48 protein-coding genes and 3 rRNA genes (2 of these 51 cut by a window edge) are annotated in these 57,671 nt (G+C 69.8%); 8 read left to right on the forward strand and 43 right to left on the reverse strand.

What is annotated here, in order from left to right:
* The 9 genes from L3Q65_RS17360 to L3Q65_RS17400 form a co-directional block, all read right to left on the reverse strand.
* On the reverse strand, nucleotides 1-1,045 hold the 5' portion of the coding sequence (locus L3Q65_RS17360; protein WP_237600257.1) for a Xaa-Pro dipeptidyl-peptidase. 857 nt of this gene lie to the left of the window's left edge; only the first 1,045 of its 1,902 coding nucleotides appear in the window; its start codon is at nucleotides 1,043-1,045; its stop codon lies beyond the left edge, outside the window.
* 88 nt (nucleotides 1,046-1,133) lie between these two features.
* Nucleotides 1,134-1,886: a pseudouridine synthase gene (locus tag L3Q65_RS17365; protein ID WP_182896874.1), complete on the reverse strand. Its 753-nt coding sequence runs from the start codon at nucleotides 1,884-1,886 to the stop codon at nucleotides 1,134-1,136.
* Entirely contained in the window at nucleotides 1,876-2,772 is an 897-nt protein-coding gene (gene scpB / locus L3Q65_RS17370) for an SMC-Scp complex subunit ScpB (protein ID WP_182896873.1), read from the reverse strand. The genes L3Q65_RS17365 and scpB overlap by 11 nt, the downstream gene beginning before the upstream one ends.
* Nucleotides 2,769-3,692, reverse strand: coding sequence for a ScpA family protein (locus L3Q65_RS17375; protein ID WP_370648212.1), 924 nt, complete (start codon nucleotides 3,690-3,692; stop codon nucleotides 2,769-2,771). Before L3Q65_RS17375 ends, scpB begins: the two co-directional genes overlap by 4 nt.
* 113 nt (nucleotides 3,693-3,805) lie before the next feature.
* The gene (locus L3Q65_RS17380; protein ID WP_182896872.1) at nucleotides 3,806-4,222 is read right to left on the reverse strand and encodes a cobyrinic acid a,c-diamide synthase; all 417 of its coding nucleotides are present in this window, start codon (nucleotides 4,220-4,222) and stop codon (nucleotides 3,806-3,808) included.
* Nucleotides 4,219-5,268 carry a ParA family protein gene (locus tag L3Q65_RS17385; RefSeq protein WP_182896871.1) on the reverse strand — a complete coding sequence of 350 codons (1,050 nt, stop codon included), beginning with the start codon at nucleotides 5,266-5,268 and terminating at the stop codon, nucleotides 4,219-4,221. The genes L3Q65_RS17380 and L3Q65_RS17385 overlap by 4 nt, the downstream gene beginning before the upstream one ends.
* A 132-nt stretch (nucleotides 5,269-5,400) precedes the next feature.
* The gene (gene xerD, locus L3Q65_RS17390) at nucleotides 5,401-6,333 is read right to left on the reverse strand and encodes a site-specific tyrosine recombinase XerD (RefSeq protein ID WP_182896870.1); all 933 of its coding nucleotides are present in this window, start codon (nucleotides 6,331-6,333) and stop codon (nucleotides 5,401-5,403) included.
* A gap of 40 nt (nucleotides 6,334-6,373) precedes the next feature.
* Complete coding sequence (locus L3Q65_RS17395; RefSeq protein WP_182896869.1) at nucleotides 6,374-7,006, reverse strand: NUDIX domain-containing protein; 633 nt, start codon at nucleotides 7,004-7,006, stop codon at nucleotides 6,374-6,376.
* Entirely contained in the window at nucleotides 7,003-8,703 is a 1,701-nt protein-coding gene (locus tag L3Q65_RS17400) for a CTP synthase (RefSeq protein ID WP_182896868.1), read from the reverse strand. The genes L3Q65_RS17395 and L3Q65_RS17400 overlap by 4 nt, the downstream gene beginning before the upstream one ends.
* A gap of 97 nt (nucleotides 8,704-8,800) precedes the next feature.
* On the opposite strand from L3Q65_RS17400, the gene aroA reads away from it, so the two are divergent.
* A complete protein-coding gene (aroA, locus tag L3Q65_RS17405) occupies nucleotides 8,801-10,087 on the forward strand; it encodes a 3-phosphoshikimate 1-carboxyvinyltransferase (protein WP_237600259.1) in 1,287 nt (428 codons plus the stop codon).
* On the opposite strand, the gene L3Q65_RS17410 is transcribed toward aroA, so the two are convergent.
* Complete coding sequence (locus L3Q65_RS17410; protein WP_182896867.1) at nucleotides 10,080-10,925, reverse strand: alpha/beta fold hydrolase; 846 nt, start codon at nucleotides 10,923-10,925, stop codon at nucleotides 10,080-10,082. The two genes, aroA and L3Q65_RS17410, sit on opposite strands and share 8 nt — an antisense overlap.
* Before the next feature lie 79 nt (nucleotides 10,926-11,004).
* Nucleotides 11,005-11,685 carry a GntR family transcriptional regulator gene (locus tag L3Q65_RS17415; RefSeq protein ID WP_237600260.1) on the reverse strand — a complete coding sequence of 227 codons (681 nt, stop codon included), beginning with the start codon at nucleotides 11,683-11,685 and terminating at the stop codon, nucleotides 11,005-11,007.
* A 135-nt stretch (nucleotides 11,686-11,820) separates the two neighbouring features.
* Between L3Q65_RS17415 and L3Q65_RS17420 the strand changes: the two genes are divergently transcribed.
* A complete protein-coding gene (locus tag L3Q65_RS17420; protein WP_237600261.1) occupies nucleotides 11,821-13,248 on the forward strand; it encodes an NCS1 family nucleobase:cation symporter-1 in 1,428 nt (475 codons plus the stop codon).
* The gene (locus tag L3Q65_RS17425; RefSeq protein ID WP_182896864.1) at nucleotides 13,248-13,958 is read left to right on the forward strand and encodes an aspartate/glutamate racemase family protein; all 711 of its coding nucleotides are present in this window, start codon (nucleotides 13,248-13,250) and stop codon (nucleotides 13,956-13,958) included. The genes L3Q65_RS17420 and L3Q65_RS17425 overlap by 1 nt, the downstream gene beginning before the upstream one ends.
* A 4-nt stretch (nucleotides 13,959-13,962) precedes the next feature.
* Here L3Q65_RS17425 and L3Q65_RS17430 read toward each other — a convergent pair whose 3' ends face one another.
* On the reverse strand, nucleotides 13,963-15,105 hold the full coding sequence (locus L3Q65_RS17430) for an acyltransferase (RefSeq protein WP_237600262.1): 1,143 nt from the start codon (nucleotides 15,103-15,105) through the stop codon (nucleotides 13,963-13,965).
* Between the two features lie 392 nt (nucleotides 15,106-15,497).
* Here L3Q65_RS17430 and L3Q65_RS17435 point away from each other — a divergent pair, with 392 nt between their 5' ends.
* Nucleotides 15,498-17,399, forward strand: a complete 1,902-nt coding sequence (locus tag L3Q65_RS17435; protein WP_182896862.1) for a glycosyl hydrolase family 18 protein — start codon at nucleotides 15,498-15,500, stop codon at nucleotides 17,397-17,399.
* Between the two features lie 293 nt (nucleotides 17,400-17,692).
* Here L3Q65_RS17435 and L3Q65_RS17440 read toward each other — a convergent pair whose 3' ends face one another.
* The 24 genes from L3Q65_RS17440 to L3Q65_RS17555 form a co-directional block, all read right to left on the reverse strand.
* Nucleotides 17,693-18,640, reverse strand: a complete 948-nt coding sequence (locus L3Q65_RS17440; RefSeq protein ID WP_182896861.1) for a copper transporter — start codon at nucleotides 18,638-18,640, stop codon at nucleotides 17,693-17,695.
* The gene (steA, locus tag L3Q65_RS17445; RefSeq protein WP_037815443.1) at nucleotides 18,637-19,821 is read right to left on the reverse strand and encodes a putative cytokinetic ring protein SteA; all 1,185 of its coding nucleotides are present in this window, start codon (nucleotides 19,819-19,821) and stop codon (nucleotides 18,637-18,639) included. The genes L3Q65_RS17440 and steA overlap by 4 nt, the downstream gene beginning before the upstream one ends.
* 102 nt (nucleotides 19,822-19,923) lie before the next feature.
* Nucleotides 19,924-21,072, reverse strand: coding sequence for a DUF1266 domain-containing protein (locus L3Q65_RS17450; RefSeq protein ID WP_237600263.1), 1,149 nt, complete (start codon nucleotides 21,070-21,072; stop codon nucleotides 19,924-19,926).
* Between the two features lie 10 nt (nucleotides 21,073-21,082).
* Complete coding sequence (recN, locus tag L3Q65_RS17455) at nucleotides 21,083-22,867, reverse strand: DNA repair protein RecN (RefSeq protein ID WP_237600264.1); 1,785 nt, start codon at nucleotides 22,865-22,867, stop codon at nucleotides 21,083-21,085.
* A gap of 96 nt (nucleotides 22,868-22,963) precedes the next feature.
* Nucleotides 22,964-23,884, reverse strand: a complete 921-nt coding sequence (locus tag L3Q65_RS17460; protein WP_182896857.1) for an NAD kinase — start codon at nucleotides 23,882-23,884, stop codon at nucleotides 22,964-22,966.
* A complete protein-coding gene (locus L3Q65_RS17465) occupies nucleotides 23,881-24,708 on the reverse strand; it encodes a TlyA family RNA methyltransferase (protein WP_304504565.1) in 828 nt (275 codons plus the stop codon). Before L3Q65_RS17465 ends, L3Q65_RS17460 begins: the two co-directional genes overlap by 4 nt.
* A gap of 5 nt (nucleotides 24,709-24,713) precedes the next feature.
* Entirely contained in the window at nucleotides 24,714-24,920 is a 207-nt protein-coding gene (locus L3Q65_RS17470) for a hypothetical protein (protein WP_009079580.1), read from the reverse strand.
* A gap of 16 nt (nucleotides 24,921-24,936) precedes the next feature.
* Nucleotides 24,937-25,914, reverse strand: coding sequence for an HAD-IIA family hydrolase (locus L3Q65_RS17475; protein WP_237600265.1), 978 nt, complete (start codon nucleotides 25,912-25,914; stop codon nucleotides 24,937-24,939).
* Nucleotides 25,907-28,324: a hypothetical protein gene (locus L3Q65_RS17480; protein ID WP_237600266.1), complete on the reverse strand. Its 2,418-nt coding sequence runs from the start codon at nucleotides 28,322-28,324 to the stop codon at nucleotides 25,907-25,909. The genes L3Q65_RS17475 and L3Q65_RS17480 overlap by 8 nt, the downstream gene beginning before the upstream one ends.
* A gap of 206 nt (nucleotides 28,325-28,530) precedes the next feature.
* Nucleotides 28,531-28,647: ribosomal RNA gene (rrf, locus tag L3Q65_RS17485) — 5S ribosomal RNA — on the reverse strand.
* Nucleotides 28,648-28,731: 84 nt separating this feature from the next.
* Nucleotides 28,732-31,851: ribosomal RNA gene (locus L3Q65_RS17490) — 23S ribosomal RNA — on the reverse strand.
* Nucleotides 31,852-32,134: 283 nt separating this feature from the next.
* Nucleotides 32,135-33,654, reverse strand: a 16S ribosomal RNA gene (locus L3Q65_RS17495).
* Together the 16S, 23S and 5S rRNA genes form the textbook arrangement of a ribosomal RNA operon.
* A gap of 359 nt (nucleotides 33,655-34,013) precedes the next feature.
* Nucleotides 34,014-35,288: a tyrosine--tRNA ligase gene (tyrS, locus tag L3Q65_RS17500; RefSeq protein ID WP_182895229.1), complete on the reverse strand. Its 1,275-nt coding sequence runs from the start codon at nucleotides 35,286-35,288 to the stop codon at nucleotides 34,014-34,016.
* Nucleotides 35,289-35,320: 32 nt separating this feature from the next.
* The gene (locus L3Q65_RS17505) at nucleotides 35,321-35,956 is read right to left on the reverse strand and encodes a DNA-3-methyladenine glycosylase (RefSeq protein WP_182895230.1); all 636 of its coding nucleotides are present in this window, start codon (nucleotides 35,954-35,956) and stop codon (nucleotides 35,321-35,323) included.
* Nucleotides 35,957-36,000: 44 nt separating this feature from the next.
* On the reverse strand, nucleotides 36,001-37,416 hold the full coding sequence (gene argH / locus L3Q65_RS17510) for an argininosuccinate lyase (protein WP_182895231.1): 1,416 nt from the start codon (nucleotides 37,414-37,416) through the stop codon (nucleotides 36,001-36,003).
* A gap of 24 nt (nucleotides 37,417-37,440) precedes the next feature.
* A complete protein-coding gene (locus L3Q65_RS17515) occupies nucleotides 37,441-38,439 on the reverse strand; it encodes an argininosuccinate synthase domain-containing protein (RefSeq protein ID WP_237600267.1) in 999 nt (332 codons plus the stop codon).
* Nucleotides 38,436-38,936 carry an arginine repressor gene (locus tag L3Q65_RS17520; protein ID WP_182895233.1) on the reverse strand — a complete coding sequence of 167 codons (501 nt, stop codon included), beginning with the start codon at nucleotides 38,934-38,936 and terminating at the stop codon, nucleotides 38,436-38,438. The genes L3Q65_RS17515 and L3Q65_RS17520 overlap by 4 nt, the downstream gene beginning before the upstream one ends.
* Nucleotides 38,933-39,859: an ornithine carbamoyltransferase gene (gene argF, locus L3Q65_RS17525; RefSeq protein ID WP_182895234.1), complete on the reverse strand. Its 927-nt coding sequence runs from the start codon at nucleotides 39,857-39,859 to the stop codon at nucleotides 38,933-38,935. The genes L3Q65_RS17520 and argF overlap by 4 nt, the downstream gene beginning before the upstream one ends.
* The gene (locus tag L3Q65_RS17530; protein ID WP_237600268.1) at nucleotides 39,859-41,064 is read right to left on the reverse strand and encodes an acetylornithine transaminase; all 1,206 of its coding nucleotides are present in this window, start codon (nucleotides 41,062-41,064) and stop codon (nucleotides 39,859-39,861) included. The genes argF and L3Q65_RS17530 overlap by 1 nt, the downstream gene beginning before the upstream one ends.
* A complete protein-coding gene (gene argB, locus L3Q65_RS17535) occupies nucleotides 41,061-41,996 on the reverse strand; it encodes an acetylglutamate kinase (protein WP_182895236.1) in 936 nt (311 codons plus the stop codon). The genes L3Q65_RS17530 and argB overlap by 4 nt, the downstream gene beginning before the upstream one ends.
* A complete protein-coding gene (gene argJ / locus L3Q65_RS17540; RefSeq protein ID WP_237600269.1) occupies nucleotides 41,993-43,153 on the reverse strand; it encodes a bifunctional glutamate N-acetyltransferase/amino-acid acetyltransferase ArgJ in 1,161 nt (386 codons plus the stop codon). Before argJ ends, argB begins: the two co-directional genes overlap by 4 nt.
* Nucleotides 43,150-44,178 carry an N-acetyl-gamma-glutamyl-phosphate reductase gene (gene argC / locus L3Q65_RS17545; RefSeq protein ID WP_182895238.1) on the reverse strand — a complete coding sequence of 343 codons (1,029 nt, stop codon included), beginning with the start codon at nucleotides 44,176-44,178 and terminating at the stop codon, nucleotides 43,150-43,152. Before argC ends, argJ begins: the two co-directional genes overlap by 4 nt.
* A 938-nt stretch (nucleotides 44,179-45,116) precedes the next feature.
* Complete coding sequence (locus tag L3Q65_RS17550; protein WP_182895239.1) at nucleotides 45,117-45,593, reverse strand: helix-turn-helix domain containing protein; 477 nt, start codon at nucleotides 45,591-45,593, stop codon at nucleotides 45,117-45,119.
* 194 nt (nucleotides 45,594-45,787) lie between these two features.
* Complete coding sequence (locus L3Q65_RS17555) at nucleotides 45,788-47,389, reverse strand: alpha/beta hydrolase (protein WP_237600270.1); 1,602 nt, start codon at nucleotides 47,387-47,389, stop codon at nucleotides 45,788-45,790.
* 130 nt (nucleotides 47,390-47,519) lie between these two features.
* Between L3Q65_RS17555 and L3Q65_RS17560 the strand changes: the two genes are divergently transcribed.
* Nucleotides 47,520-48,209 carry a DNA alkylation repair protein gene (locus L3Q65_RS17560; protein WP_237600271.1) on the forward strand — a complete coding sequence of 230 codons (690 nt, stop codon included), beginning with the start codon at nucleotides 47,520-47,522 and terminating at the stop codon, nucleotides 48,207-48,209.
* Between the two features lie 106 nt (nucleotides 48,210-48,315).
* On the opposite strand, the gene pheT is transcribed toward L3Q65_RS17560, so the two are convergent.
* The 7 genes from pheT to infC form a co-directional block, all read right to left on the reverse strand.
* Nucleotides 48,316-50,886, reverse strand: a complete 2,571-nt coding sequence (gene pheT, locus L3Q65_RS17565) for a phenylalanine--tRNA ligase subunit beta (protein WP_237600272.1) — start codon at nucleotides 50,884-50,886, stop codon at nucleotides 48,316-48,318.
* The gene (pheS, locus tag L3Q65_RS17570) at nucleotides 50,886-51,941 is read right to left on the reverse strand and encodes a phenylalanine--tRNA ligase subunit alpha (protein ID WP_043828483.1); all 1,056 of its coding nucleotides are present in this window, start codon (nucleotides 51,939-51,941) and stop codon (nucleotides 50,886-50,888) included. Before pheS ends, pheT begins: the two co-directional genes overlap by 1 nt.
* A gap of 1,125 nt (nucleotides 51,942-53,066) precedes the next feature.
* On the reverse strand, nucleotides 53,067-53,687 hold the full coding sequence (locus L3Q65_RS17575) for an AAA family ATPase (RefSeq protein WP_237600273.1): 621 nt from the start codon (nucleotides 53,685-53,687) through the stop codon (nucleotides 53,067-53,069).
* A 2-nt stretch (nucleotides 53,688-53,689) separates the two neighbouring features.
* On the reverse strand, nucleotides 53,690-54,343 hold the full coding sequence (locus L3Q65_RS17580) for a TrmH family RNA methyltransferase (protein ID WP_370648213.1): 654 nt from the start codon (nucleotides 54,341-54,343) through the stop codon (nucleotides 53,690-53,692).
* 143 nt (nucleotides 54,344-54,486) lie between these two features.
* Nucleotides 54,487-54,864, reverse strand: coding sequence for a 50S ribosomal protein L20 (gene rplT / locus L3Q65_RS17585; RefSeq protein WP_009079612.1), 378 nt, complete (start codon nucleotides 54,862-54,864; stop codon nucleotides 54,487-54,489).
* A 64-nt stretch (nucleotides 54,865-54,928) separates the two neighbouring features.
* The gene (gene rpmI / locus L3Q65_RS17590; protein ID WP_009079615.1) at nucleotides 54,929-55,123 is read right to left on the reverse strand and encodes a 50S ribosomal protein L35; all 195 of its coding nucleotides are present in this window, start codon (nucleotides 55,121-55,123) and stop codon (nucleotides 54,929-54,931) included.
* Between the two features lie 80 nt (nucleotides 55,124-55,203).
* Nucleotides 55,204-55,758 (reverse strand): translation initiation factor IF-3, encoded by a 555-nt coding sequence (gene infC / locus L3Q65_RS17595; protein ID WP_182895384.1) that lies wholly within the window; start codon nucleotides 55,756-55,758, stop codon nucleotides 55,204-55,206.
* Between the two features lie 282 nt (nucleotides 55,759-56,040).
* Between infC and L3Q65_RS17600 the strand changes: the two genes are divergently transcribed.
* The 3 genes from L3Q65_RS17600 to L3Q65_RS17610 all read left to right on the forward strand — a co-directional run.
* Nucleotides 56,041-56,400 carry a DUF1844 domain-containing protein gene (locus L3Q65_RS17600; RefSeq protein WP_037370356.1) on the forward strand — a complete coding sequence of 120 codons (360 nt, stop codon included), beginning with the start codon at nucleotides 56,041-56,043 and terminating at the stop codon, nucleotides 56,398-56,400.
* A 289-nt stretch (nucleotides 56,401-56,689) separates the two neighbouring features.
* Nucleotides 56,690-57,337, forward strand: coding sequence for a GntR family transcriptional regulator (locus L3Q65_RS17605; protein WP_370648190.1), 648 nt, complete (start codon nucleotides 56,690-56,692; stop codon nucleotides 57,335-57,337).
* On the forward strand, nucleotides 57,334-57,671 hold the beginning of the coding sequence (locus L3Q65_RS17610; RefSeq protein ID WP_237600274.1) for a 1-aminocyclopropane-1-carboxylate deaminase. 661 nt of this gene lie beyond the right edge of the window; only the first 338 of its 999 coding nucleotides appear in the window; the start codon lies at nucleotides 57,334-57,336; its stop codon lies off the right edge, out of view. The genes L3Q65_RS17605 and L3Q65_RS17610 overlap by 4 nt, the downstream gene beginning before the upstream one ends.

Here is a 57,671-nt window from a genome sequence, read left to right on the forward strand (position 1 = left end):
GGTCGAACCACCGGTGCAAGGTGTCGACCCACTCGGTGCGCCGGTAGTCGAACGGATCGACGTGACCGGTCTGCGCGAGCCAGATCTTGCGCTGCACGCCCTTCGCGGCGAGCGCGTCCCACCATTGGCCGTAGTTGATCGGCATGACGTTCAAGTCGTTCACGCCGTGCGAGACGAACACGCTGGCGCGCACGTTCTTCGCGTTCGCCACGTAGTCGCGCTCCGCCCACAGCGGACCGTAGTCGCCGTTCTCAGTCGCGCCCTCGGCGAGTTTCCGGTTCTGCGCCGAACAATCCTGGCCGCCGTTGCGCCGCTCGACGGTCTGCGCGAGCCCGTCCGGGTTGAAGCCGAACGACGCGCCGTCCGAGCGGTAGTAGTCGTACCAGGAGCTGATCGCCGAGATCGGCACGATGGTCTTGAGCCCCTCGACGCCGGTCGAGGCGACGCCGTTGGCGATGGTGCCGTCATAGGACTTGCCGATCATCCCGACGCCGCCGTCGCTCCAGTCCGCCGACATCTTCGTGCCGCCGGTTTTCGCGGTGTAGCCGGTGGCGCGGCCGTTCAGCCAGTCCACGACCTTCTTGGCCGACTGGACGTCCGAGTTGCCGCCGACGTCGACACAGCCGGTCGACCGGTTGGTTCCCGCCAGGTCCACGAGCACCGTCGCGTACCCGCGCGGCACGAAGTAATTGTCGTAGAACAGCGGGAAACCGACCGGGCGGCCCTGCGCGTCGTAGGTCTTGAACTGGGTTTCGTTGCCGCGCCCCACCGAGGAGTAGTACGGGCTGGCGTCCATGATCACCGGGATCTTCTTGCCCGCCTCGGCCGGTTCCTTCGGCCGCACGATGTCCGCGGCGACCCGGTCCGGCACGCCGTCCCCGTCGCCGTCCCGGCCGAGGTCGACCCACACCGTTTCGCGGATCGCCCCGGCGTAGTCGTACTGCGGCTCCGTCGCCGTTCTGGCCGGTGCGGCCGTCGCGGCCGCCGGCACCACCACTCCCGCGGCCAGCACCGCGGCGGCGCACAGCCCTGTCAGCACACGCATTCCCGTCGCCCTCCAGAGTCGTCGTCGGGTACCGACAACTCAACCGGGGCGGCGGGGCCCGGCATCAGGGCCGAAAGTGGGGAACCGGTCAGAGTCCCACGGTGCGGTACAGCGTGCCGACCTCGCCGCGGTTGAGCCTGCGGATGGTGCCCTGGCGCTGGTTGCCGAGCTGCACGTCGCCGACCGCGGTGCGCACGAGCTTGCGGACCGGATGCCCGGTGGCCGCCATCAGCCTGCGCACGATGTGCTTGCGGCCCTCGTGGATCACCAGCTCGATCATGCTCCGGCCGGAATGCATGTCCTTGACCCGGAACTGGTCGACCTTCACGATCCCGTCCGGCAGCTCCCAGCCCGCGCGCAGTTCCTTGCCCAGCCCGCGCGGCACCAGGCCCTCGACCTCCGCGAAGTAGGTCTTGAGCACGCGGTAGGAGGGGTGCATCAACCGGTGCCCGAGGTCGCCGTCGTTGGTCAGCAGCAGCAGGCCCTCGGTGTTCTCGTCGAGCCGCCCGACGTGCACGACGCCCGGGGTCTCCTCCCACCGGCCGCGCAGGTAGTCGCCGACGCACGGGCGGCCCCGGTCGTCCGACATCGTGGAGTGCACGCCCTTGGGCTTGTTGAACGCGAGGTACACGAGATCGTCGCGGAGGTTGACCCGCGTGCCGTCGACGTGGATCACCGCCTCGTCCGGGTGCACGCGCCGGCCGAGCTCGGTGACGACCTCGCCGTCCACCTCGACCCGGCCGGCCGCGATCAGGTCCTCGGCGGCCCGGCGCGACGCCACGCCCGCCTGCGACAGGACCTTCTGCAGGCGGATGCCGTCGGGGTGTTCGTCAGATGTCATCGATGGTGTCCACTTCGGGTAGCAGCGGAGCGATCGGGGGCAGGTCGTTCAGCGACGACAGCCCCAGTCGCTCCAGGAACAGCTCGGTCGTCACGTACAGCGTGCCCGTGGTCTCCGGGTCGGTGCCCATCTCCTCGATGAGCCCCCGCGCCAGCAGGGTCCGGATCACGCCGTCCACGTTCACCCCGCGCACCGCCGCGACCCGGGCCCGGGTGACCGGCTGCCGGTACGCGATCACGGCGAGGCTCTCCAGCGCGGCCCTGGTCAGCTTCGACCGCTGGCCGTCCAGCAGGAGCTTCTCCACGAACGGGGCGTAGGTGTCCCTAGTGTAGAACCGCCACCCTTCGCCGACGCGCCGCAGGTCGATCCCGCTCGCCCGCTCGGTGAACTTCTGCGCCATCGTGCGCAGCGCGACGGTCACCCTGGCGACCGGCTGGTCCAGCGTTTCGGCGAGGGAATCCTCCGCGATCGGCGAATCCACGACGAGCAGCAGCGCTTCGAGGGCGGCTTCGAGCGCCTCGTCGTCCGCGACGCTGGGCAGGCCGCTGTCCACGGCGACCAGGCCCTCGTCGTCGGACGGCTCGGCTTCCGGCTCCGCTTCGGGGGCGCCGTCGGATTCCGGTGCGGCTTCGGCTTCTTCCCGCTCGGCGCCGGCCGGCTCCGCGGTTTCCGGCTCGGCTGGCTCGGCTTCCGGCTCGACGGGCTCCGCCTCGGCCTCGTTTTCCGGCTGCGGCGCGGTTTCCGGCTCAGTCCCGGCCGGTCCGGTCTCGACAGTCTCGGTCGGCTCAGCCGCCGCCTGTTCGGCCTCGACCTGTGCCTCTTCCGCCGGAGCAGCCGGAGTCTCCTCAGCCTGCTCGGCCGTCGCGCGGTCGTCTTCGGTGCTCACCCGTATTCCTCCTCCTCGGCCGCCGCGCGGTCGTGCTCGGCGGCGGCGGACGCCTCGGCCACGCTGCCGCCGGTCCAGCGGACGTGCAGTTCCGCCAGTGCCTCCAGCTGGTCGAACTGCACCGCCGACTCGCGGTACAGCTCCAGCAGCGCGAGGAACCGGGCCACGACCTCCACCGTGTGCTCGCAGTCCGAGGTGAGTTCCTTGAACGTCGCCTGCCCGGCCTCGGCGAGCTTCACCCGCAGCAGCGCGGCGTGCTCGCGCACGGACACCCGCCCCATGTGGATGTGCGCGATCGACACCTGCGGCGGCGGTTTCGGCCGGAACACCGCGACCGCGATCTCCGCGAACCGCTCCGGCGTGACGCCCAGCATCACCTCCGGCAGCAGCCCGAGGTACCGCTCCTCCAGCGCCACCGACCGCGGGTACCGCCGCAGCGCGCCTTCCTCCAGCTCGCCGAACAGCGCGGCGACCTGCTTGTACGCGCGGTACTGCAGCATCCGCGCGAACAGCACGTCGCGGGCTTCCAGCAGCGCGAGGTCGTCCTCGTTCTCGACCTCGGCCGCGGGCAGCAGCCGGGCGGCCTTGAGGTCGAGCAGGGTCGCGGCGATCACCAGGAACTCGGTGGTCTCGTCGAGGTTCCAGTCCGGGCCGAGCGCACGGGTGTAGGCGATGAAATCGTCGGTGACCGTGTGCAGGGCGACCTCGGTGACGTCCAGCTGGTGCTGTGAGATCAGCTGCAGCAGCAAATCGAACGGGCCCTCGAAGTTCTGCAGCCGCACCTTGAACTTCGAGGAGCCCTCGTCGGCGGCGTACCCCTCGGGGATGGTGCCGCCGTGCACCGTCTCGTGCTCCGCCGGAGCCTCGGAAGGCGCGGCGTCCTCCGGAGCTTCCGCCGCAGCGGCGGCCTCCTCCGGGATTTCCGCGCCCGCCGTGCTTTCCGGAGCCGCGCCGCCGGGTTCTGCCGTGCTTTCGGAGCTGTCCGAGACTGCCGCTTCCGGCTCCGGCAGCTCGGCCGATGCCGGTTCGTCCATCAGCCCTCGGTTCCGCCGTCCTCGGCGTTCGCCCGCAATCGCTGGACCAGCACGGAGTCCTCGCCGCGCTGGTCGAAGTCGGCGAGCAGCACGGCGACCGCCTCGCGGACGAGCCTGCCGCGGTCGACGACCAGCTCGTGCTTGGCCCGCAGGTTCAGCCGGGCCTGCTCCATCGCGAGCAGTTCCTCGCCGGAGACGTACACGGTGATCTTCGCGTCGTGCTTGGTGCGCCCGGACCCGCTGCGCGCCGCGTTGCGGGCCAGCTGGTCGGCCTCCGCGCCGCCGCCGGGCTTGCGGGGAGGAGCCACCGGTTCCGCGGGAGCGGGCACGGCGGGTCGTTCGAGCGCGGGGGCGGCCGGACTGGAGGTGAGGCGGAAAAGCTCCGACGCTCCGGGCAGGGAAGCGCGCCTGCTCACCGAGCGATCACCTCGCGGGCCAGCGCGCGGTAAGCCGCGGCGCCGGCGGACTTGGGGGCCCAGGTCGTGATGGGCTCGCCCGCGACCGTCGTCTCGGGGAACCGCACGGTGCGGTTGATCACCGTGTCGAACACGGTGTCGCCGAATGCCTCGACCACGCGAGCCATGACCTCCTTCGAGTGCAGGGTTCTCGGGTCGTACATCGTGGCGAGAATCCCCGTGATGTCCAGTTTGGGGTTGAGGCGTTCCTGCACCTTCTCGATCGTGTCGATCAGGAGCGCGACGCCTCGCAGACTGAAGAACTCGCACTCCAGGGGGATGATCACACCGTCCGCGGCGGTCAATGCGTTCACCGTCAACAGGCCGAGCGAGGGCTGGCAGTCGACAAGAACATAGTCGTAGTCGTTCATCACCGGACGAAGGACCCGTAACAACGTGTGCTCGCGCCCTACCTCTGCGACGAGCTGGACCTCCGCCGCGGACAGGTCGATGTTGCTCGGCAGCAGGTCAACGCCGTCGACGCGGGTTTTGCGGAGCACGTCCTCGATCTGCACCGAGCGCTCCATGATGACGTTGTAGACCGTCTGGTCCAGTTCGTGCGGCTGGATGCCCAGCCCGACCGACAGCGCGCCCTGCGGGTCGAAGTCGACCAGCAGCACCCGGCGGCCGCATTCGGCGAGCGCGGCGCCGAGGTTGATCGTGGACGTGGTCTTGCCGACCCCGCCCTTCTGGTTGCACATGGCGAGCACCTTCGCCGGGCCGTGCCGCTCCAGCGGCGGCGGCTCGGGGATCTCGCGCAGCGGGCGCCCGGTGGGCCCGATCCCGCTCTCCGCGCGCTCCTTCGCCCGCATCCGGGCGCGTTCCGCGCGGGTCAGCGGCCGTTCCGGCTCGTCGCCCTCGTGGTCCGCCGGGGTGGCGATCCGCGCGTGCTCGAGGTTCGCCGCGGCCGAACCGGAAGACCCGGCGGACCCGGACGGCCCTGCTGGCGCGGCGGGCCCGGGCGACGCTGCCGGGTCCTCCGGCTGGTTCGGGGTCGGTGTCGACATGGCGCGAAAGCTCCTTGTTCGGCGGGGTCTGGCGCAGCCTATGCGGATTTCCGGAGCACCGGCAAAGCGCCGCGCCGGGCCGCACGGGCCGAGTCACCGCAGCGTGGGAAGGCTCTAGGACGCGTTGAGCGTTCAGCCGAGCGCGCGCGGATGCGCGGTGGCGTAGACCTCTCGCAGCGTCGTGACCGTGACGAGCGTGTACACCTGGGTCGTGGTCACCGAAGCGTGGCCGAGCAGTTCCTGCACCACCCGGACGTCCGCGCCGCCCTCGAGCAGGTGGGTCGCGAACGAGTGGCGCAGGGTGTGCGGCGACACCGCCGCGGTGATCCCGGCCCGCTCGGCGGTGTCCTTGAGCACCTGCCACGCGCTTTGCCGGGAGAGCCGGCTGCCGCGGGCGTTGAGGAAGATCGCCGAGGTGCCCCGGCCGTTCGCGGCGAGCGCGGGGCGGGCGCGAACCAGGTACGCGTCGAGCGCTTCCAGCGCGGGACGGCCGATCGGCACCAGGCGTTGCTTGCCGCCCTTGCCGTCGAGCAGGACTGTGCGCTCGGTGTCGTCCACATCGTCCACGTCGAGCCCAACCGCCTCGGAAATCCGGGCTCCGGTCGAGTAGAGCAGTTCCAGCAGCGCACGGTCGCGCAGGGCGCGTTCGCCGTCCGGCGGCGGAGTGTCGAGCAGCTTGAGGACGTCCCCGACCGGCAGGGCCTTGGGCAGCCGTTTCGCCGCGGCAGGCGGACGGACGTCGCGCGCCGGGTCGTGTTCGGTGAGCCCGTCCGCGTGCGCGAACTTGTGCAGCCCGCGCACCGCGACCAGCGCCCGCGCGGCCGACGACGCCGCCAGCGGCTGGTGTTCTTCGTCGCCCTCGCGCAGCGCGGCGCCGAACGAGGTGACGTGCGCGGGCGTGACCTCGGCCAGCCGCACGATCCCCGCCGCTTCCAGATGCGCGGCGTAGCGGCGGAGATCGCGGGAGTAGCTGTCGAGGGTGTTGCGGGCAGTGCCGCGCTCGACGACGAGGTGGTCGAGGTACGTGGCTATCGCGCCTCGCACCTCGACACCCGCATCATTCACGCCGCCACTCTAGGACGGCGCCCCGACAGAACCGGGAAATTCAGCCCTCGGCCAGTCGGAGCGCGAACCGCGACGGCCGGTCCTGCCACGGCGCGTCGGCCGGGCGCGTCTCCGCCGCCCCGGTCACGACCGCGTGCGCGGACAGCACGCCCGAGACGGTCGCCCCGTTGACCAGCTCGCCGGAAAGGGCCATCCGGACCGCCTCGGCGAGCGGGAACTTCCGCACCACCAGGTCGGCCTCCTCCTCGCCGAGCACGTCACGGTCCACTTCGGACAGATCGCGCGCGAGGAACACGCGCACCACCTCGTCGGTGAACCCGGGCGAGGCCGCGACGTCCACCAGCGTCTCCCAGCTCGCCGCCGCCAGCCCGGCCTCCTCGGCCAGCTCGCGCCGGGCCGCGTCGACCGGGTCCTCCCCCGGCTTGTCGATCAGCCCGGCGGGCAGCTCCCACAGCCTGCGCCCGAGCGGATGCCGGTACTGGTGGACGAGCGTGACGTTGTCCTCGCCGTCCAGCGCCGCGATCACCACCGCGCCGAGGTGCTCGACCACCTCGCGTTTGGCGGTCTCCCCGCCGGGCATCACGACGTCGTCGACCCGGAGGCCGACGACGCGTCCCACGTGGACGACCGTGCTGCCGGCGACGGAGAACTCGTGCGTGCCGGGCGCGCTCACCGAGCCGCCACAGGCGTTTCGGGAAGCTCGACCGGGAGCCGCTCGGCGACCTTGCGGTCCACGACCGCCTTCACGAACGCGCTGAACAGCGGGTGCGGCCGGGTCGGGCGGCTCTTCAGCTCGGGGTGCGCCTGGGTGCCCACGAAGAACGGGTGCACGTCCGCGGGCAGTTCGACGAACTCGACGAGCCGGTCGTCCGGCGAGGTGCCGGAGAACACCAGTCCCGCGTCGCCGATCTGCTTGCGGTAGGCGTTGTTCACCTCGTAGCGGTGCCGGTGGCGCTCGGACACCTCGGTGGTCCCGTACGCCTTGGCGACCTGCGAACCCGCCTTGAGCTTCGCCGGGTACGCGCCGAGCCGCATCGTGCCGCCCATGTCCCGCTCGCCCGCGACGACGTCGCGCTGGTCGGCCATGGTCGAGATCACCGGGTGCTTGGTGTTGTCGTCGAACTCGGCCGAGTTCGCGTCCTCGATGCCCGCCAGGTTCCGCGCGCTTTCGATGACCATGCACTGCAGGCCGAGGCACAGCCCGAGCAGCGGGACGCCGTGCGTGCGCGCGTAGTGGATCGCGCCGACCTTGCCCTCGATGCCGCGGATGCCGAACCCGCCCGGGATCAGCACACCGTCCACATCGGACAGCACGGACGCCGCGCCGGATTCGGTCTGCGCGTCGTCCGAGGCGACCCAGACGATCTCGACCTTGGCGCGGTGCGCGAACCCGCCCGCGCGCAGCGCCTCGGTGACCGAGAGGTACGCGTCCGGCAGGTCGATGTACTTGCCCACCACCGCGACCCGGACGATCTCGCTCGGGTTGTGCACGCGGTCGAGCAGGTCGCCCCACACCGTCCAGTCGACGTCCCGGAACGGCAGGCCGAGCCGGCGCACCACGTACGCGTCGAGCGCCTCGCCGTGCAGCACCTTCGGGATGTCGTAGATCGAGCGCGCGTCCGGGCAGGCGATGACCGCCTCGGTGTCGACGTCGCACATCAGGCCGATCTTGCGCTTGAGGTCGTCCGGGATCTCCCGGTCCGCGCGGCACACCAGCGCGTCCGGCTGGATGCCGATGTTGCGCAGCGCGGCGACCGAGTGCTGGGTCGGCTTGGTCTTGAGCTCGCCCGAGGGGGCGAGGTAGGGCACCAGCGACACGTGCAGGAAGAAGCAGTTCTCCCGGCCGACGTCGTGGCGCACCTGGCGGCACGCCTCGAGGAACGGCAGCGACTCGATGTCGCCGACCGTGCCGCCAACCTCGGTGATCACCACGTCCGGCGCGACGCCGTTCTCGTCCGGCCCGGCCGCGGCGGTGATCCGCGCCTTGATCTCGTCGGTGATGTGCGGGATCACCTGGACGGTGTCGCCGAGGTACTCGCCGCGGCGTTCCTTGGCGATCACCTCCGAGTACACCTGTCCGGTGGTGACGTTCGCCTTGCCGTCGAGAGAGCGGTCGAGGAAGCGCTCGTAGTGCCCGATGTCGAGATCGGTCTCGGCGCCGTCGTCGGTGACGAACACCTCGCCGTGCTGGAACGGGTTCATCGTCCCGGGGTCGACATTGAGGTACGGGTCGAGCTTCTGCATCGTGACGCGAAGTCCGCGCGAAGTGAGCAGCTGTCCGAGGCTGGACGCCGTCAGACCCTTACCCAGAGAGGAGGCAACGCCTCCGGTGACAAAGACATACTTGGTAGCCCGCGACTGAAGTCCCACGGGCCGCCAGCATATCCCACTCGCCGCGATCCGCTCGCCGACGCCTCTTCCCGGCGCGGCGGAATCGGTTCACCCGCCCCGCGCTAGGCTGCGCGGCGTGACGAACATCCGCGATGACCACTGGACCGCCCCGGTCGCGGGCGCCTCGCTGGACGCCGCGGTGCGCGTCCCCGGATCGAAGTCGATCACCAACCGGGCCTACGTGCTCGCCGCGCTCGCGAGCGCCCCCACGCGGGTGCGCTATCCGCTGGATTCGCGCGACACCCGGCTTATGCTGGCCGCGCTCGCCTCGCTGGGCGCGCTTTCGGAAGAGACCATCGACGGCTTCCTCGTCCATCCGCTGGGCACCATCGGCGGCCGCGGCGACGAAACCACCGTCACGCTCGGCAACGCCGGCACTGTCGCCCGTTTCACGCCCGCGCTCGCCACTTTGGGCGACGCGTCGGTGCAGTTCGACGGCGACGAGGCGATCCGCCGCCGCCCGATCGGCCCGCTGCTGGCCGCGCTGCGCAAGCTCGGCGCGCGGATCGACGACGGCGGACGCGGCGCGCCGCCGTTCACCGTGCACGGCACCGGCGGGCTGCGCGGCGGCCGGGTGGACCTCGATTCGTCGGCCTCCAGCCAGTTCCTGTCCGCGCTGCTGCTCGCCGGCCCGGCGTTCGAGCAGGGCGTGACCGTGCGGCTGGTGGGCGGAGCCCCGCCGAGCGAACCGCACATCGCGATGACGCTGGACATGCTGCGCCGGTTCGGGGCCACGGTGGAGCGTTCCGGCACGGAATTCCGCGTGGAGCCGGCGAAACTGTCGTGCCCCGAGTACGTCGTGGAGCCGGATCTGTCCACCGCGGCCCCGTTCGTGGCCGCCGCGGTCGTCGGCGGCGGGACGGTCCGGGTGCACGGCTGGCCGAAGCAGACCACGCAGCCGGGCGACTGGCTGCGCGGCCTGGTGACCGAACTGGGCGCGAAAGCGGAACTGGACGACGACGGCCTGGTCGTCACCGGCGGCGGCGCGTTCCCCGGCATCGACCTCGATCTGCACGAGGTCGGCGAACTGACCCCGGTCATCGCGGCGATGCTGTGCTTCGCCGAGAGCCCGTCGAGCATCACCGGAGTCGCGCACCTGCGCGGCCACGAGACCGACCGGCTCACCGCGCTGGCGGCCGAACTGTCCGGCCTGGGCGCGGGCGTCAACGAACTCGAGGACGGGCTGGAAATCACTCCCGCCCCGATGCACGGCGGTGTTTTCCGCACTTACGAGGACCACCGGCTGGTGATGGCCGCCGCGGTGCTCGGCCTGCGCGTGCCCGGCGTGCTGGTCGAGAACCCGGAAACGGTCGGCAAGACGTTCCCGAAGTTCGTCGAGACGTGGAGCGACGCCGTCAGCTGAGCAACCGGCGGATCTCCTCTGCCACCACCTCGGGTTCGGTGACCGGCGCCAGATGTCCGGACTTCTCCGCGATCCGGTGCCGTCCCCCGGACGAAACCCGTTGCGCGTGCGCGGCATTCGCCTCCGCGCGCATCGCGGCGTTCATCCCGTCCCCTGCGCGGCCGCCGGACACCACAGTCACCGACCAGTCGCCTGACGGCGGCGGGTTCTTGCGCCAAGCTTCCAGTTCGTCGAGGAAGGTCCGCGCCTGCTCGGTCTGGGTGCGCAACACCTGCGGCGTAAAGCCTTCCCGCACCAGATCGCGCCGGACGTCCCCGGGAGCGGCACGCACCATGGGCCGGTACAAGAACTTCAGCAATCCGGCCGCCGCGAGGATCCGGCCCGTGCGCAGCAGTTTCCGTTCGATGCCGCGGAACCGGGGCGAGAACAGCACCTCCGCGGCCTCGTCGGCCGGATCGACCAGGACCAGCCCGGAGACTTGAGCGGACGTCCGGGACGCGGCGAGCCGCACGATCGGGCCCCCGGCACTGTGCCCGACGAGCACGTACGGCCCCGGCCCGAAATGGCTCAGCACGTCGACGAGATCGCCTGCCATCCGGTCCAGCGTGCGCCCGGACGGATCCGGCGCGCTGCGGCCGAGCCCGGACCGGTCGTACACCACCGCCCGCGCGAACTCGCCGACCAGCGGCTGCACGAGCCCCCACGACGACCGGCTCGCCGCCGCCCCCGCCTCGAACACGACCGTCGGCCCGGAGCCGGGCCCGGGCAGCACCATCGCGTACAGCCGTCGTCCGTCCCTTGTGGACACCCACTCCGGCTCGCCCTGCACGTGCGCCACCGGCGACCCCCTCCGCTCGAAGTTAGGGTCACCTTACTCACGACGACCCGGCCGCGCTCAGGTCCGCGTCGGCCGGGGCTCAGCCCGCTGGGCGCTCGTCCCGGTCGTCGTCCCCGAACAGGTCGCGCAGCGTCACCGCGCGGTTGACCCGGACGTGCTCGGCGGCGTACTCGCGCGCCCGCTCCACGTCGCCGGAGCCGATGGCCTCCACCAGGCGGCGGTGCTCGTCCAGCAGCGCGCCCCAGTGCTCGTTCTGGCTGGTCAGCCACCGCAGCTGACCCTCGAGCGGATGCAGCATCGTGGTGAGCAGCCGGTTGCCCGCGATGGCGATGATCTCGTCGTGCAGCCTGCTGTTGGCCTCCGAAATCCGCGCGCCGTCACCACCCTGGGTCACCCGCGCGGATTCGGCGAGCAGCCGCTCCAGCCGCCGCATCTCCGGCTTCCCCGCCCGTTCCGCCGCGCGCGCGGCGGCGAGGCTCTCCAGCGCCTCCCGGACGTCGAAGAGCTCCTCGACATCCACCCGCGCCAACTGCCGCACCACCACCCGACGGGGCGTGGGCACGACCACGAACCCCTCGGATTCCAGGCTGCGGATCGCCTCGCGCACCGGCACCCGCGAAACCCCGAGATCCTCGGCCAATTCGCGTTCGACCAGCCGGTCCCCCGGCTTCAGCCGCCCGGTCAGGATCCGCTCCCGCAGTTCGTCGAGCACCCGGGCACGCGTCGCCGCGAGCGGCTGCCGCTGCTGCGTGACGCCCACCTGAACCCCTCTCCCCGATACCGGACATCGCCGAGCTTATCGGGAAGAGGGTTGACGCAGCAGCCGCGCGGGGCGATATTTGGGATCCCAAGTTTGGGATCCCAAAGCTGCCGGCACGTAGCCCGGAGGTCTGCAATGACGCACGCCCCGTCCACCGAAACCAGCGCGACCAGCACCACCGAACCCGACCCCCGGCTGTGGAACGAGGACCTCGCGCCCGCCAAGGAACGGCGCTGGAAGGTCTACGACATCTTCGCGCTCTGGATGTCGGACGTGCACAACCTCGGCAACTACACCTTCGCCGCCGGCCTGTTCGTGCTCGGCCTCTCGGCCTGGCAGGTGTTCACCGCGCTGCTGTTCGGGTTCGTGATCATCTTCTTCGGGATGAACCTGATGGGCCGGATCGGGCAGCGCACCGGCGTCCCGTTCCCGGTGGTCGCGCGGATCAGCTTCGGCACGTTCGGCGCGAACCTGCCCGCGCTGATCCGCGCCGTGATCGCGATCTTCTGGTACGGCATCCAGACCTATCTCGCGAGCGTCGCGATCACCCTGCTCGTGCTGGCGATCGACCCCGGCCTGAAACCGTTGACCGAGCACAGTTTCCTCGGCCTGCACGCGCTCGGCTGGATCTGCTTCGTGGCGCTGTGGCTGGTGCAGGCCCTCGTGCTGACCCGCGGCATGGAGGCGGTGCGGAAGTTCCAGGACTGGTGCGGCCCGCTGATCTGGATCGTGATGATCGCGCTCGCGGTCTGGATCCTCGCCGCGAGCCACTGGCACATCTCGTTCACCAGCAGCCCGCGCCGCCTGTCCGGCGGCGAGCAGGTGCGGCAGTGGTTCGGCGCGGCCGGGCTGATCCTGTCCACCTACGGCACGCTGATGCTCAACTTCTGCGATTTCTCCCGCAACGCCCCGGACCAGAAAACGGTGCGGCGCGGCAACTTCTGGGGTCTCCCGGTGAACTCGACGGCCTTCGCGCTGCTGTCGGTGATCGTCACCGCGGGCAGCCTGCAAGTGTTCGGCGAGGCGATCACCGACCCGGCCGAACTGCTCGCCCGCGTGCACAACACCCCGGTGCTGATCATCGGCGCGCTGACCTTCGCCGTCGCCACCATGGGCGTCAACATCGTCGCGAACTTCGTCTCCCCCGCCTACGACCTCGCCAACATCTGGCCCAAGCGGATCTCGTTCACCGTCGGCGGGATGATCAGCGCCGTCGCCGCGTTGTGCGTGCTGCCGTGGAAGCTGTACTCGTCGCCGGTGGTGGTCAACTACTTCCTCGGCGGGCTCGGCGCGTTCCTCGGGCCGCTGTTCGGGATCATGATCGTCGACTACTACCTGATCCGCCGCGGCAAGGTCGACGTCGAGCAGCTGTTCGTGCGGGACGGCAAGTACCCCAAGGTGAATCCGCGCGCGATGGCCGCGTTCTTCCCGTGCGCCGTGCTGTCCGCGGTGATCGCGCTGGTGCCGTTCTTCGCGCCGGCCGCGCCGTACTCCTGGTTCCTCGGCACCGCCGGCGCCGGGGTGCTCTACTACGCCGTTTCGTACCGCCAGCGGAGGGCTTGATGCGGATCCTCGTCACCAACTGCAACACCACCGAGGCCATGACGAAGGAGATCGAGACCGGGGCGCGGGCGGCGGCCAGTCCCGGCACCGAGATCGTCGCGCTGACGCCGAAGTGGGGCCCGGAATCGGCGGAGGGCTGGCTGGACAGCTTCCTGTCCGCCGCGGCGGTGCTGGACCTGTTGCGCACCACCGGGGAAACGTTCGACGCGGTCGTCCTCGCCGGTTTCGGCGAGCACGGCCGCGAGGGCGCGCGGGAACTGCTGGACGTGCCGGTGGTCGACATCACCGAGGCCGCGGCGCATCTCGCCGGGCTGCTCGGCCGCCGGTACGGCGTGGTGACGACGCTGGACCGCACGTGCGGGCTGATCGAGGACAGCCTGCACTCGGCCGGAGTCGACCGGAACTGCGTCGCGGTCGTCGGCACCGGGCTCAGCGTACTGGAGCTGCGCGACGAGGAACGAACGGAATCGGCCCTGCTCACCGCGGGATTGCGGGCGCGCGACGCCGGAGCCGAGGTGCTCGTGCTCGGCTGCGCCGGGATGACCGGGCTGGACCGCACGATGTCGGCGATGCTCGACGTTCCGGTGATCGACGGGGTCGCCGCCGCGGTCCGGCTCGCGGAATCCCTGGTGGCGCTGGGATTGCGCACCAGCCGGGCCGGGTCCTACGCGCGTCCGCTCGACAAGCACCGCACCTGGCCCGGCGGGTGACCCTTCAGACCGAGGCCCGCACCGGCACCCGGGCGCGTCCGGTCAGCGCCTTGCTCCACGGCAGCCGCCGCAGCACCTCGACGATCGCGAAGGTCAGCGCCACCGTCGCCGGGTACGCCACCAGCGTCGTCCACGGCGCGCCGTAGCGGTCGCCGACGAAGACGAACAGCGGGTCCAGCACCGCGATCGCGATCGGATGGGTCAGGAATACCGCGAACGACCGGTTCACCGCCCAGGACACGAACCTTCCGCCGCGCTGCCTGCTCTCCGCCCAGCGCGCGCCCGCGAGGTAGATCCCGGCGATCACCGCGACGAACCACGGGATCAGGTACGGGCGGAAGGCGTCCGACGCCATCTCCGGCCACTCTCCGAAGTGGACACTCACGAAGTAGCCGGTCTCGGCGATCGCGAGCCCGCCTGCCATCGCGAGCAGCACCCAGCGCGCGTGCGTGCGCAGCCAGGCGTGCACCGCCTCGAAGTGCAGCGCCGCCGCGGCGCCGAGCAGCATGTAGAACTGGTACACGAGGAAAGTCGCGAAGAACTTGCTGACGAAGCCGTAGCCGAGCGCGGCGGGCGGGTAGCTCATGAAGATCGCGACCGCGACCTGGACCGCGCCGGACACCGCCAGCACCGTCCACGGACGGCGGCGGATCAGGTCGAACATCTTGGCCAGCAGCGGGAACAGCAGGTACACCTGCAGCGTCACCAGCATGAAATACATGTGGTACCAGGCGTTCCCGGTCAGCAGGTCCAGCCCGAGCGTGCGCAGCTGCGCGCCGATCGACCCGAACGGCTGGTCCGAGGTGATCAGCGAATAGACCCGGTAGATGACCGTCCAGGTCACGTACGGGACCGCGACCAGAGGGAACCGCCTGCGCCAGAACTTGCCGGTCGCCACCGGCCGGTCCCGGTAGCCGAACACGAGCACGAACGCGGTCAGCGCGAAGAACGCCTCGCGGGTCAGGTGCAGCGGGGTCTGGAACGCGTCGGCGACGACGTCCTGCGGGAACGTCGTGGAGCCGATCACGTGGATGAGGATGACCAGGGCGAACGTCACGACGCGGTACAAATCGAGCTGCCGCAGGTGCGTCGGCTTGGCGGGCGCCGGCTCGTCCGCACGGACGAGCGGGATCTCGGTAGTGGTCATCGTTCGGCCGTGCTCCCGGGGTCGTTGGCGCTCATGGTGCCAGGCTCTCGTGCGCAGCTGTGAGCCACCCATGATCTTCCTGAGACTCGCCTGATGCCGCACGGGACGGGTGTCGGGTCAACCACACCCGTACGGGTGAACCGGCGCCGCCCCGCGGCACCGGACCACTCGCCCCGCTTGGAACAGGCCGTTCGTCGGGCCTTTCCGGACACTTCACCACAAAACGCCCAGGCTCGGAAATTGGTCTAGTCCACAGTATTGACTCCGGCTGTGCCCTGGTTCACATTCGACTACGGGCCGGCCCCCGCTCCTGCAGTGATCACCCGATGTCCGACGTTCGCCGCGCATTCCGGTGCGGCGAGCGGACTTCGCTTGTGCGAGGGAGAATCCTTATGCCCCACCGGACCTTGAGACCGCTGGCCGTGGCCTGCGCCGCCCTGGCCGCCGTGGTCGTGGCCGGTCTCACCATCCTGGCCCGGCCCGCCCCGGCCACGGCGACGCCCGCGCCCTCCTCGGGAGGCCTGCGCATCGCCTACTTCGACCAATGGAGCATCTACCAGAACGCCTACTACCTCAAGAACGTCGACAAGATCGCCGACAACATCGACTACCTGCTCTACGACTTCGAGAACATCGACCCGACCAACCTCACCTGCTTCGAGACGACCAAGGCGACCACCCCCGACCCGGGCGGCGAGGACGACCCGAACGCGGGCGACGGCGCGGGCGACCAGTTCGCCGACTACCAGAAGTCGTTCGGCTCGGACATCAGCGTCGACGGCACCGCCGACACCTACAACATGCCGATCGTCGGCAACTTCCACCAGCTGCAGGAACTCAAGGCGCGGCACCCGAACCTGAAGGTGCTGCTGTCGCTCGGCGGCTGGACCTACTCGAAGTACTTCTCCGACGCCGCGGCCACGGACGCCTCCCGCAAGAAGTTCGTGAGCTCCTGCATCGACATGTTCATCAAGGGCAACATCCCGAACGCGGGCGGCTTCGGCGGCCCCGGCACCGCCGCGAACATCTTCGACGGGTTCGACATCGACTGGGAGTACCCGGCGCACCCCGGCGGACACACGGGCAACCACTACAGCCCCAACGACACCCAGAACTTCACCTCGCTGCTCGCCGAGTTCCGCGGCCAGCTGGACGCGCTGGGCAAGCACTACGCGCTTTCGGCCGCCCTGCCCGGCGGCCAGGACAAGATCGCGAAGATCCAGACCGACAAGATCCACCAGTACATGGACTTCGCCGACCCGATGACCTACGACATGCACGGCGCGTGGGACAAGACCGGTCCGACGAACTTCCAGGACCCGCTCTACCCGTCGCCGAACGACCCGTCCACGCCCATTCCGCCGGGCACCGAGAAGTACACCATCGACCAGGTGATGAAGGCGTACACGCAAGGCGATCCGGCGTACGGCATCCCCGGCGGGTTCCCGGCGTCGAAGCTGACCCTGGGCATCCCGTTCTACTACCGGGGCTGGACCGGCGTTCCGGCGGGCTCGAACCACGGGCTCTACCAGACCGCCACCGGTCCGTCCGCTCCGCATCCGCTGAGCGGCAACGTGCCCGGCGTCGCGATGTACAAGGAACTCTCCGGCGTGGTCGACAACCCGGCCACCACGTTCTGGGACCCGACAACGCAATCCGCGTGGTTCTACGACGGGACGAGCTTCTACGGCGGTTCGTCTAAGCAGTCGATCAAGGCGCGCACCGACTACATCCATTGCAACGGCCTCGGCGGCGCGATGATGTTCTCGCTCTACGACCTCGACCCCGATTCGACGCTGTTCCACGCGGTCGTGGACGGGCTCGCCGCGCCGACGGAGGGCTGCTCCGGCCCGCCGCCGACCACCCCGACGACGCCCACCACGCCCACTACGCCGACGACCCCCACGACCCCGACCACTCCGACGACCCCGACCACGCCCACCACTCCGACCACTCCGACGACTCCGCCGGGCGGCCAGTGCACGGCGGCGGCCTGGGATTCGGGCAAGGTCTACAACGGCGGCGCGGTCGTGTCGTACAACAACCACACCTGGACGGCGAAGTGGTGGACGCAGGGCGAGCAGCCCGGCACCTCGGACGTCTGGACGGACAACGGAGCCTGCTCCGGCGGCGGCGGTCCGACGACCGCGTGCCCGGCGGCGTGGAACACCTCCCAGTCCTACAACGCGGGCGCGGTCGTGTCCTACAACGGCCATCGCTGGTCCGCCAAGTGGTGGACGCGCGGCGAAACGCCCGGCAGCGCGTCGGTCTGGGCCGACAACGGCACCTGCTGACCCCGCGGCAGGCGCATGAATAACGGCGGCGGCACCGGATTCTCCACCCCGAGGGGAACCGGTGCCGCCGCCGCATCGCCTTTCGACGACTCAGCGCGGCACTGGATTCCCGCTAAGGGGACCAGCCGCGCAGTCCGCACAAGCCAGCGGCGGCACCGGGTTTCCTCGCTCTCGCGGGAAACCTGCCGCCGCACAGCCCGCACACAAGTCAGCGGCGGCCCCCGATTCCCCCACCCTCGAAGGGAATCCGGCGCCGCCGCCGACTGTTGTGCGGGAGGCGGAAAGTCTCTCGTTCAGTTCCCCGAAGCGGCCACGCCCGGCGCGATCGCCTGCGCGTTGCCCGCGATGCCGTACCGCCCCGAACCGCCGTTGAGCTGCTCCTGCAACGCCAGAATGGTCGCGACCCGGCCCGCCGCCGAGTCCGCGTTGTCCACAGTGGACAGAATCGACGTGGCCGAGGTGTCCGCGCGCACCACCCCGATCGGGCCGGAGCCGCCTGCCGAACCCGGGTCCCCGGCGAGCACCGTGCCCGCGCCGGAGCGGTCCATCTGCGCGGCGAACCGCGCGATCGTCGCGGCCCGGTCCCCCGCGCCGTCGCCGGTCTGCTGTGCTCCGGTCAGCACGATCGCCAGCTGCGCGGGCTGCACGCCCTGGCTCGGCTTCACGAAACCGCCGTCGGTCAGCCCGCCGAGCGCGGCGGCGAGTTCGTCGCCGCTCGACTGCGGTTTCGCACTCGCCTTGTCCAGCAGCAGCGTCGAACCGAGCAGCGCGCCGGCGAGCGTGCCGGAGTCGCCCGCGGTCGGGAACTTCGCCCCGGCGGGCTGCAGCCGCGTGACGACGTCGCGCAACTGGTCGGCCTTCGCCGGGTCGGTGAACGCGTTGGTCAGCTGCAGTTCGCCGGTCACCGAGGCGCCGGCCTGGCCGACGAGCTTCTTGAGCGCGTCGCGGTCGGCCGGGCGCGCGTCCTGCGTGGTGACGATGACGACGCTGCGCTTGTCGAGCGCGCCCGCGACGACCTTCGGTCCCATCGTCCCGGCGAACGCGTCCGCGTCGGACAGCCGCGCGTTGAGCGAGTTGCGCTGCGCTTCGAGATCGGCGACCTGCGTGCCGAGGTCTTTCTTCTGGTCCGCGAGCCCGGACAGCAGCGAACCGTTGAGCGCGGTCGAGCCCAGCACCACGCCGACGGCCAGCGCCAGGAAGCACGCGGTGATGGAAACGATGTGGTACCGCAGGGAAATCACGTGAAGAGACCCTTCACCCAGGCGACGAACGTGGACCAGGTGTGCTGGATCCACTCGAGATAGACGGAGCCGACGTCGGAGACCAGCAGCGCGGCGATGACGACGACGATGGCGGCGAGGACGAGCAGCGCGACCGCGCCGAGCGACACCCTCGCCCGGTGCAGCGTCGCGACGGCCTTGCCGTCGACCAGCTTCGTGCCGAGCTTGAGCCGCGTGAGGAACGTGGACGGGTTCGACCCGGACCGGCCGTGGTCGAGGAATTCCCGCAGCGTGGCCTGGAATCCGACGGTGACCACCAGGCTCGCGCCGTGCGCGTCGGCCAGCAGCAGGGCGAGGTCCTCGGCGTTGCCCGACGCGGGGAAGGTGACCGCGCCGATGCCCAGATCCTGGATCCGCTCGACGCCCGGCGCGTGCCCGTCCGGCTGCGCGGGGACGACGACCTCGCCGCCGCTGCGCAGCGTCGCGGTGCCGATCCCGGTCGGGTCGCCGACCATGACGTCCGGCTGGTAGCCCTGCGCGCGCAGGGTGTCCGCGCCGGCGTCGACGCCGATCAGCACCGGCCGGTGCTCGCCGATGTATTTCTTGAGCTTCTTGAGGTCCTCGGCGTGCCCGTTGCCCGCGGCGACGACCAGCACGTGCCGGTCGCGCACCGGGACCTTCAGCTCCGGCACGCCGACGCCGTCGAGGATCAGCGTCCGCTCGCGGCGCAGGAATTCGATCGTGTTGGCGGAGAAGGCTTCCAGCTGGGTCGACATCCCGGCCTTGGCCTCGATCATCTGGTCGGCGACGCTTTCGGGGGTCTGCTCGACCCCGGTCGCCAGCTGCCGCTCCCCCAGGTAGACCGCGCCCTCGTGCACGCGCAGCTTCGTGCCGTCCTTGACGCTGCGCAGCAGGTCCCCGCCGACCGAGTCGACCAGCGGGATGCCCGCCGCCACCAGGATTTCCGGGCCGAGGTTGGGGAACCGGCCGGAAATCGACGGGGACGCGTTGACCACCGCGGCGACCTCGGCGGCGACCAGCGCGTCGGCCGTGGCCCGGTCGAGGTCGAGCTGGTCCAGCACGACGATGTCGCCCGCGCTGACCCGGCGCAGCAGCTCCCGCGTGCGCCGGTCGACCCGCGCGACACCGATGACGCCGGGGAGGGCTTCTTGGTTCCGCGCGAGAAGACCAGTGAGCTTCATGTGGCTGATGGTGACAAATTTGTGCCAGGGTGCGGAGCCGACGCGCCGAAGCGGACATGACTCGTTGTGGTGAGCCATGTCGCGCGAGGTGCGGAGCCGGGGTTAACTGTGCGGTCCGCCCGCCTCGAAATCGAGGTTGGACCAGGGGCTCGCGGGATCGTTCAGCAACCGGTGGCGCACGCGCGCGGCCGAAACGTATTCCGGCCCGAATTCCTCGCCGTCGAGCGCGAGCAGCCTGCCCAGCACGTATCCGGTGGACAATTCCGCCCAGGAACCGTGGTAGCGCCGGGCGATCGCGCCCGCCTCCAGCACCATCAATTCCGCGGTGAGCGCGTCGCAGTACCCGACCGCCAGCCCCCAGCGCGCCAATTCGACCGCGCGGCCGACGTCCCAGCCGATGATGCTGTCCACCACGCCGTCCGGCTCGAGCAGGCCGTCCGCCCGGAACCGCTGTTCGTACCGGACGATCCGGCGCACCGCGTCGACGAGCGGCCCGGCCTGGTCCTCGGCGTCGTTGTCGGCACACCACTGCCGGACCAGTTCGACCCAGCCGTAGACGTCCAGCGCGAGCCCGGAGCGGGCGCGCAGCACGAGCACGAGGTTTCCGGTGGTGAGCTGGTAGGAATCGCCGAGCAGCCGGTCCATCGCGGCCCGCCAGCCCGCCGCGTCCGCGACGCCCCACCAGTCGCGCAGGCCGCGGACCTCGGCGACGTAGTCGTGGTACCGCGCGTCGAGGACGTTCCACGGTTCGGCCGACAGCACCGCCTGGTGCGCGCCGCACGCGAGCGCGCGCGCGACCGGACCGTCGAGAAGTCCGTACCGGGCCGTGTAAAGCCGTTCGACCTGCTGCTCCACCGCGGTGACCCGGTGCGGGTTCGCGTCGACCCAGGGCAGCACGGCCGCCGCGCGCACCCGCCATTCGCCGAGGGTGCCGCGGTTGAACACGACCTGTTCCTCTTCGCCGAGACCGTGCGTGGCCCAGTCGAGGTCGCCGCTGAGGAACACCACGTCCGCGCCGAAATCCGGCAGCGCGCCGCGGGTGAACACCTGCAGCGAGGGTTCGCCGCCGTGCGCGCAGCAGACTTTCGCGGGCGACCAGGTCCGGTCCTGCGCGAGCCGCTGCGCCTCGTCGCGGTGGATCGGCACGAAGAGCTCCTCGTCGCCGAGGAGTGCGAGGAAACGGTCGAGATCGTCCTCCCGCCGCGCGCGGGCGAGTTCGGCTTCGACGTCGGCCAGCGTGGCCCAGGTCATGGAATCCGCCTCAGCCCTTCTTCGCGCGCTTGCGCTTCGCGCCGGTGTTCTTCGCTTTGTCTTTCTCCGCCGTGGCAAGCAGTTCCTCGGCGTGCGCGCGGCCGGTCTCGGTGCTGTCCATGCCGGCGAGCATCCGCGCCAGCTCGCGCACCCGGTCGTCCTGGTCGAGCGTTTTCACGCCGCTGCGCGTGACGCCGCCGCTGGTTCCCTTGTCCACCACCAGATGCTGGTCGGCGAACGCGGCGACCTGCGGCAGATGCGTGACCACCAGGACCTGGTGGGTGCGCGCGAGCCGCGCCAGCCGCCGTCCGATCTCGACCGCGGCCCGGCCGCCGACCCCGGCGTCGACCTCGTCGAACACCAGCGTCTGAACCGTGTCCGCGTGCGCCAGCACAACCTCGATCGCCAGCATCACCCGCGACAGCTCACCGCCCGAAGCGGCTTTGTGCACCGGCAGCGGCGGCGCGCCGTTGTGCGCGCGCAGCAGCAGTTCCACTTCGTCGACGCCGTCCGGGCCCGCGTGCACCGCGTGTCCGTCGATCGCGAGCGCCTGCCTGTCACCGTGTTCGGCCGGCCGCTGTTCGACCGTGATCTCCAGCTCCGCCTGGCCCATCGCGAGACCGGACAGCTCCTTGGTGATCGCCGTGGCCAGTTCCGCGGCCGCCTTGCCGCGCGCGGCGGAAACCTCGGTGGCGTGCGCGACCAGCTGCACAGCCAACTCGTCGCGGCGCAACGCCAGCGCGGCCAAGGCCTCTTCGGACGTGTCCATCGATTCGAGCCGCCGGCGCGCGTCTTCGGCCCACGCCAGCACGCCGTCGACATCCGCGGCGTACTTGCGGGTGAGCCGTTTGAGATCGGCCTGCCGCGCGAGCACCTTCTCCAGCAGCGCCGGGTCGGCGTCCAGATTCTCGACGTAGCTGCCCAGCTCCGCGCCGACGTCGCTCAGCAGCGTGGAGGCCTCCTCCAGCCGCGGTACCAGGTCGCGCAGCACGGAGTCCTCCGCCGAAACCAGCCGCCGCACCGCCTCGCCGACCAGGCCGAGCGCGCCCGGGGCGTCCGGATCGCCGTCCTGCGCGCCGGAAACCGCCGCGTGCGCCTCGGTGGCCATCGCGCGCAGTTCGTCGACCGCGGCGAGCCGTTTGATCTGCTCGGTGAGCTCGACGTCCTCGCCCGGTTCGGGGGCGACCGCGTCGATCTCGTTCAGCCCGTGTTTCAGCAGGTCCGCCTGCTGCGCCATCTCGCGGGAACGGTTGGAGCGCTCGCTCAGCTCGGTGATCACGGCCAGCCATTCCTCGCGGACCTGGCGGTACGCGGCGAGCGGCCGCCCGACGTCCTCGCCGGCGAACCGGTCGATGACCGCGCGCTGCTCGGCGGGGCGCAGCAGCCGCAGCTGGTCGTTCTGCCCGTGCACGGCGATCACCTGCTCGGACAGGTCGGACAGCACCCCGACCGGCACCGACCGGCCGCCGAGGTGCGCGCGCGAGCGCCCGTCGGCGGCGACCGTGCGCAGGGCGATGACGCTGCCGTCCTCGTCGACATCGGCCCCCGCGTCGGTGACGATGCGGGCGGCCGCGTCGTCCTTGCCCACGGTGAACCGGCCCTCGACGAATGCCTTCAGCATCCCGTTCCGGACCTTCGACGCCTCGGCCCGTCCGCCCGAGAGCAGATGCAGCCCGGTGACGACCATGGTTTTGCCCGCACCCGTCTCACCGGTGACCACGGTGAAGCCCGCGTGCAGTTCCAACAGGGCTTCCTCGATGACTCCGAGGCCCTGGATGCGCATCTCGGCCAGCACGACGCATACGGTAGCGGCCCGCACCGACGTTCTGTGCGTCCGAGGTCCGCTAACTCTTCTTTTCGCTGGTCGAACACTTGTGCGGGCGCGTCGCGCTCAGCGGTCTCCCGAGCGCCGGTCGCGCCAGCTGCGCACCGGCAGCCCGAACTTGTACACCAGCCGGTCGGTGAACACGCCGTCCCACAGCCGCACCAGCCGGACCGGCCGCGTGCCGCACACGACGCGCACGAGCGCGCCCGGCGGCAGGTCGAACGACCGCAGCCCGTCGCAGGTCAGCGCCGCTTTCGGGCCCTTCGGGTCGATGCCGACGGTGATCACCGATTCGGGCGAGACGACCAGCGGGCGGGAGAACATCGCGTGCGCGTTGCTCGGCACCACGAGCAGCGCCTCGACGTCCGGCCACAGCACCGGGCCGCCCGCGGAGAAGGCGTACGCGGTCGAGCCGGTCGGCGTCGCGCACAGCACGCCGTCGCAGCCGAAAGACGACACCGGGCGGCCGTCGACCTCGATCAGCGCGTCGAGCACCCGCTCGCGGCTGAACTTCTCGACGCTGGCCTCGTTGAGCGCCCAGGTCCGGTAGATCTCGGCGCCGTCGGCGGTGACGGTGACGTCGACGGTCATCCGGTCTTCGACGTGGTACTCACGGTCGACCACGCGCTGGACGGCGTCGGCGAGCGCGTCCGAATCGGCCTCGGCGAGGAAGCCGACACGGCCGAGGTTGACGCCGAGAACCGGCACCTCGGCCGGGCGGGCGAGTTCCGCCGCGCGCAGCAGGGTCCCGTCGCCGCCGAGCACGAACACGAGTTCGGCCCCCTCGGCCGGATTGTGCTCGGGCGCGACAACGGTGCACGGCATGGCCATGCAGCCGTCCGGGTCGATCAGCTGGAGGACGTCCTCGTCGAGCACGCGCAGCCGGATCCCGGCCTTGGCAAACCGCTGGGACACCTCGCGGGCGGCCTCCCGGGTGGTGTCCCGGTCGGGGTGCACCACGAGGAGCACTTCACGTTCGGCGGTCACTGGGGTCCTTCCTGGACTGCGGCGCGCACGAGCCGTTCGGCGTTTTCGACGGCTTCGCTGCCCGCTTCTTCCGGCTCCGTTTTGCGGAGCCACACGAAGTATTCGACGTTCCCGGAGGGCCCGGGCAACGGGCTCGCGACGACCCCGCGCAGCGACAGGCCGAGCTTCGCGGCTTCGGCGAGCACGCCCAGCACGGATTCGGCGCGCAGTTCCGGATCGCGCACCACGCCGCCGCTGCCGAGCCGGTCCTTGCCGACCTCGAACTGCGGTTTGACCATCGGCAGCAGATCCGCGCCTTCGCGCGCGCACGCGGCGAGCGCGGGCAGCACGAGCTTGAGCGAGATGAAGGAAAGATCGCCGACGACGAGATCCACCTGGCCGCCGAGGACGTCCGGCGTCAGGTTGCGGACGTTCGTGCGGTCGAGGACCACGACGCGATCGTCGGTCTGCAGCTTCCAGTCGAGCAGCCCGCGCCCGACATCGGCGGCGATGACTTCGCCCGCCCCGTTTCGCAGCAGCACATCGGTGAACCCGCCGGTGGACGCGCCCGCGTCGAGACAGCGGCGGCCTTCGGCAGTCAGTCCTTCCGGACCGAAACGCTCAAGCGCGCCAAGGAGTTTGTGCGCGCCGCGCGACGCCCAGCCCGGGTCGTCCTCGTCCTTCACGACGATCGGCGCGTCGTTTTCCACGCCGGTGGCGGGTTTCGTGGCGACCATGCCGCGCACGGTGACCTTGCCGCCGGTGATGAGCGCGGAGGCTTGTTCGCGGGAGCGGGCGAGTCCGCGCCGCACGAGTTCCGCGTCGAGCCTGGCCCGTTTGGCCACGCCGGTCAGACCTTGTCGATGCTGGACAGGGCCACGGTCAGCTCGGTGTGCACGGCCTCGAACCGGTCCACGTGCTCGGCGGGCGGCAGCGTGTCGAGGTCGTCGAGCCCGGCGACGGCCTCGTCGATGCCCGCCCGCGGGTCAGTCTGCTGCGGGCCGGGTCCGGGGATCGGCGGGGGTCCGGGAACCGGCCGCGGAACGTTCGGGTGCACAGCCCCAAACTACCAGTCAGGCCAGCCCGAGCCCGGCTACCGCCGCCGCGGCCGCGTCGCCGTCCGCGCGCACCTGCGCGACCCCGGTGCGCCACGCCGAATCGCACAGCGCGCGCAGCAGGTCGAGCTTGTCCCCCTCGCCGCGGACGGTCAGCACGTCGCTTTCGCTGATCTCCCAGCCGGTTTGCTTCCCGACGCGCAATTCGTCCACCGGCCGCGCGAGCGCGGTGAGGTCGGCGCCGAGATGCGTCGGCCGTTCCGCCGGAATGGCGGTGAGCAGCGTCGCGGGAGTCGCGATGCCGGTGAGGACGCACAACGAGTCGAGCCCCGCCGCGACCGCACCCGCGATGTCGGTGTCGAGCCGATCCCCGACCACCAGCGGACGCTTCGCTTCCGCCGACCGCGCAGCCGTCTCGAACAACAGCGGCTGCGGCTTTCCCGCGACGACCGGCTCCGCCCCGGTGGCGATCCTGAGCGCCCCGACCATCGACCCGTTGCCCGGCATCAGCCCGCGTTCGGTGGGCAGCGTGGTGTCGGTGTTCGTGGCGACCCACAGCCCGCCCGCCCGGATCACGATGCTCGCCTCGGCGAGGTCCGCCCACCCGGTTTCCGGCGAATGTCCTTGCACCACCGCGGAAACGTCGTCGCCCGCGGTCCGCACCGGCTCCAGTCCGGCCGCGGAGATCTGGTCGCCGAGCGAGGCGGTGCCGACGATGAGCACCTTCGAGCCGGCGGGCAGCCGGTCCCGAAGGAGTCCGGCTGCCGCCTGAGCGCTCGTGTGCACCTCTCCGGTGTCCGCGGAGATCCCGAGGTCCCGGAGATGCTCCGCGACCGCCGACGGGGCTTTGGACGCGTTGTTGGTCACGAACCGGACCGCCGTGCCCTGCTCGCGCACGGCGGCCACGGTTTCCGCGGCGCCCTCGATCACCTGCGGCCCGTGGTAGACGGTGCCGTCGAGATCGAACAGCAGCGCGTCGTAAGCCACGTCAGTCACCCGACTCGCTGGAACCGTCCGCCTGATTCGCGTTCGCCTCGTTCGCGAGGTCCGCGGCCCGCTCGGCGGCGTCGGTCTCGTCCTCGGCGTCGGCCTCCGCGGCGTTGAGGAACCACTGCACGGCCTCTTCCTTGCGCCCGGCAGCCTCGAGGTTGTCGGCGTAGGCGTAGAACAGGCGCGCGCTCCACGGATCGCGCTTGGCCGCCTGGAGGTCCGGCCCCTGCAATGACACGACCGCCGCGTCCAGCTGCCCGAGATCGCGCCGCGCGCCCGCCGCGACGATCGCCAGCTCGACCTGGGTCGCCTTGGTGAGCCGTTCCTTGTCGGTCTCCTTGGCGAGGTCGAGGGCGCGCTCCGGACGGCCGAGCGCGCGCTCGGCGTCCGCGATGATCGCGATGTGCTCGTCGCTGCGCGTCATCCGCCGGACGGCGCGCAGTTCCGACAGCGCTTCCTGCCAGTTGCCCGCGTGGTAGGCGACCAGCCCGAGCCCTTCGCGGACGATCGGCACCCGCGACGCCTTGGTCTTCGCGTACCGGGCGTGCTCGAGCGCCGCCTCCGGGTCCTCGTCGACCAGCCCGCCCGCGGCGACCAGATGCTTCCCGACGGTCTCGGCGAGGCCCTTCGGCAGGGTCCGCAGTTCCCGGCGGACTTCTTCGTCGAGGTCGGAGAACTCGATGTCCTCGGGCAGTTCCGGCGCTTCGAGCAGTTCGCGGGCGAGTGCCGCGTCCTGCTCCTCGACGGTCACCGGACGCTTGCCGCGGGGACGCTCGTCCCTGCGGTCGCGCCGGTCGTTGCGGCTGTCGCGGTTGTCCCTGCCGCCCCGGTTGTCGCGATCGCTGCGGTTGTAGCGGTCTTGCCGCTCGCCACGGTCCTCCGCGTCACGCCGTTCCTGGCGCTCAGCAGCCTCGACGCTCTCGCGCCGGTCCCCCGCACCCGACTCGACGTCAGCGGCGCCCGAGCCCGCGATCACCTCGTCGACCACCGCGGATTCCTCGACCGCTGCCGACGAGGTCTCCTCGGCCTCGTCGCGCCGCCCGCGGACGCCCTCGTCCTGACGCTCGTTCCGGAAGCCGCCGTCGCGCTGGTCCTTCCGGAACGCGCCCGAACGCTCGTCCCGGCGATCCCCGCCAGGTCGCCTGTCGCCGGCCCGGTCGTCGCGACGGAACCCGCCGGACCGCTCGCCCCGGTAGCCGCCCTCGTCCCGGCGGTCATTGCGGAATCCGCCGGAGCGGTCGTCCCGCCGATCGCCGCGGTAACCGCCTTCGTCCCGGCGGTCATTGCGATATCCGCCGGAGCGGTCGTCCCGCCGGTCCCCGCGGTAACCGCCTTCGTCCCGCCGGTCGTTGCGGAACCCGCCGGACCGGTCGTCCCTGCGGTCGTCGCGCCGGTCATTGCGGAAGCCGCCCGAACGGTCGTCCCGCCGGTTGTCGCGGCGGTCGCCGGAGCGGTCGTCCCGGCGATAGCCGCCTTCGTCGCGGCGGTCGTTGCGGAACCCGCCCGGACGGTTGTCCCGGCGCTCGTCGCGATCGTTGCGGAACCCGCGGTCGTCGCGCCGGTTCCCGCCGGAACGATCGTCCCGGAATCCACCGGATCCCCGGTTCCCGCCGCGGAACCCACCGTCGCGGGGCCCGCGGTCGTCCCGATCCCGGAAGCCGCCCGGCTTGCCACTGCGATCGTCGCGGTATCCGCCCGGCTTGCCACTGCGATCGTCGCGGTATCCGCCCGGCTTGCCGCCGCGATCGTCGCGGTATCCGCCGGGCTTGCCGCCCCGGTTGTCGCGATCGCCGTAACCGCCGCGGCGGTCGTTGTCCCGGAACCCGCCGGACCCGCGCCGATCGTCGCGGAACCCGCCGCCTTGGGAGTCTTTGCCGCGATATCCGCCCGGACCGCGCCGGTCGTCGCCGCCGCGCCGGTCGTCGTTCCAGCGCCCGCCGGAGCGCTCCCCGTACGACGACTTCCCCTGCGGCCGCCCGCCGCGATCGCCGTAGGACTTCCCCTCCGGACGATCACCGTAGGACGACTTGCCGGGTCCGCCGGAGCGCTCGCCGTAGGACGAGCGTCCCTCCGGACGCCCTGAGCGGTCGCCGTAAGACTTGCCTTGCGGCCGGTCGAACTCGCGCTTGCCGCGGGGGCGGAAGTCGCGGTCGTCGTCGCGTTTCCCGGCGTAGCCGCGGTTCTCGCGGGGGCCGTCGCCGCGGCCGGGGCGGCCGGCGAACCCGCCGGACCCGCGTGCGCCGCGATCGTCCCGCCGGGGCCGGCCCTGGTGGCTGTCCCGCCCGCCGCGGTCCTGCCGCGCGCCGCGCCGGTCTCCCCGGGGCGCGTCGGACCGGCCGCCGCGGGAGTCCTGGTCGCGGCGAGCCGACCGACCGGACCCCTCATCCGCTGAGTCACGTCGACCGAACTCGGACACCTGGCCTCCTGCCATAGACAACTCTGGAATTCTGAGGAAGGCCCTCCGTACGAGGGCCGATTCACTATCCTACGGGCCCGTTCGGAGCAACCTCGCGCGGGCGGACCTCAGCCGCCTCGCGCGCTGCCCGAGCGGACGCGAACATGAGTCTGGGCCCCGGGAGAACCACGGGGGTTCTCGGACCGGGGCCCAGACTGTCAGGTTGAGTTCGGCGGTGTCCTACTCTCCCACAACCCTTCGGTTGCAGTACCATCGGCGCAGTCAGGCTTAGCTTCCGGGTTCGGAATGGGACCGGGCGTTTCCCTGACGCTAAAACCACCGAAACACTCCGAAACAACACACACCCGCCACATGAGTGACAGCCGGCGTGGTGTTTCAGAACCGTAGAGTGGATGCGAGCGATCTTTGTGGGCAAGTCCTCGGCCTATTAGTACCAGTCAACTCGACAACACATTACTGTGCTTCCATTTCTGGCCTATCAACCCAATCGTCTCTTGGGGGCCTTAACCCACATGGGGTGGGATACCTCATCTTGGAACAGGCTTCCCGCTTAGATGCCTTCAGCGGTTATCCCTTCCGAACATAGCCAACCAGCCATGCCACTGGCGTGACAACTGGCACACCAGAGGTCCGTCCGTCCCGGTCCTCTCGTACTAGGGACAGCCTTCCTCAAGTATCCTGCGCGCGCGGCGGATAGGGACCGAACTGTCTCACGACGTTCTAAACCCAGCTCGCGTGCCGCTTTAATGGGCGAACAGCCCAACCCTTGGGACCTACTCCGGCCCCAGGATGCGACGAGCCGACATCGAGGTGCCAAACCATGCCGTCGATATGGACTCTTGGGCAAGATCAGCCTGTTATCCCCGGGGTACCTTTTATCCGTTGAGCGACACCCCTTCCACCAGGAGGTGCCGGATCACTAGTCCCGACTTTCGTCCCTGCTCGACATGTCTGTCTCACAGTCAAGCTCCCTTGTGCACTTGCACTCGACACCTGATTGCCAACCAGGCTGAGGGAACCTTTGGGCGCCTCCGTTACCCTTTCGGAGGCAACCGCCCCAGTTAAACTACCCATCAGGCACTGTCCCTGAACCAGATCATGGTCCGAGGTTCAGATTCCCAATCCGACCAGAGTGGTATTTCAACAACGACTCCACACCCACTAGCGTGAGCGCTTCACAGTCTCCCACCTATCCTACACAAGCCGAACCGAAAACCAATACCAAACTATAGTAAAGGTCCCGGGGTCTTTCCGTCCTGCCGCGCGTAACGAGCATCTTTACTCGTAATGCAATTTCGCCGGGCCTGTGGTCGAGACAGCCGGAAAGTCGTTACGCCATTCGTGCAGGTCGGAACTTACCCGACAAGGAATTTCGCTACCTTAGGATGGTTATAGTTACCACCGCCGTTTACTGGCGCTTAAATTCTCAGCTTCACCCACAAAGTGAGTTAACCGGTCCTCTTAACGTTCCAGCACCGGGCAGGCGTCAGTCCATATACATCGTCTTGCGACTTCGCATGGACCTGTGTTTTTAGTAAACAGTCGCTTTCCGCTGGTCTCTGCGGCCAACCACCCCTCCGTCCGCACGGGACTTCAAGATGCTTGGCCCCCCTTCTCCCGAAGTTACGGGGGCATTTTGCCGAGTTCCTTAACCACAGTTCACCCGATCGCCTTGGTATTCTCTACCTGACCACCTGTGTTGGTTTGGGGTACGGGCCGTGCATGCACTCACTAGAGGCTTTTCTCGACAGCATAGGATCACCCACTTCGCCTCAAACGGCTACGCATCACGTCTCAGCCTATATGCCATGCGGATTTGCCTACATGACGGCCTACACGCTTACACCAGGACAACCATCGCCTGGCGGAGCTACCTTCCTGCGTCACCCCATCGCTTGACTACTACGGAATCAGGTCCCACGCTCCACACACGGAATCCGTCCGAAGACCTCAACCGCGGCTTCGGGTGGTTAGTGTCAACCGCCTCGCCATGGGCGCACATGCTCGGGTACGGGAATATCAACCCGTTGTCCATCGACTACGCCTGTCGGCCTCGCCTTAGGTCCCGACTTACCCTGGGCGGATTAGCCTGGCCCAGGAACCCTTGGTCATCCGGCGGCAGAGTTTCTCACTCTGCATTCGCTACTCATGCCTGCATTCTCACTCCCGCACCCTCCACGACTCGCTTCCGCGGCCGCTTCCCTGGATGCAGGACGCTCCCCTACCCACCCGTGCCACTGCACCAACCCCGAAAGATTGGCGGATGTATCGCACGAGTGACACAGCTTCGGCGGTGTGCTTAAGCCCCGCTACATTGTCGGCGCAGGACCACTTGACCAGTGAGCTATTACGCACTCTTTCAAGGGTGGCTGCTTCTAAGCCAACCTCCTGGTTGTCTGGGCAATCCCACATCCTTTCCCACTGAGCACACACTTAGGGGCCTTAGCTGGTGTTCTGGGCTGTTTCCCTCTCGACGACGAAGCTTATCCCCCGCCGTCTCACTGCCGCGCTCTCACTAACCGGTATTCGGAGTTTGGTTGATTTCGGTAACCCGGTAAGGCCCCTAGACCATCCAGTAGCTCTACCCCCGGCAAGAAACACGCGACGCTGCACCTAAATGCATTTCGGGGAGAACCAGCTATCACGGAGTTTGATTGGCCTTTCACCCCTACCCACAGCTCATCCCCTCAGTTTTCAACCTAAGTGGGTTCGGGCCTCCACGACGTCTTACCGTCGCTTCACCCTGGCCATGGGTAGATCACTCCGCTTCGGGTCTAGACCACGCGACTCAATCGCCCTATTCAGACTCGCTTTCGCTACGGCTACCCCACCCGGGTTAACCTCGCCACGCAGCACTAACTCGCAGGCTCATTCTTCAAAAGGCACGCCATCACCCAACAAGTGAGCTCTGACGGCTTGTAGGCACACGGTTTCAGGTACTCTTTCACTCCCCTCCCGGGGTACTTTTCATCTTTCCCTCACGGTACTCGTCCGCTATCGGTCTCCAGGAAGTATTTAGGCTTACCGGGTGGTCCCGGCAGATTCACAGCAAATTCCACGAGCTCGCTGCTACTCGGGAACACCAGACAAACACACGCAACATGTTTTCGCGTACGGGACTCTCACCCACTCCGGTCCGCCATCCCAAGCGGTTCCACTAACACGCGCGCACATTCCGAGGACTGTCAGATCCTCGACGCTGGGTCCCACAACACCGCCTGCACAACGCCTGACAGCTTGACATGCAAACGGTTTAGCCTCTTCCGCTTTCGCTCGCCACTACTCACGGAATCACTTTTGTTTTCTCTTCCTGCGGGTACTGAGATGTTTCACTTCCCCGCGTTCCCTCCGCACCGGCTATATATTCACCGGCGGGTAACACCACATCACTGGTGCTGGGTTTCCCCATTCGGAAATCCTCGGATCACAGCTCGGTTGACAGCTCCCCGAGGCATATCGCAGCCTCCCACGTCCTTCATCGGCTCCTGAAGCCAAGACATCCACCATGTGCCCTTAACAACTTGACCACAAAGATGCTCGCATCCACTCTACAGTTCTCAAACACCACACCAGAAACAACGTGTGTTGCCTCAGGACCCAACAGCGCGCCAGCGAACAAGACCTCGCCCGGATCCGGCCGGCCGACGTTCCACGCGGGACAAACCCGCAGTACTGATCAGCAGCGTCTCCACCGCAAGAACCCATAACCAGTAGTTCCACAATTCCTTGAGCAACCCGAGCAGAAACACAGTCGGCTTCTCGGCTCGAGCCACTCCCAGCACGATGACTGGGATGTGTTGTGCTCCTTAGAAAGGAGGTGATCCAGCCGCACCTTCCGGTACGGCTACCTTGTTACGACTTCGTCCCAATCGCCAGTCCCACCTTCGACCACTCCCTCCCTTGCGGGTTGGGCCATGGGCTTCGGGTGTTACCGACTTTCATGACGTGACGGGCGGTGTGTACAAGGCCCGGGAACGTATTCACCGCAGCGTTGCTGATCTGCGATTACTAGCGACTCCGACTTCACGCAGTCGAGTTGCAGACTGCGATCCGAACTGAGACCGGCTTTAAGGGATTCGCTCCACCTCGCGGTATCGCAGCCCTCTGTACCAGCCATTGTAGCATGTGTGAAGCCCTGGACATAAGGGGCATGATGACTTGACGTCATCCCCACCTTCCTCCGAGTTGACCCCGGCAGTCTCCCACGAGTCCCCGCCATGACGCGCTGGCAACGTAGGATAAGGGTTGCGCTCGTTGCGGGACTTAACCCAACATCTCACGACACGAGCTGACGACAGCCATGCACCACCTGTACACCAACCACAAGGGAAGCCCCATCTCTGGGGATGTCTGGCGCATGTCAAGCCCAGGTAAGGTTCTTCGCGTTGCATCGAATTAATCCACATGCTCCGCCGCTTGTGCGGGCCCCCGTCAATTCCTTTGAGTTTTAGCCTTGCGGCCGTACTCCCCAGGCGGGGCGCTTAATGCGTTAGCTACGGCACGGACAACGTGGAATGTCGCCCACACCTAGCGCCCAACGTTTACAGCGTGGACTACCAGGGTATCTAATCCTGTTCGCTCCCCACGCTTTCGCTCCTCAGCGTCAGTATCGGCCCAGAGACCCGCCTTCGCCACCGGTGTTCCTCCTGATATCTGCGCATTTCACCGCTACACCAGGAATTCCAGTCTCCCCTGCCGAACTCAAGTCTGCCCGTATCGACTGCACGCTGAAGGTTAAGCCTCCAGATTTCACAGCCGACGCGACAAACCGCCTACGAGCTCTTTACGCCCAATAATTCCGGACAACGCTCGCACCCTACGTATTACCGCGGCTGCTGGCACGTAGTTAGCCGGTGCTTCTTATCCAGGTACCGTCACTTGCGCTTCGTCCCTGGCGAAAGAGGTTTACAACCCGAAGGCCGTCATCCCTCACGCGGCGTCGCTGCATCAGGCTTGCGCCCATTGTGCAATATTCCCCACTGCTGCCTCCCGTAGGAGTCTGGGCCGTGTCTCAGTCCCAGTGTGGCCGGTCACCCTCTCAGGCCGGCTACCCGTCGTCGCCTTGGTAGGCCATTACCCCACCAACAAGCTGATAGGCCGCGGGTTCATCCCATACCGCCGGAACTTTCCACCCCCCACCATGCGGTGAAAGGTCATATCCGGTATTAGACCCAGTTTCCCAGGCTTATCCCAGAGTACAGGGCAGATTACCCACGTGTTACTCACCCGTTCGCCACTCATCCCCGGCCGAAACCGGTTCAGCGTTCGACTTGCATGTGTTAAGCACGCCGCCAGCGTTCGTCCTGAGCCAGGATCAAACTCTCCAACAATGAACAGTTCGATCGAGACTACTTCTCAATCATTCTCAAAGGAAACCCCGACGAGGGGGTTTCATATAAGCTCTACTGGCTTAGTTCACTAGCACACTGTTGAGTTCTCAAGCAACACACCCCGAACCAAACCCGACCCCCGCGAGGGCGAGCCTGACCGAAGCGGTCATTCCTAGCAGTTTTTGGTGGGACACCCACTCAATCACCCTAGAGGCGAGAGCTTGGTTCGTGTCCCGGCGGCCGCCCGGTTTCCCTGGCGACTTGAAGAACTTTACACGCCCTCCCAGGGCCCGAAACAGGGGGGTCCCTTAACTGCGTTCCCGCAGGTCAGAGCCCCTGTTTCGGGCCGAGGGCGGAGATCAGCCCCCGACGCGGACGCCGGCGACCGTGCGCTTGCCCTTGCGGACCACGAGCCAGCGGCCGTGGAGGGCGTCGGAAGCCGAGGGCTTCCACTCCTCGTCGGCGATCTTCACGTTGTTCACGTACGCGCCGCCCTCCTTCACGGTCCGCCGCGCCGCGCCCTTGCTGTCCACCAGTCCCCCGGCGAGCAAAAGATCGACGATCGTGGCGTCACCAGCGGGCTCGACCTGGCCGTTCGGGACCTCGGCCATCGCCGCGTCGAGCGTCGGGCCGTCGAGGTCGGTCAGCTCGGCGCGGCCGAACAGGGCCTGGCTCGCCGCGATGACCTGGCGCGTCTGGTCCTCGCCGTGCACCAGGTTCGTGAACTCCTCGGCCAGCCGCTTCTGCGCGGCGCGCAGGTGCGGGCGTTCCTCGGTGTCCTTCGCCAGCGCGTCGATCTCCTCCCGGTCGAGGAAGGTGAACAGCCGCAGGTAGCGGAGCACGTCGGCGTCGCCGACGTTCACGAAGTACTGGTACCAGGCGTACGGCGAGGTCAGCTCCGGGTCGAGCCACACGTTGCCGCCGCCGGTGGACTTGCCGAACTTGCGGCCCTCGGCGTCGGTGACCAGCGGCGCGGTCAGCGCATGCGCGGTGCCGCCCTCGACCCGGCGGATCAGGTCCACGCCGCCGACGAGGTTGCCCCACTGGTCCGAACCGCCGACCTGCAGCTTGCAGCCGTGCTTGCGGTACAGCTCCAGGTAGTCCTGCGACTGCAGCAGCAGGTAGCTGAACTCGGTGTAGGACATGCCGTCGCCCTCGAGGCGGCGCTTGACCGTCTCCCGGTTCAGCATCACGTTCACCGAGAAGTGCTTGCCGACGTCCCGCAGGAACTCCAGCGTGTTCTGCTTCGCGGTCCAATCGAGGTTGTTCTCGACGATCGCGCCGGTCGGCGAATCGTCGAAGTCCACGAACCGCTCCAGCTGCCCGCGGATCCGCCCGGCCCAGTCGGCGACGACGTCCAGGGTGTTGAGCGTGCGCTCCCCGTTGTCGCGGGGGTCGCCGATCATCCCGGTGGCACCGCCGGCCAGCACGATCGGCCGGTGCCCGGCGCGCTGGAACCGCTTGAGCATCAGCAGCGGGACGAGGTTGCCGGCGTGCAGGCTGGGCGCGGTCGGGTCGAAGCCGCAATAGAGCGTGAGCGGGCCGCGGTCGAGTTCTGCGCGCAGGGCGTCGATGTCGGTGGATTGCGCGATCAGGCCGCGCCAGGACAACTCGTCAAGGATGTGCTCACTCACACCTGTAGATGATCCCCCACCAGGTCAAACGACTATCCCGCGGGTCGCACCTGCCGGCGTTTCCCGCCGCGGCGGTAGGTCGAGACGGCTGGTGAGCCGTCGATCCAGAACCGCCACGGCGTGTCCATCGCCATCGCGACGCCGACGCGCGGGCCGGTGCGCACGTTGTCCGCGGGCACGCGCTCGCCGGCGCGCAGCCGCACCGGCGACCCGGGATCGGTGAGATCGAGACCGTTCTGCTCGCGCGCGAGGCCCAGCACCGAGGTGAGGATGGCCGGGCCCTTGGCGAGTTCGCCGTTGCCGCGCGCGTTCGGCCGCCGCTTCCGCACGATGTCCGCGCCCTCGACGACCTCGCCGGCGCGCAGCAGCACCGCGCCCGGCTGGCCGTCCTCCGTGCCGACGACGTTCGCGCAGAAGTGCATGCCGTAGACGAAGTAGACGTAGAGGTGCCCGGCCGGACCCCACATCACCGCGTTGCGCGGGGTTTTCCCGCGATAACAATGCGAAGCGGGATCGTCGAGCCCGCGATAGGCCTCGACCTCGACGAGCCGCACTCCGATCCGGCCCTCGGGCGCGTCGGCCTCGAGGACGGCACCGAGCAGCAGCCGAGCCAGGTCGACCGGGTCCAGTGCCAGTTCTTCGCGCCGGAACAACCGGTCCACACGCACTCCCCTCGTCAGGCCGCCAGCCTAACCAGCGGCCTGCCGGCAGATCACTTCAGCCACTGCCGATGCGCCGCGACGCGCTCGACCAGGCGCTCCCGCTGCTCGGCGACCCGGTCCGGCGCGGTGCCGCCGCGAGCGTCGCGCGAACGCACCGAACCTTCGACGGTGAGGACCTCGCGCACCGCAGGAGTGAGCGCCGGGTTGATGGCCTGGAATTCCTCGTCGGTCAGTTCGTCGAGCCCGGCCCCGCGCGCCTCCGCGACCCGCACGCTCTCCCCCGCCGCCTCGTGCGCGACGCGGAACGGCACGCCCTGGCGCACCAGCCATTCGGCGATGTCGGTGGCCAGCGTGAACCCGGCCGGAGCCAGTTCGGCGAGCCGGTCGGTGTGGAAGGTGAGGGTGCCGAGCATCCCCGCGATCGCCGGGAAGAGCAGTTCGAGCTGTTCGACCGAGTCGAAGACCGGTTCCTTGTCCTCTTGCAGGTCGCGGTTGTACGCGAGCGGCTGGGCCTTGAGCGTGGCGAGCAGGCCGGTGAGGTTGCCGATCAGCCGTCCGGCCTTGCCGCGGGTCAGCTCCGCGACGTCCGGGTTCTTCTTCTGCGGCATGATCGAACTGCCGGTGGCCCACGCGTCGTCCAGCGTGACGTAGCCGAACTCGGCGGTGTTCCAGATGATCACCTCTTCGGCGATCCGCGACAGGTTCACCGCGAGCATCGCGACGGCGAACGCGAACTCGGCGACGAAATCGCGCGAGGCGGTGCCGTCGATCGAGTTCTCCACGCTGGTGTCGAAGCCCAGTTCGGCGGCCACCGCTTCCGGGTCGAGGCCGAGCGACGAACCGGCCAGCGCGCCCGAACCGTACGGCGATTCCGCGGTGCGGGCGTCCCAGTCGCGCAGGCGGGAGACGTCGCGCAGCAGCGACTGGCCGTGAGCCATCAGGTGGTGCGCGAGCAGAACCGGCTGTGCGTGCTGCAGGTGGGTGCGCCCGGGCAGGATCGCGTCCGGATGCCGGGCCGCCTGCGACACCAGCGCGTCGATCACGTCGAGCGTGCCCGCGACCACCCGGCGGGCGGCGTCGCGCAGCCACATGCGGAACAGCGTCGCGACCTGGTCGTTGCGGGAACGGCCTGCCCGCAGCTTGCCGCCCAGCTCGGCGCCGGCGCGTTCGAGCAGACCGCGTTCGAGCGCGGTGTGGACGTCCTCGTCGGCGATCGTCGGCGTGAACGCGCCGGACGCGACGTCCTGCGCCAGCGTGTCGAGCGCGTCCAGCATCCCGGCCAGTTCCGCTTCGGTGAGCAGCCCCGCCTTGCTCAGCACGCGGGCGTGCGCGCGCGATCCGGCGATGTCGTAGGGCGCCAGGCGCCAGTCGAAGTGGGTCGAGGCGCTCAGCGCCGCCATCGCCTCGGCCGGCCCGCTGGCGAACCGGCCGCCCCACAGCTGCACCGGCTGGTCTTTCCCGCTCACGTTCTGCCTCTCTCGTCCGGCGTCTCAGGACGCCTGGGTGCTCGGATGCTGGGTGTTTCCCAGCGGAGTCTGCCCGGTCGCGCGACGGTGCCGCCGTCCGACCGGGCGAAGCCGCCTCCCGGGGAGGCCGGCGACGGTCGCGCTGCCCGCGTGCAGCACCAGCCGCACCTCGCCGGACACGCGCTCCTGCGCCCGCCGGACGAACGCGTCCAGCGGCTCGCGCAGCGGAGAGAACCACAATCCGTCGTGGACCAGTTCGGCCCACCGGCGGTCGACGCCGCGTTTGAACCTCGCCAGATCACGGTCGAGCGTGACTGATTCCAGCTCCTGATGCGCGGCGACCAGAACCGCCGCGCCCGGCGCGTCGTAGCTGTCCGCCAATTCGAACCGGCCGATACCGTGCGCTCCGGCCCGGTGGCCGAGCCGCTGCACCGCCTCGGCCAGGCTGACCGTCTCGCCGTCGACCGCGACCGGCACGCCCTGCTCGAAGGTGACGACGACCTCGTCCGGCATGCCGAGGTTCACCACCGCGTCCTCGGTACAGCGGTAGCCCGACGTCGCGGCCCGGCCCCACAAAGTCCGGCTCGTCGACAGATCCTGCCCGCCTCGAACGTCGAGTCCGACGATCTCGATGTCCGGCGCGAGCGTCGCGATCATGCTGGACAACGCGTCTCCGCCGCCGTGGGCGACGGCGGACGCGCTCCGGTCCCTCGCGGTCGAGACGAGCCGGCTCGCCAGCAGCGGCCGAGCCAGCGTTTCGACCAGCGGGCGCCGGTCGAGGATCAGCGCATTCGCTTGCAGCGCAAGCAAACAGTAGCCGTTCGCGAATTCCTCGCGAACGTCCGCGACCACGATTTCGGCGGCTCCGCCGGCCGTCGCCTGCTGCCGGAGCGCGCACAAATCGACGTCGCCCGCCCCGAAATCCGCCGCGACCGCGACCACTTCGCTTTGTCCCGCAAGGAGTTCCAGCGCGGCTGCGGAGCCGTGCCCGCCCGGATAGGCGAGCACGACCCGCCGGGTCACGGCTCGGTTCCTTCCGCCGAACCTTGGGCGAGCGCGGTGAACCGCTCGGCGAGGTCTCGTCCGGTGAGCGGTTCGCGCGCGATCACCGCGACTGTGTCGTCGCCCGCGATGGACCCGACGACCTCCTCCAGCGCGGCCCGGTCGATCGCGCTCGCGAGGAACTGCGCGGCGCCCGGCGGCGTGCGCAGCACGGTGAGGTTGCCCGACGAATCCGCCGACACCAGCAGTTCGGCGAGCAGCCGGGACAGCCGCGAGGTGCCGCCCTGAACACCGCGAACCGGACTGCCGTCCTCAGGGATGACATAGACCGGCGCGCCCGAGTCGGCCCCGCGCAGCTTGATCGCGCCGAGTTCGTCGAGGTCGCGCGACAGCGTCGCCTGAGTGACGTCGATCCCCTCGGCGGCGAGCAGCCGCGCGAGCTCCGTCTGGCTGCGGATGGCCATCGTGGACACCAGCTCGGTGATCCGCGCCTGGCGCCCGACCCGGCTGCTGGTCATCGGCCGTTCTGCCCGAACAGCCAGACCAGCAGGGCCTTCTGCGCGTGCAGCCGGTTCTCCGCCTCGTCCCAGACCGCGCTGGCCGGGCCGTCGAGCACCTCGTCGGTGATCTCCCAGCCGCGGTGCGCGGGCAGGCAGTGCAGCACGATCGCCTCGTCCGCGGCGCGCTTCAGCAGCTCGGCGTTGATCTGCAGCGCGCGGAACGGGCCGACCCGGTCGAGACCGTCGTTCTCCTGGCCCATCGACGTCCAGGTGTCGGTGACCAGCACGTCCGAGCCGTCGACGGCCTCGTGCGCGTCGGTGCAGACGGTCGCGCTGCCGCCGGTTTCGGTGCCGCGCTGCTTGGCGTCGAGCATCACCTGCTGGTCGGGCTGGAACCCCTCCGGCGACACGACGCGCACGTTCATCCCGGCCGTGGTGCCGCCGAGCAGCAGCGAATGCGCCATGTTGTTGGCGCCGTCGCCGAGGTAGGTGAGCGTGAGGCCGGCGAGCTTGCCCTTGCGCTCGCGGATGGTCATCAGGTCCGTGAGCACCTGGCACGGGTGGAACTCGTCGGTGAGCGCGTTCACGATCGGGATCGACGCGACCGACGCCATCGAGTCGATGCGCTTCTGCGCGAAGGTGCGCCACACGACGGCGTCGACGTAACGGGACAGCACGCGCGAGGTGTCCTCGATGGTCTCCTCGCGGCCGAGCTGCATCGAACGGCCGTCGACGATCACCGGATGCCCGCCGAGCTGGCTGATGCCGACCTCGAACGAGAACCGGGTGCGGGTGGAGTTCTTCTCGAAGATCGCGGCCACCGTGGCGCCGGCGAGTGCCTTCGTGCCGAGCGGATCGGCCTTCAGCTGGTCGGCCAGGTCGAGCAGAGCGGCCTGCTCGGCGGGGGTGACGTCGTCGTCGCGGAGGAAGTGGCGAGGCATCAGTCGGATTCCTTCGTGGTGGTGGAGTCGAGCGCGCCCGGGAGGGCGGCGAGGAAGCCGTGCGCCTGCTGCTCGTCGAGCACGAGCGGCGGGGCGAGCCGGACGGTGTCCGGGGCGACCGGGTTGACGAGGTATCCCGCCTCCTGCGCGGCCTTCGCGACCGCCGCGGAAACCGGTTTCCGGAGGCCGATGCCGAGCAGCAGCCCCGCGCCGCGGACCCCGGACACGAGCGGGTGCCCGAGCGCCTCGGCTCCCGCGGCGAGGTCCTTGCCGAGCGCGGAGACGTGGTCGAGCAGGTCGTCCCGGACGATCGTGCGCAGTACGGCCAGCCCGGCCGCGCAGCACACCGGGTTGCCGCCGAAGGTCGTGCCGTGCTGGCCCGGCTTCAGCAGGTCGCCCGCCGCGCCGACGCCGATCACCGCGCCGAGCGGAAGCCCGCCGCCGAGGCCCTTCGCGAGCGTGATCACGTCCGGCACGATCCCGGCCTGCTGGAAGCCGAACCAGGTGCCGAGCCTGCCGATCCCGGTCTGCACCTCGTCGAGCACGAGCAGCGCGCCGGCGGCCTTGGTGATCTCGCGCGCCGCGTGCAGGTAGCCGTCCGGAGCCGGGATCACCCCGGCTTCGCCGAGCACCGGCTCCAGGAAGACCGCGGCGGTCTCGCCGTCCACGGCGGCCCGCAACGCTTCGACGTCGCCGTAGGCAACATGCGTGACGCCAGGAACCAACGGCTCGAACGCCTCGCGCTTCGACGGCTGCCCGGTGAGCGACAGCGCGCCCATGGTGCGGCCGTGGAACGCGCCCTCGGCCGCGACGATCTTGCTGCGGCCGGTGAGCCGGGTGATCTTCAGCGCGGCCTCGTTCGCCTCCGCGCCGGAGTTGACGAACAGGACTTTTCCTTGCCCGTTCAGGCCCGCGACGTCGAGCAGCGTTTCGGCGAGTTCGACCGCGACCGGGTTCACGTACAGGTTCGACGTGTGCCCCAGCTTCGAAATCTGCTCGGTGACCGCGCGCACCACCTCCGGGTGCGCGTGGCCGAGCGCGTTCACCGCGATGCCGCCGACGAGGTCGACGTACTCGGCGCCGTCCGCGTCCCACACTCGCGCGCCTTCGCCGCGCACCAGAGTCAGGCCGGGGGTTCCGTAGTTGTCCATGACGGCCGACTGCCAGTGCTGCTGGCCGTCCGCATTGGACTTGAGGGTAGTCACGCGTGCTCCGTTCCGGGAGGCGCTGCCTCGGGCAGCACCATGGTGCCGATGCCGCGCGAGGTGAAGACCTCGAGCAGCACCGAATGGGCGAGCCTGCCGTCGATGACGTGGGCGCCGCGCACGCCTCCGCGCACCGCGCGCACGCACGCCTCCATCTTCGGGATCATGCCGTTGGCCAGGCCGGGCAGCATGCGTTCGAGACGGTCGACGGGGATCCGGTCGATCAGCGACGACCGGTCCGGCCAGTTGGCGTAAAGGCCTTCGACGTCGGTGAGCACGACGAGCTTTTCCGCGCCGAGCGCCGCGGCGAGCGCGCCCGCGGCGGTGTCGGCGTTGACGTTGTGCACCACGCCGTCGACGTCGGGGGCCACCGTGGACACCACCGGGATGCGCCCGGCGTTCACGATGTCGAGCACCGCGTCCGGGTTCACCGCGGCGACCTCGCCCACGAGGCCGATGTCCACCTGCTCACCGTCCACAGTGGCCTGTTTGCGCTCGGCGGTGAACAGCCGCGCGTCCTCGCCGGAAATGCCGACCGCGTACGGGCCGTGCGCGTTGATCAGGCCGACCAGCTCGCGGCTCACCTGCCCGACCAGCACCATGCGCACTATGTCCATGGTTTCCGGCGTGGTGACGCGCAGCCCGCCCTTGAACTCCCCCGGCACGCCGAGCCGGGACAGCATCGCGCTGATCTGCGGGCCGCCGCCGTGCACGACCACCGGGTGCAGCCCGGCCAGCCGCAGGAACACCATGTCCTCGGCGAACGCGGCCTTCAGCTGATCGTCGATCATCGCGTTGCCGCCGTACTTGACCACGACGGTCGCGCCGTTGAACCGTTGCAGCCACGGCAGCGCTTCGATCAGCACCCCGGCCTTTTCGGCCGCGCTGGCGAGCCGTTCGTCCGCGGAGACGAGCCTTCCGGTATCGGTCATGACGAGTACGCGCTGTTCTCTTCGACGTACGCATGCGAGAGGTCCGTGGTGTAGATCGTGGCCTCGCCTGAACCGACGCCGAGATCCACGACGACCTCGATGGCCCGCCCGGACAGGTCGGCCGCCGACCGATCCTCAGCCGTCGTGCCGCCCGCGAACAACGTGACGCCGTTGATCGCGATCGACACCGTTTCCGGGTCGATCCGCGCCGGTGCGCGGCCTAGCGCCATCGCGATCCGGCCCCAGTTGGGGTCGGAGCCGAACAAGGCGGTCTTGACCAGGTTGTCCTCGGCGATCGTCCGAGCCACCACGATCGCGTCGGCTTCGGACGCGGCGCCCTTCACCGTGACGTCGACATCCTTGGTGGCGCCTTCGGAATCGGCGCGCAGTTGCAGCACCAGGTCGTGGCTGACCTTGGTGAGCAGTTCGGTCAGCTCGGCTTCGGTCGGCTCCACCCCGCTCGCGCCCGAGGCGAGCACGAGCACAGTGTCGTTGGTCGAGGTCCCGCCGTCCACGTCGAGCCGATCGAACGTGACGTGCGTGGCGGCGCGCAGCGCACGGTCGAGAGTTTCCTTGTCCGCCACGGCATCCGTGGTCAGCACGGACAGCATCGTCGCCAGGTTCGGCGCGAGCATCCCCGCGCCCTTGGCGAATCCGCCGACGCTCCACCCGGATTCGTGCCGGGCGAACGCCTGCTTCGGCTTGGTGTCGGTGGTCATGACGCCGGTAGCCGCGTTGAGCGCCGCTTCCGGGCCGGCGTCCAGCGCCTTGACCGCACTGTCCACACCGGACAGAACGGCGGGCATCGGCAGCCGCTCGCCGATCAGGCCGGTGGAACACACCGCGACCTCGATCGCCCCGGCGCCCAGCACTTCGGCGACCTTCTCCGCGGTGGCGTGCGTGTCCTGGAACCCGCCCGGCCCGGTGGCCGCGTTCGCCCCGCCGGAGTTGAGCACGACGGCCTTCAGCTTCTGCTGCTTCAGCACTTCCTGCGACCACAGCACCGGCGCGGCCTTGATCACGTTCCGGGTGAACACGCCCGCCGCGACGTCGAGCGGGCCGTCGTTGACGACCAGCGCGAGGTCGAGCGCGCCGGAGGCTTTGATCCCGGCGGCCACGCCCGCGGCGCGGAAACCCTTCGGTCCGGTGACGGTCACGGTGCCACTCCCACGGTGGAAAGTCCGGTGGCCTCGGGGAAACCGAGTGCCAGGTTCATCGACTGGACGGCACCGCCCGCGGTGCCCTTGGTGAGGTTGTCGATCGACGTGACGACGACCAGCCTGCCCGCGTCGGCGTCGATCCCGAGCTGGAGCTGGACGTTGTTCGAGCCGACCGTGGCGGCGGTCGTCGGCCAGGTTCCTTCGGGCAGAACCTGGACGAACGGCTCGGCGTGGTAAGCCTTCTCGTAGACCGCGCGCGCGGCGGCCTCGTCGACGTCGCCCACGAGCTGAGCGCTCGCCGTCGTGAGAATGCCGCGCGGCATCGGCGCGAGCACCGGCGTGAAGGAAACGGTCACCGGCTTGCCCGCCGCTCCGGAGAGGTTCTGCACGAACTCCGGCGTGTGCCGATGCGCCCCGGCGACGCCGTACGCACTCGCGTTGCCCATGACCTCGGACCCGAGCAGGTTCGGCTTCAGGCTCTTGCCCGCGCCGGACGTCCCCGTCACCGACACCACGGTGACCGCGGGCTCGATCAGCCCGGCCGCCAACGCGGGGGCCAACGCGAGCGACCCGCCGGTCGGGAAGCAGCCCGGAACCGCGATCCTCTTGGTCCCCACGAGCTTCTCGCGCGCGCCGGGCAGCTCAGGCATCCCGTAGGGCCACTGCCCCGCGTGCTCGCCGGAGTACCACCGTCGCCAGTCCCCCGCGTCCGCGAGCCGATGGTCGGCCCCGAGGTCGACCACGAGCACGTCCGGCCCGAGCTGCGCCGCGATCTCGGCCGAGTGGCCGTGCGGCAGAGCAAGGAACACGACGTCGTGGCCCGCGAGCGTCTCCGCGTTCGTCTCGAGCAGCACCCGCCCGGCCAGCGGAACGAGGTGCGGCTGATGCGTGCCCAGCGTCGTCCCCGCGCTGCTCGCCGCTGTGAGAGCGCCGATCTCGACCTCGGGATGGGTCAGGAGCAGGCGCAGCAGTTCGCCGCCCGCGTACCCGCTGGCACCGGCTACCGCGATCTTCACCGTCATACGAATGATTATGCACGAGCGTGCAAGCTCAAACAAAGAGGGTTTGCTCACCCTGGTCGTCCCCTCCCCAGGACTTCCGTGGATTTCGTCCGTTCTCCAGGCGTTTTCCGCCCGCCGCGGCAGGCCGGATCCGGCCTTGATCGACGCTGCGCCGACGTGGCCCGAGGCGGCAGGATCTCCGCCCTGCCGCGAGCAATGGCTCCTTGGCCCGCGCGCACGACCGCGTCACCCGGCCAGGCGGACTCGTCGGCTGCACGAACCGGCCGCACGGCTTGTTCGGGCGGCGCAGGCCGTTCGATGACCGGGCGAGCCGACCACCGGGCGAGCACCAGGTGGGCACCAGCCAGCCCGTGGGATCGACCGGTCCGTTCGAGCTCCGAAGCCAGCCGAGCCGCCCAGCACCGACCACCGTTCGGCTTCCCTGGACCACTCGGCAACGCGGATCGTCCGGCCGCCCGAAACCCGCCTCTGTCAACCAGTCCGACCAGCTCGCATACCGCCTGCCTGACATCTGAGCCACCGGTCCTGCACACACGCCACTAGTTCAGCGCGCGCCGCTAGCCCCGCAGCTCAAGCCGCAAGTCCCGCACGTACGCCACCGGCCCGCGCACGCCGCCCGCCCGCCCGCCCGGAACCCAAACCCCGGCCCAGCACGCACGCCACCAGCCTCGCGCACGCCGTCTGCTCAGGGGTCCAAGCCGCAAGTCCGAACCCGCCGCTCGTCCCGGAGCCAAGCCTCGAGCCCCGTACACACGCCGCTCGCCCTGGAAACCCCATGCCGCAGGTCCCGCACGCCATTAAGCCCACACACGCCGCCCGCTCCAAGACCCAAGCCGCCAGTCCGGCACCTGCCGCTCGCCCGGATCCCAAGCCCCGGTCCGACAGGCAGCCACCGCCACGCCGGGCCCGCCTCGGCATGCGAACCCGGCGGGCACTCGTCAGTCCGCTCCTTCCTCCGCTTCGCGGAGACTCGGCGGCGTCGGCAGATGATTTCCCGGATGCTCCGGATCGCAGCCAACCCTCGGCAAACGCGCCCGGATACCGCCGGGCGTCCGCGCGAAATGGCGGGCCAGGGCGGTCACCGAGTCCCCGGCGAGCCAGCGGGCTTCCAGGTCCGCGTCCATCTCGTCGGTCCACGGCCTGCCCTGCTGGGCCGGGCGTCCGCGCGATCTTCGCCGCGCGCCGCCGCCCGCGAAGGTGCGCAGGCTCGTGTCGAGCAGCTCCGCGACAGTCGCCACGGACGTCACGTCGAGTTCGAGCCTGCCCTCGACGACGGGTTCGCCGTCCGGCCGTTCGCCGCCGACCGTGACGGTGACTCGCTCGGGCTCGCCGTCCTCGCTGCGGGTGACGACGGCGACTTGGTACTGGACATCTCCTGACCGGACCTCGGTCCGGTGCTCCTGAATGATCGTCATGGCCGCGAAGGTATCCGCCACCCCCGACAATTTTCGATCACTTAATGCGATCGGGTGACTGCGTTCCGAAATTGTCAGACCCCCGCCGTAGCGTCCCCGGCGACCCGAAAAACAACCGAGGGGGTTCGGTGGACCAGCGGAAAAGAACAATGCCCCGGCCTGGCAGACCAGACCGGGGCACCGCGAAGAACGACTCAGAAGCGCAGCAACCCGGCAAGCAGGCTCTGCTTCTCCTCCGCCGCGGCCTTCGCCGCGGCATCGGCCTTCTGCTGTGCGCCGGAGGCGACCGGAGACGGAACCGGCTGCGGCACCGCGGCACACTGGACGTCGGACCGGTCGTCTCGCACCCGCTTCGGCAAGGCGCCGGTGGCGAGGTAGTCGGCGACCTTGTCGTCCACGCACGAAACCCCGGACAGCGATCCGGCGTGCGTCGTCCCGCCGGGCGCGCTGACGAGGCTCGAACGCGGGTAGCGCTTGCGCACTTCGAGGCTGCCCGAGTACGGCGTGGCCGCGTCGAGTTCCTCGCTGATCAGCAGCGCACCGCTCGCCTTCGACCCGTCGATGTCCACCGGCTTGCCCGGCTTAGCGGGCCAGTTCAGGCAGGTCGCGTTGTACCAGGTGTTGCTCCAGGTCTCGAAAGGCGCGCGGGTGTGGGTGGCCCAGGCGTCGCGGCGCCAGCGGTCCCAGTCCTGCGGCCACTGCGCATCGGTGCACTGCACCGCGTTGTAAACCGCGTAGCCGTTGTCGTCGCCGGGCGCGTTCGACTTGTCGTACAACGCTTTCAGCGTCTGCCAGTCGCCCCGGTGCACCCATCCGTCGAACGCCTTGGCCATGTCTTCCCAGCCGAACACGTAGTAGCCGGCCTGGAGGAAGACGTCGGTCCACTCGTCGCCGCCGATCACGCCGCCCGCCGGGGCGCGGTCGAGCTTCCGCTGCTGCGCGTACCAGAGCTGCTCGACGGCCGAGCCGGTCTTGCCGAGGTGGTAGACGTTGTCGTACTTCGCGAGCCAGTCGAAGTAGATCTTGATGTTGCGGTCGAAGGCGACGTCCTGGTCCAGGTTGGCGTCGTACCAGACCTTGCGCGGGTCGACGTTCCCGTCGAGCACCATCCGGCGCATGCGGTCCGGGTACAGCGTGCTGTACACCTGCCCGAGGTACGTGCCGTACGAGAAGCCGTAGTAGTTGATCTGCTTTTGGCCCAGCGCCTTGCGGAGGCTTTCCATGTCCTGCGCGACGTCAGTGGTCTTGATGTGTTCGAGCAGCGGGCCGTTCTTCGCGCAGGCCTCGGCGTAGCCCTTCGTACGTGCCCGCCAGGCGGTCTCCAGTTGCGGGGTCTTCGGCACGTAAGCCGGACGGGCAGGAGCGAAGTAGTTCCCGTCGCACGTGAGAGCCGGTTTGCTGGAGCCGACGCCGCGGGGATCGAAGCCGATCCAGTCGTAGCTGTCGCCGGCGTGTTTGGGCACGTTCCGGCCCAGCACCGAAAGGCCGAGCCCCGAACCTCCCGGCCCGCCCGGGTTCACCAGCAGCACGCCCTGGAACTTCGCGGTCTTGTGCTTCACCCGGGAGACGGCGATCTGCACCGTCTCGCCCGACGGCTGCGCGTAATCCATCGGGACCGCCAGGAATCCGCATTCGGCTCCCGCCTTGGCGAGGCCTGGTGCGGAACACGGTCCCCACTTGATCGGCGGCGGTGCGTAGCCCGGCCCGTCGGGCTGCACCGCGGTGGCGGCGGGTGCGACAGCCAGCGTTCCGGCCGCGACAGCGGCGGCGGCCAGCGCGGTGACGATTTTCCTCACAGTGGTCCTTTGCGTCCGACGGCAACCAGGGCTCGTCGAAGCTACCGGCTGCACGGCAGAATCTCGTTTCCCGACACGAGCCGTGCTGTCCCCCGATCGTCGGGATCCGAGACGACGGAGGTGGCCCTCGATGGATGCGGGCAAAGCGTTGATCACGGCGGTGCGAACCGGGCTGGCCGAGCTGGCGGACCCGGTCAAAGCACCGGAAATGCAGGCGTACATGAAGTCCGCGATGCCGTTTCGCGGGGTGCCGAAACCGCCGCGCGGCAAGCTCATGAAGACGGTCCTGGCCGAGCATGTTCTGCCCGATCGGGTGACGTACGCCGAGACCGTACTCGCGTTGTGGCGGCAAGCGGAGTACCGCGAGGAGCGGTACGCGGCGATCGATCTCTCCGGGCACCGCGCCTATCGGCAGTGGCAGGACCCGGAACTGCTGGACATGTACGACGAGCTGATCGTCACCGGGGCGTGGTGGGACCACGTCGACGAGGTCGCGATCCGCCGGGTCGGGCCGATCCTGCGCGAGCACCGGGCGGCGGTCACGCCCGTTCTGCGCCGCTGGATGACAGACGCTGATCGCTGGCGCCGGCGAACGGCGGTGATCTGTCAGGTCAGCGCGAAGGGCGAGGTGGACCAGAAGCTGCTCGCCGACGCGATCGAGGCGAACCTCGACGATCGGGATTTCTTTCTGCGCAAGGGAATCGGCTGGGCGTTGCGGGATCATGCCCGTGCCGAACCGGAGTGGGTCCGCGCGTTCGTCCGGGCGCACCCGGGGCTGTCCCCGCTGTCCGCACGGGAGGCGACGAAGCACCTCAGGTGAAGCGGAACCGTTCGAGCAAAAGGAAAGGAGGGTGCCATGACACCAGCGCTCCCCCGCCCCGGCTGACCGGCCGGTGGCCGGAGCGCGGGGCGGGGACAGCGTCGGATCAGGCGCGGAGCGTCGCTCCGAAGCGCTCGCCGGCGGCGGCGACCGCGGCGTCGCGGGCCTTGGTGGCCTCGTCGACGGTCAAGGTGCGGTCCGCGGCGCGGAAGCGGAGCTTGTACGCCAGGGAACGCTTGCCTTCGCCGAGCTGCTCGCCGGCGTAGACGTCGAAGAGAGTGATCTCCTCGAGCAGTTCGCCCGCACCTTCGCGGAGCACGTCGGCGAGGTCGGCGGACGGGACGTCCGTGCCGGCGACCAGAGCGACGTCCAGCAGCACCGGCGGGTAGGCCGAGATGCTGGGCGCCGGACGGGAGTCGGGCAGCGGGATCGCGTCCAGGTCGAGTTCCATGGCGACCGTGCGCGGCGGCAGGCCGAGGGCCTCGACGACCTTCGGGTGCAGTTCGCCCGCGTGGCCGACCGGCCAGTCGCCCACGCGCAGCTGGGCGCAGCGGCCCGGGTGCCACGGGAGCAGGTCGGCGGCCTGCACGGTGAGCTGCACGCCGGCGGCCTCGGCCACGAGACGTGCGGCCTGCACGGCGTCGGCCCAGCCCGCCTGGCCGCCCTTGCCCCACCAGCCGGCGCGCGGGCGCTGGCCGCTGAGGACGACGGCGACGTGCACCGGCTGCGCGGGCACGGCGGCCTCCAGCACGGCGAGGTCCTCGTCGCTCGGGCGGTGCTCGACGCCGAGGTCCGGGACCTTGAGCTGGTTCGGCTTCGGCAGCACGACCTGGCCGACGTGGAACAGCGACACGTCCTTCAGGCCGCGGGAAACGTTGCGTTGCAACGTCTCCAGCAGGCCGGGCAGGAGGGTGGTCGCCATCCGGTCGTGGTCGGCTTCGAGCGGGTTCTGCACGCGCACCGTCGTGCGGCGGATGTCGTCCTCGGGAAGGCCGAAGGCGTCCCACACCGCGTCGCCGATGAACGGGAACGGGCGCACCTCGACGTAGCCGGCCTCGGCGAGCGCGCCGGACACCGCGCGGCGGCGGCGCTGGGCGTCGGTGAGACCGCGGCCCGCGGGCGCGGCGGGCAGGACCGACGGGATGCTGTCGTAGCCCTCGAGCCGCAGGACCTCCTCGACGAGGTCGGCGGGCTGCACGAGATCGCCGCGCCAGCTCGGCGGGGTCGCGGTGACCAGGCCGACGCCCTGGTCGCTCGTGCTGAGCTGGACCTTGCAGCCGATCTGGCCGAGCCGCCGCACCGTGACGCCGCGTTCGTAACGGACGCCGGCGACCTGGTCGGGCAGGTTGATCGGCATGGTCACCGGTGCGTGCGGCGCGACGCCGCCGACATCGGTGCGGCCCGGGCGGATCGCGCCGTCGCCGTACTGGCGCAGCAGCCGTGCGGCGAGTTCCACCGCGGCCGCGCACAGCGCCGGGTCGGTGTAGCGCTCGAAGCGCTTCGCCGCCTCGGAGAACAGCTTGTGCCGGCGCGCGGTGCGGCTGATCGACGCCGGGTTCCAGTGCGCCGCTTCCAGAAGCACGTCCGTGCTCTCCGGCGTGATCTCCGTGCTGGCGCCGCCCATCGTGCCGGCGAGGGAGATGACGCCGCTGTCGTCGGCGATCACGATGTCGTCCGCGTCGAGGGTGCGCTCGACGTCGTCGAGGGTGGTGAGCTTCTCCCCCGCCTTCGCGCGGCGGACCACCAGGTCGCCCTGGATGGAGCCGGTCGCGAACGCGTGCAGCGGGTGGCCGAGTTCGAGCATCACGTAGTTGGTGACGTCGACCGCGAGGGAGATGGACCGGATGCCGGCCAGCATCAGCCTGCGGCGGATCCGCCACGGCGTCGGCGCGGTCGCGTCGAGACCGGTGACGCGGCGCAGCACGAACCGCGGGCAGCCCTCGGGGTCCTCGACCCGGACCGGCCACGCCTCGCCCTCGGCTTCCGGGAAGTTGTCGAGCATCGCCGGGTCGCCGAACGGCACGTCGAGCGCGTTCGACAGTTCGCGCGCCAGGCCGCGGATCGACAGCGCGTAGCCGCGATCCGGCGTCGGCGTGACCTCGATGACGGTGTCGTCGAGGCCGAGCAGGTCCTTCGCGTCGTCGCCGGGGCTCGCCGTGCCCGGCGGGAGCACGAGGATGCCGCTGTGGTCGTCGCCGAGGCCGAGTTCGGCCGCCGAGCAGATCATGCCGTCGCTGACCTTGCCGTAGGTCTTGCGAGCGGCGATTTCGAAGTCGCCCGGCAGGACCACGCCGGGCAGCGCGACCACGACGAGGTCGCCCTCGGCGAAGTTGCTCGCGCCGCACACGATGCCGCGCGTCTTGATGCCGTGCGGGCCCTCGTTCTCGAGCGGGCCGTCGTCCTCGTCGTCGTCCTCTTCGGACAGTTCCGCGTCGTCGGGCTCCGGGTCGGGTTCCTCGCCGACCTCGACGCGGCAGAACCGCACCGGCTTCTTGAAGCCGGTCAGCTCCTCGATCTCCGCGACGCGGCCGACCACGAGCGGGCCGGTCACCGGGCCGAGCTTGCTCAGCTCGTCGACCTCGATCCCGATCCGCACGAAGGCGTCGGCCAGGTCCTGCGGCGTGACGTCGGCATCCACTTCGAGATGCTCGGTCAGCCAGCTCACCGGGACTCGCACTACGCCTCCGTTCCGAAGGGAAGGGTGAACCGGACGTCGCCTTCGACCATGTCGCGCATGTCCGGGATGCCGTTGCGGAACTGCAGGGTCCGCTCGATGCCCATGCCGAACGCGAAGCCGGAGTAGACCTCGGGGTCGACGCCGCACGCGCGCAGGACGTTCGGGTTGACCATGCCGCAGCCGCCCCATTCGACCCAGCCGGGACCGCCCTTCTTCTCCTCGAACCAGACGTCGACCTCCGCCGACGGCTCGGTGAACGGGAAGAAGTGCGGGCGCAGCCGCGTGGTGGAGCTCTCGCCGAACATCGCGCGGGCGAACGCGTCGAGCGTGCCCTTGAGGTGCGCCATGGTGAGGCCCTTGTCGACGGCGAGGCCCTCGACCTGGGTGAACACCGGCGTGTGCGTGGAGTCGAGCTCGTCGGTGCGGTAGGTGCGGCCCGGGCACACGACGTACACCGGCAGGTCGCGGTGCAGCAGGCTGCGGGCCTGCACCGGCGAGGTGTGCGTGCGCAGCACCAGGCCGGAGCCTTCCTCGCCGACGTAGAACGTGTCCTGCAGCTGGCGCGCCGGGTGGTCCTTGCCGAAGTTGAGCGCGTCGAAGTTGAACCACTCCGCCTCGAGCTCGGGGCCTTCGGCGACCTCGTAGCCCATGGCGACGAAGACGTCGGCGATGCGCTCGGACAGCGTGCTGATCGGGTGCCGGGCGCCGCGCGGGACCTGGTCCCACGGCAGCGTGACGTCGACGGCCTCCTCGCGAAGCACGCGCTCGTCGCGCTCGGCCTGCAGCGCCGCACGCCGCGCGTCGAACGCGGACTGCACCGCCTGGCGGGCCTCGTTGACGCGCTTGCCCGCGTCGGCTTTCTCCTGCTTCGGCAGCGCGGCGATTTCCCGGCGCGCGAGCAGCACCGGCGACTGGTCCCCAAGGTGGGCCGGTTTGACGGCGGCGAGCGCGTCCAGGTCGGCCGCGCCGGCGAAGGCGTCCTCAGCCGCCTTGATCGCCGCGCGCAGGGTCTCCGGTGCGAGCACGTCGACCGGCTGTTCTGTGGCTCCGGACATGACTCCTCGGCGTCCGCTGGGACTGGTGTTGTCGGCGGCACGCGGGCATGCCGCCGCACGTGCACATCGGGCAGCTCAGTCTAGGGGATCGGGCGCCGGGCCCGGCCGCTCACCCTCCGCTTCCGGAGCGGCCGCGCCGGATCCGCCCCGTGATCACGACGGACCGTCGCACGGGACCCGAACGGAGGTCAGCGAATCAGGTGAGACCCACCCCTCGACCGGCTTGCCCCGGCCGCCCTCCCGGGTGGCTGCGGAGCGGCTCGGTCGGGCGGGGTTCCGGGAGTGATCCGCGCCGCGAATAGGAAGAGCGAGGCTGCCGGTCCGGAAGCGCGGCGCGGCTTGCGTCCGATCGTCGAGGCGTAGCTGGCGATGCGGCTCGGTGCCGCGACCGAGCGCTCAGCAGTTCCCGGCAGAAGGCGCTTGGCAGGTTTCGACAGAAGACGCTTGTCTGGTTCCCGGCAGAAGACGCAGAGGGCTGCAGCGATGGCGAGCACGGCCGCAACGCCCGGGGAGCATCGGCAGCGACGCGGCAGCCTCGCGGAGAACAGGACGCGCCAGCCAGGCGGGAAGGCACAGAGTCGTGGAGAGCAGACGGTGCACAGGTCCCGGAGACAGCACGGCAGCTGACGACGTGGCAGGTACCGGCAAGGCTCTCGCACGCGGAGCGTCCGGCGAGCGTTGGCGAGGCGTCAATGCATCGGAGCGCGACAGACTAAGAGATCGCGCGCCTGACAGCGAGACAGCCCCAGAAGCCGAGCGCCTGGCGACGAGACAGACAACGAGGCCAGGCGCTTGGCAACGCGACAGACCCTGACACCAGGCGCTCGGCAGCGAGACAGACCCCGACGCCAGGCGCTCGGCAGCGAGACAGACCCCGACGCCAGGCGCCCGGCAGCGAGACAGACCCCGACACCAGGCGCTCGGCAGCGAGACAGACCGCGGGACAGCGCGGGAGTCACTGGCATCGTTGCACCTCCCCGACGGGTTGCTCGCAGACCACCGGAGCTATCAAGTCCTGGCAGGAAAACTCAACCCGGCAGATCGTTCACAGCCAACGCGAGAATTACTGCCGGCGAGGCAAAGCAGCTCGCCCGCGAGCGCCGACAGCCAGCCAAGCCGTCCGGATCAAAGACGGAAGAAGCTCGTCACCTGGCGGAGAAGATCCTCTTCCGTCGTCGGGAGGTCGACCTCGATCGCCCGCAGTCCGAGGCGCGCGGTGTCCGCCCGGAGGCGGTTCGTGAACATGCGGTCCCGTTCGGCCAGGTTCCGGGTCGCTCGTGCCGGATCGCTTGTGCGCCAGACGAAATTCTCCCCCGGTGCGCTCCGGCCTTCGATAGCCGCCTGGCGGAACTCGGGTGTCGGGAGCAGCCAGACGGCCTGTTCCGGGGCGTCCAGCAGGGGGCGCACGAGGTCGGGCAGCAGCCGGAAGCCGTCGACGACGCAGGGGGTCGGCGACAGGGCGAGGAGGTCTTCGACGATCAGCTCGAAAGCCTCGCCGCGGAACCAGTGGAAGGTCTCCAGCATGACGTCCGGGGAGCGGCGGACCCAGCGTTCGTCCATGTCCATGGCCAGGAAGGCGTGCAAGTACGGAGCGGTGGCGGGGGTCGTGCGGGCGGTGTGGGCACGCATGGCGTCATCGGTCGCGTAGTGGTGCCAGCCGTAGCGCGCGGCCAGGCGGCGGGCGATCGTTGATTTGCCTGCGCCGGGGGCGCCGCCGATCCAGTGGACGTGCCGGAGATCCGCCACGGTCAGCGGTGTGCGGCCATCGCCGCGGTGTAGACGCAGACCGCGGCGGCGGTGGCCAGGTTGAGGCTTTCCGCCTTGCCGTACAACGGGATTCGGACTGCTTCGTCGACCGACGAGAGGACGTCCCCGGGCAGGCCGTGCGCCTCGTTGCCGAAGATCCACGCCACGGGGTCTCCGAAGCGGACGGTCTCGAGCGAGGTCGAGGCGTAACCGTGCGCGGCGAGTGTGCGGAGGCCGACCGAGCGCAGGGCGGTCAGGACTGCCGGGATGTCGCGGGCGCGGGCCAGCGGGACGTGGAACGTCGAACCGGCTGCGGCGCGGACGCTTTTGCCGTTGTGCGGGTCGACGGTGTCGCCGGCCAGGACTACCGCGTCGGCGCCGGCGGCGTCGGCCACGCGGATCACGGTGCCTGCGTTGCCGGGTTCGGCGACGTCGACCAGGACCACTACCAGCCGGGCCGAGGCGAGGACTGTCTCCAGTGGACGGTCGACCAGCGAGCAGACCGCGATGATTCCTTGCGGCGTCACGGTTTCCGAGAGGCCCGCTGCGGCGCGGTCGGTGATCGGCGACACGCGGGGGGCCGCGGCGACCAGGTCAGGGTGTGCGGCGGCGGCGCGTTCGGTCACGAAGAGTTCGTGGACCGTCCCGCAGGACAGGGCCGAGGTGACCGCGTTGACCCCTTCGGCCAGGAAGCGGCCGGTTTTCTCCCGTTCCGCGCGCCGGGTCAGTTTGCGTGCGGCAACGACCCGGGGGGTCCGTTCGGTGAACGGATCCGCCCCGGGCCGGAAAATGCTGCCGGTCAGGCCGACTTCGCTTCGCCGGTCGTGACGTTCGCCTTGGCGAGCTCGGCGAGCGCGGTGAAGGCGGCGGCGTCGTTGACCGCGAGGTCCGCGAGGATCTTGCGGTCCACCTCGACACCGGCGGCCTTCAGGCCCTGGATGAACCGGTTGTAGGTGACGCCGTTGGCGCGAGCGGCCGCGTTGATGCGGGTGATCCACAGCTGGCGGAAGTCACCCTTGCGCGCGCGGCGGTCGCGGTAGGCGTAGTTGAGCGAGTGGAGCGTCTGCTCCTTGGCCTTGCGGTACAGCCGCGAACGCTGGCCGCGGTAACCGCTGGCCAGTTCGAGAGTCGCGCGACGCTTCTTCTGGGCGTTGACCGCCCGCTTGACGCGTGCCACTGGTCCATCCTGTCGAATTCGGGGGGTGCGAGGACCCCGGGGTGGTCGGGAAAGGGTGCGGGCCTCAGCGGCCGAGCAGGCGCTTCACTCGGCTGACGTCGTTCTGGGCGACCTCGGTGGTGCCCTCGAGACGACGGGTGAGGCGGTTGGACTTCTTCTCCATCAGGTGGCGGCGGCCGGCCTTCTGGCGACGCAGCTTGCCCGAACCGGTGATGCGGACCCGCTTCGACGTGCCCTTGTGCGTCTTCATCTTCGGCATGGTTGTTCGTCCTCTTCCGTGCGGCGGCACACCGGAAAACCCGGTGTGCCGCTGACTGTGCTGGTCGGCGCCGGGGCGCGCTACGCCTCGGGAGCCGGTTCGGCCTTGACGGCCTTCGGCTTCACGTTCTTGTGCGGGGCCAGCACCATGATCATGTTGCGTCCGTCCTGCTTCGGCGACGATTCCACGAAGCCGAGCTCGGTGACGTCGTCGGCGAGCTTCTGCAGGAGCCGGAAACCGAGCTCCGGCCGGGACTGCTCGCGACCGCGGAACATGATCGTGACCTTGACCTTGTTGCCCGCCGCCAGGAACCGCGACACGTGACCCTTCTTGGTCTCGTAGTCGTGCTGGTCGATCTTCGGCCGCAGCTTCTGTTCCTTGATGACGGTGAGCTGCTGGTTGCGGCGGGACTCGCGGGCCTTCTGGGCGCTCTCGTACTTGAACTTGCCGAAGTCCATGAGCTTGGCCACGGGCGGGCGGGCCTGCGGGGCCACCTCGACGAGGTCGAGGTCCGCCTCCTGCGCAAGCCGCAGCGCATCCTCGATCCGGACGATGCCGACCTGCTCGCCGTTGGGGCCGACGAGCCGGACTTCCGGCACCCGGATGCGTTCGTTGATGCGTGTCTCGGAGCTGATGGGGCCTCCTTGGTCCGAGTGATGTTTTCTCGCTTCGACCTGGTGCCCACACGATTCAGGCCCCGTCGCCGGCTGCTGCCGGTGCACGGGGCCCGCTCTGTCTCCGATCGCGCCCGGCCGGACGGCCGAACGCTTCGCCTCCGCGGTACGCTGCCCGGACGGCAGCCACTGCTTCGGCGAGACCGGACCCGGACACCTGAGGCGGTGACGCGGGTGGGAGCGGGGCTCCACTTGCCGCCCCCGATCGCTCGGGAGCTGGTCGCACGTGGAAGGGTACCAGACGTGTCTGAACAACCTTCGCCACCGCCCCCGTATTCCCCCGACGACCGCGGGCTCGAGGAGATCCCGAGCGTCGAGGTGATCAGCCGCGCCGCGGTGATGCTGCTGTCCGCGGGGGCCGAACGCCTCGGCCTCGCCGACGCCGACCCGGAGAACTCGCCGCACCGCGACCTCGACGAGGCGCGCCGCCTCATCACCGCGCTCGCCGGGCTCGTGACCGCCTCCGCGGAGTACCTCGGCCTGCACGCCGGACCCCTTCGCGACGGGCTTCAGTCGCTGCAGAAGGCGTTCCGCGAGGCGTCGGTCGTGCCGGACCCGCCGGGCCAGGGGCCGGGCGAGAAGTACACCGGGCCGGTGTACTGAGCCGGAAGCCTTCCCCAGAGACATCCGAAGACCCGCCTCGCGGCATCGCCGGGCGGGTCTTCGCCGTTTCGGAGGCCGACAAGACGGGATCGGCAAAGCTCGGCCTGCGTTCGCCGAGGCGATGCACTTCAGCCGCGCGGCACCGCCCCCGCTGTCTCGCTCCCGGGAAAGTCCGCGAGGGGAATCCGCGAGTATCCCCTCACGAACCTCTCCCCGCGCACGACCGGACGGCGGATCACGTTGTTCCGGGCCGTTGCCCCCGCGACAACCGACATCTAACATGTTAGATGTGAGCGCACTCCCCAAGGTCTCCCGGTCGCTGCTGCGCGACGAGGCGTACGAGCGCATCCGGCACGCCATCATCGACGGCAGCCTCCCGCCGGGGACTCCCCTGCGCGACGCCGACCTCGCCGAGCAGCTCGGGCTTTCCCGCGCTCCAGTCCGGCAGGCGCTGCTGCGGCTGGCCGAGGACCGGCTGGTCGTGTCGAAGCCGCAGAGTTACACGAGGGTCGCCGAGTTCGACGCGGGCGACGTGCGCGACGCGGTCCGGCTCGTGCGGGCGTTGCACGAGCTTGCCGTGCGCGAAGCGCTCCCCCGGCTCGGGAAAGCGCAGATCGCGGAAATGCGCGAAGCCAACGAACGGTTCCGCGCGGCCGTCGCCGAGGGGGACGTCGGGAAGGCGATCGAAGCGGACGACGAATTGCACGAGATTCCGGTGCGCGCGTACGGGAACCGGGCGGTCGCGGCGACGCTCGACCGGTACACGCCGTTGCTGCGCCGTCTCGAATACGCGCGGTTCAGTTCGCTGCCCGCGCATCGCTCGGTCGCCCGGCACGAAGAGCTCATCGCCGCGTTCGAAGCCCGCGACGAAGCGGTCGCCGCGCAGCTCACCGCAACGATTTGGACCGATCTCGAAGCCCTCCTGGAGGAAGCGTGAGCCTGGCCGATTTTCCCCGTTTCCCGTTGCTGATCGGGCCTTCGCCGGTGCATCGGCTGGAGCGGCTCACCGAGCACCTCGGCGGCGCGGCCGTCTGGGCCAAGCGCGAGGACCTCAACTCCGGTCTCGCCTACGGCGGCAACAAGACGCGCAAGCTCGAGTACCTCGTCGCCGACGCGCTCGCCAAGGGCGCGGACACCCTCGTCTCGATCGGCGGCGTGCAGTCGAACCACACGCGCCAGGTCGCGGCCGCGGCGGCGCGGGCCGGAATGAAAGCCGTGCTGGTGCAGGAAAGCTGGGTCGACTGGGCCGATCCGCTGCACGACAAGGTCGG

The organism is Amycolatopsis sp. FU40 (assembly GCF_021903635.1).
GTDB classification, from domain to species: Bacteria; Actinomycetota; Actinomycetes; order Mycobacteriales; family Pseudonocardiaceae; genus Amycolatopsis; species Amycolatopsis dendrobii.

What these genes read in the sequence shown, in the direction of transcription:
- L3Q65_RS17365 (WP_182896874.1), bottom strand. Translation starts at nt 1,886, where the DNA reads ATGACATCTGACGAACACCCCGACGGCATCCGCCTGCAGAAGGTCCTG.
- L3Q65_RS17385 (WP_182896871.1), bottom strand. Translation starts at nt 5,268, where the DNA reads ATGTCGACACCGACCCCGAACCAGCCGGAGGACCCGGCAGCGTCGCCC.
- L3Q65_RS17420 (WP_237600261.1), top strand. Translation starts at nt 11,821, where the DNA reads ATGACGCACGCCCCGTCCACCGAAACCAGCGCGACCAGCACCACCGAA.
- L3Q65_RS17425 (WP_182896864.1), top strand. Translation starts at nt 13,248, where the DNA reads ATGCGGATCCTCGTCACCAACTGCAACACCACCGAGGCCATGACGAAG.
- L3Q65_RS17430 (WP_237600262.1), bottom strand. Translation starts at nt 15,105, where the DNA reads ATGACCACTACCGAGATCCCGCTCGTCCGTGCGGACGAGCCGGCGCCC.
- L3Q65_RS17435 (WP_182896862.1), top strand. Translation starts at nt 15,498, where the DNA reads ATGCCCCACCGGACCTTGAGACCGCTGGCCGTGGCCTGCGCCGCCCTG.
- steA (WP_037815443.1), bottom strand. Translation starts at nt 19,821, where the DNA reads ATGAAGCTCACTGGTCTTCTCGCGCGGAACCAAGAAGCCCTCCCCGGC.
- L3Q65_RS17450 (WP_237600263.1), bottom strand. Translation starts at nt 21,072, where the DNA reads ATGACCTGGGCCACGCTGGCCGACGTCGAAGCCGAACTCGCCCGCGCG.
- L3Q65_RS17520 (WP_182895233.1), bottom strand. Translation starts at nt 38,936, where the DNA reads ATGACCAGCAGCCGGGTCGGGCGCCAGGCGCGGATCACCGAGCTGGTG.
- argF (WP_182895234.1), bottom strand. Translation starts at nt 39,859, where the DNA reads ATGCCTCGCCACTTCCTCCGCGACGACGACGTCACCCCCGCCGAGCAG.
- argB (WP_182895236.1), bottom strand. Translation starts at nt 41,996, where the DNA reads ATGACCGATACCGGAAGGCTCGTCTCCGCGGACGAACGGCTCGCCAGC.
- argC (WP_182895238.1), bottom strand. Translation starts at nt 44,178, where the DNA reads ATGACGGTGAAGATCGCGGTAGCCGGTGCCAGCGGGTACGCGGGCGGC.
- L3Q65_RS17550 (WP_182895239.1), bottom strand. Translation starts at nt 45,593, where the DNA reads ATGACGATCATTCAGGAGCACCGGACCGAGGTCCGGTCAGGAGATGTC.
- L3Q65_RS17560 (WP_237600271.1), top strand. Translation starts at nt 47,520, where the DNA reads ATGGATGCGGGCAAAGCGTTGATCACGGCGGTGCGAACCGGGCTGGCC.
- pheS (WP_043828483.1), bottom strand. Translation starts at nt 51,941, where the DNA reads ATGTCCGGAGCCACAGAACAGCCGGTCGACGTGCTCGCACCGGAGACC.
- rpmI (WP_009079615.1), bottom strand. Translation starts at nt 55,123, where the DNA reads ATGCCGAAGATGAAGACGCACAAGGGCACGTCGAAGCGGGTCCGCATC.